The organism is Kitasatospora aureofaciens (genome assembly GCF_019192735.1).
In the GTDB taxonomy this organism is placed as follows: domain Bacteria; phylum Actinomycetota; class Actinomycetes; order Streptomycetales; family Streptomycetaceae; genus Kitasatospora; species Kitasatospora aureofaciens_A.
In genome coordinates, this window is record NZ_JAHTKP010000036.1 from 1 (window position 1) to 56,406 (window position 56,406).

Sequence of the window (56,406 nt, forward strand, 5' to 3'; positions counted from 1 at the left end):
CCGCGCCCGCCGACCGGGTCGCCGAGCGGCTGCGCCGGGCCCGGCCCGCGCTCCAGGCCCGGCTGACCGGGCGGCGCACCCTGCGGGTCGGGGTCGGCCCGGCCGCTCCGCCCTCCCCCGCCGCGCTGCGGGCGGCGCTGGTGCAGGCCCGCTACGTCCTGGAGGGCTCGGCCGGGCCGGTCGGCAGCGCCGTCGAACTCGACTCGCTGGCCGGGCTGTTGCGCGGGATCCCGCCGGAGGTGACGGCCGCGTTCCACGCCCGGCTGCTGGCCCCGCTCGCCGCGCACGACCGGGAGAACAGCGTCTCGCTGCTGGGCACCCTGGCGGTCTTCCTGGACCACGACGGCTCCTGGGCGCGGACGGCGGAGTCACTTCATATACATGTCAATACTGTGCACTACCGGATCCGCCGGATCGAGGAGCTGACCGGACGCAACCTGGCCCGCCTCCAGGATCGGCTCGACCTACGGGCGGCGCTGCTGTGCGCGCCGGAGCCGGCCCCGGCGCGGTAGGGGCTGCACAGCGCCACGGGGAAACGGGCGGCCACGGCTACGGAACGTCGTCCGGGCGCAGCCGGGCGCTGACCTCACCCAACCCCTCGGCCAGGGCGGCGAGTTGCTCGCGGGTGAGCACGTCGATCAGCAGCTCGCGGACCAGGGCGACGTGGCCGGGCGCGGCCTGCCGGACCGCCTCGCGGCCCTGGTCGGTGAGTTCGGCCATCACGCCGCGCACGTCGCTGGGGCAGGAACGGCGGCCGACCAGGCCCATCCGCTCCAACTGGGTGACCTGGTAGGTGAGGCCGCTCTTGGAGGTGACCAGCTTCTCGGCCAGTTCGGTCATCCGCAGCGAGCCGGCCGGGGCGGCGGAGAGGTGCACCAGGATCTCGTACTGGGTGTGCGAGAGGCCGGAGTCCTCCTTGAGCTGGCGCTCCAGCCGGCGGTTGAGCAGGTTGCTCGCGACGACGAAGCCCCGCCAGGCGGCCATCTCGTCCTGGTCGAGCCAGCGGGGTTCGTTCGGTGAGGACATGGTGGCAGCCTACTCCTGTTGTTCAAATTCGAACCAAGGTGTACCGTCGAGCCAAGAGGTTCAAAGTTGAACTACCTTGAACGACCTTGAACTGCCTCCGCCGTCCGCCCCCTTCCGAGGAAGTCGCCATGAGCACCGCGGCCCCCGAGCGCATGCCCGCCCTCTATCTCTCCCACGGCGCGCCGCCGCTCGCCGACGACCCGGTCTGGCCCGGCCAGCTCGCCGCCTGGTCCGCCGGCCTGCCCCGGCCCAAGGCGATCCTGATGGTCTCCGCCCACTGGGAGGAGGCCCCGCTCGCGCTCGGCGCCGTCACCACCGTGCCGCTGGTCTACGACTTCTGGGGCTTCCCCGAGCACTACTACCGGGTGCAGTACGCCGCCCCCGGCGCACCGGAGCTCGCCGAACGCGTGCGCAAGCTGCTGCGCGCCCCCGGCACGCCCGTCCAGGACATCCCCGACCGCGGGCTCGACCACGGCGCGTACGTCCCGCTGGTGGAGATGTTCCCCGAGGCGGACGTCCCCGTCCTCCAGGTCTCCCTGCCCACGCTCGACCCGCAGCGGCTGATGGAGATCGGCCGCCGGCTCGCCCCGCTGCGCGACGAGGGCGTGCTGATCGTCGGCAGCGGCTTCTTCACCCACAACCTGCGGGCGCTCAGCAGCGACGGCCGGGTCAGCTCGGTGATGGCCGAGTTCGACGACTGGGGCCGGCGCGCGCTGGCGGCGCACGACCTGGACGCGCTGCTGGACTTCGAGCGGAAGGCCCCGGCCGGGCGGTTGGCCCACCCGCGCACCGAGCACTTCGCGCCGCTGTTCGTCACCCTCGGCGCCGGCGAGGCCGACCTCGACAGCCAGCGCAGCGTGATCGACGGGTTCTGGATGGGGCTCGCCAAGCGGTCGATCCAGCTGGGCTGACGGTCGTACGAAGGCCCGATCGCACGAAGGCCTCAGAGCGCGCAGCAGGAAAGCTCAGAGCGCGCAGCAGGTGAAGCGCTCGCCGATGTGCTCGGGCTGCTCGATCTCGTCCACCAGGGCGACCGCGTAGTCCGGCACCGAGATCCAGCTCCGGCCGGCCGCGCTGGTGAGCAACTGCTCCAGGCCCGTCCGGTAGAGGCCGGTCCGCTCCCCCGGCTCGATCTCGGCGGCCGGGCTGAGCACTGTCCAGCGGACGTCGGAGACCGTCCGGTAGTAGTCCAGCGCCGCGCCGTGCGCGTGCATGATCTGCAGGATCGGCTGCGGCAGCCCCGGGGTGTCCCAGAGCCGCAGGCCCGGCGCGGTCTCCAGGCTGCCCGCCCCGCCGATCGCGATCAGCCGGGGCGCGTCGCCGCCGAGCGCGCGCAGGCCCTCGACCAGCGACCGGGCGGCCGGCTCGATCAGCGCGAGGTGGCCCGGGCCGTCGCCACCGCCGACGGCGCTCACCAGGACGTCGCAGCCGGCCGCGAGCCGGGCCACGTCCGCCGGGTCCAGAACGTCGCCACGTTCGACGGCCGCGGCGCCGCCGTGATACCGGTCCGGGTCGCGGACGACGGCCACGACCTCGTGCCCGCGCGCCACCGCCTCCGTGACGACGGCGCTGCCGATGGTGCCGTTGGCGCCGATAACGGCGATTCTGGCCATGAGGTACCTGCCTGTCCGTTCGGTGGTGGTGTGAGGGGTCCTGACCTTGCGTCAGGCATAGGCGATTATCGGACAACCAGGTGGCTCATCACCGTTGCGACAGTCCGGGCAGCGGCCGGAATTCCGCCCCGACGGCGCCTGCGCGGGGCAGCGGGGTTGGCCGAGGGTGGTTTCGCGCCGTGCGCACGACGCGAAACCACCCTCGCGGCACTGAACGGCCGCCCGCGCAGGACCTCGTGGTCCTGGCGGGCGGCCATGGGTGAGTGGTAGGGCCCGATCGTCAGGCGTCGCCGGTCGCGGCCCGCTCGGCCTGGCTGCGCTCCACGCAGAACTCGTTGCCCTCCGGGTCGGCCAGGGTGACCCAGCCGCGGCCGTCCGGGGTGCGACGGTCCGCCAGCATGGTGGCGCCCAGGGCCAGCAGCCGGTCGACCTCCTCCTCGCGGGGGCCCTGCGGCTGGAGGTCCAGGTGGACGCGGTTCTTCACCGACTTGCCGTCGGGCACCCGGATGAACAGCAGCGCCGCCCCCGCGGACTCCACCAACGCCTCCTCGTCACCCGGGTTGTCGTCCTCGCCCAGGGTGCCGTCCAGCGCCTGCGCCCAGAAGCTCGCGAGAGCGTGCGGGTCCGCGCAATCGATCGTCACATGCCGTACCAGAGAAGCCATGCGCCCTACTCTGACCGGCTCCGTTCGGATCCGTCCAGCCGATTCCGGGAGTGGCGATCCCGGGAGTGGCGGTGGCCGTCGAGCGGGAACTCCGGCGGGAGGGCGGTCAGCACCTCCTGGAACGCGTACCCGCTCTTCTCCGCCACCCGGCAGGAGGCGACGTTGTCGACCTGGTGCAGCAGGTCGATCCGGGCCAGGCCCTCGTCGGCGAACGCGGCGAACGCCCAGGCCGTCAGCGCCTCCACGGCGCGCGGGGCCACGCCCCGGCCGCGGGCCGTGGCGGCCGTCCAGTACCCGACCTCGGCGGCCTCGCCGCCCGGGGTGCCACGCTTGAGCGCGACGTTGGCGACCAGCTCCCCCGCGTCCAGGACGGCGAAGCTGTAGCGGGAGCCCTTCGACCAGCCGCGGTACTGCAGGTCCAGCCAGCGCGCGGCCTCGTCGGCGTCGTCCACCGGAATGCGGGTGAAGCGGCGCAGCGTCTCGTCCCGGTAGATCTCGATCAGCGCGGGCGCGTCCGCGTCCGTGAACGGGCGCAGCAGCAGACCGTCGGCTATCGGGTGGGCGGTGGTGGAGAGGGTCACTGGAGGCCGTCCCAGCCCCAGCGGGGCGTCGGGCCCGGGTCGCCGAGGTCGGTGCCGGCCGGCGAGGCCGAGACGTCCTCGGCGATCTTCGTGCCCCAGTCGAAGTACTCCAGTACCTGCCGGCGCAGCAACTCGTCGTCGGGCAGCTCCTTCTGCACGGCGGCGGTCATCAGCTCCATCCAGCGCAGGCGCTGCTCCTCGGTGATGGCCAGGCCGAGGTGCGAGCGGAGCAGCGACTGGTGTCCGCCGAGGTCGGAGGTGAAGCGGGCCGGGCCGCCGAAGATCTCGGCCAGCCAGACGGCGACGTGCTCGATGTGGGTGGTGGTGAAGTTCGCGAAGACGGGCTCGAGGAGGGGGTCGGCGAGGACGCCCTCGTAGAAGGTGTTGCTGAGCCGGCGCAGCGCGTCGATACCGCCGACGGCTTCGTAGAGACTCTCGGGCCGTTGGTCGCTCACTGGTTCTCCCCGTGGGTGCGGCGGCCCGGGGGTGTCCGGGCCGTACGACGTTCCTGCCGTACGACGTTCCTGCCGTACAACGTTCCTGCCGTCGGCATTCTGCCAATGCTCCGGCCGCGGCGCTTGACCTTGACGCAGGCGGCAGGGTTGGAGGCTGACGGCATGAACACTGTGGAGACAGCGGAGCAGCGGGTCGTCGTCGTCACCGGGGCCGGGACGGGGATCGGGCGGGAGACGGCGCGGGCGTTCGCCGCGCTGGGGGCGCGGGTGGTGGCGGTCGGGCGGCGGCCGGAGCCGCTGGCGGATACGGCTGCCGTCCACCCCGGGCTGATCGAGCCGCTGGTCGCCGACCTCACCGGGGCGGACGCGCCGGAGGCGATCGTCGGGGAGACCCTGGAGCGGTACGGGCGGCTGGACGTGCTGGTCAACAACGCCGGGATCGTCCGCAGCGGGCAGGGCCTCGGCAGCTACGACCGGGAGGGCGTGGAGTCGCTACTGGCGACCAACCTGGTCGCGCCGGTCCTGCTCGGGCAGGCCGCGCTGCCGGCGCTCGCGGCGAGCCGGGGTGTGGTGGTCAACGTCAGCACCGCCGTCGGGCAGCGCGGCTGGCCGTCCAACTCGGTGTACGCGGCGAGCAAGGCCGCGCTGGAGACGGTGACCCGCAGCTGGGCGGTGGAGCTGGCGCCGCGCGGCATCCGGGTGGTGGCGGTGGCGCCCGGGGCGATCGACACCCCGATCGCCGACCACGCCGGGTTCAGCCCCGAGCAGCGGGCGGCCACCCGGAAGTGGCAGATCGAGCACACCCCGCTGGGCCGGATCGGCCGGCCGGAGGAGGTGGCCTGGGCGATCGTGCAACTGGCCGCGCCGCAGGCCTCGTTCGTCACCGGCGTAGTGTTGTCGGTGGACGGGGGTGCGCTCGTTTCGTGAGGCGCCGGGCGGGCGCGGGCGGCGGGGACGGGTGCCGGGCGACGGGGGCGGGTGCCGGGTGAGGGAGCGGGTGGCGGTACGGGTGCGGATCGGTGAGCTGGCGGCACTGACGGGTACGACGGCCCGCGCGCTGCGGCACTACGAGCAGGCCGGGCTGATCACCTCGGACCGAGCGGCCAACGGCTACCGCGAGTACGGCGAGGCAGCGGTCGTGCGGGTGCGCAACATCCGCGCGCTGGTGGCCGCCGGGTTCACCCTGGAGGACGTCCGGCCGCTGCTGGGCTGCTTGGACGGGGACGTCCTGGCCGGACCGCCGTCCCCGCAGGCGCTGCGGATCGCCCGGGAGCGGCTGGCCGTGCTGGAGCACCGGATCGCCGCCCAGACGGAGGCCCGGGACCGGCTGGTCGCGGCCCTCGCGGCGGCGGACACGCAGGAGGACGTGCAGGCGGACGTGTAAGCGGACGTGCAGGCGGGCGGGGTCCGCGCGGACGGGGTCTGCACTGACGGGGTCCGCACTGACGGGGTCCGCACTGACGGGTGACACCCCCGATCGGGGGTGTGCACGGCCCGGCCGGGAGAGGACAGTGGGCGCATGCAGATTCCACTCTCCGTGATGGACTTCCTCGACCGGGCCGAGCTGGTCTACGGCGACCGGGTCGGCATCGTCGACGAGCCGGTGCAGCCGGCCGAATCCTGGGGCGAGCTGAGCTACCGTCGGGTCGCCGAGCTGGCCCGGGCCCAGGCGGCCGGGCTGGACCGGCTCGGCGTCGGGCCGGGCGAGCGGGTCGCGGTCGTGTCGCACAACTCGGCCCGGCTGATGACCTCCCTCTTCGGCGTCAGCGGGTACGGGCGGGTGCTCGTGCCGGTGAACTTCCGGCTGAAGGCGGAGGAGGTCTCGTACATCGTCGAGCAGAGCGGCGCGTCCGTCCTGCTGGTCGACCCCGAACTCGCCGACGCGCTGGGCGGGGTGGTGGCGAAGCACAAGTTCGTGATCGGTGCGGACAGCGACGCCCTGCTGTACGACTTCGACAACTCCCCCCGCCGGTACGCGATCTCCGAGAACGACACCGCCACGATCAACTACACCAGCGGAACCACCGCCCGCCCCAAGGGCGTTCAGCTCACCCACCGCAACATCTGGCTGAACGCGATGACCATGGGCCTGCACTACGGGGCTTGCGACCGGGACGTCTACCTGCACACCTTGCCGATGTTCCACGCCAACGGCTGGGGCCTGCCGTTCACGCTCACCGGCCTGGGCGCCCGGCACATCGTGCTGCGCAAGGTGGACGGCGCGGAGATCCTGCGCCGGATCGAGCGACACGGGGTGACCTTCCTGTGCGGCGCGCCCGCGGTCGTCCAGATGGTGCTGGACGCGGCGGCCGACTGGGACGGCCTGGTGCCCGGACGCGACCGGGTGCGGATGATCGTCGCGGGCGCCCCGCCGCCGACCTCCGTGGTCGAGCGCGTCGAGGCCGAACTGGGCTGGGAGTTCATGCAGCTCTACGGCCTGACGGAGACCTCCCCGGTGGTCACCGTCAACCGCTCGCGCGCCGAGTGGGACGTGCTGCCCGCCACCGAACGGGCCGAGAAGCTGGTGCAGGCCGGCGCCCCGTCGCTCGGCACCCAACTGCGGGTCGACGGGCAGGGCGAGGTGGTGGTGCGCTCCAACACCGTCCTGGACGGCTACTGGCAGCAGCCCGAGGCCACCGCCGAGGCGATCCGGGACGGCTGGTTCCACACCGGGGACGGCGGCACCCTCACCGACGGCTACCTGACCATCTCGGACCGGAAGAAGGACGTCATCATCAGCGGCGGGGAGAACGTCTCCTCGATCGAGGTGGAGGACTGCCTGTACGACCACCCGGCGGTGGCCGAGGCCGCGGTGATCGGCGTGCCGGACGGGAAGTGGGGCGAGACCGTCAAGGCGCTGGTCGTGCTCCGGGAGGGGCGCGGCAACGTCACCGAGGCCGAGCTGATCGCGCACTGCAAGCAGCGGCTGGCCGGCTACAAGTCGCCCACGTCGGTGGAGTTCCGGGAGAGCCTGCCGCGCACCGCCACCGGCAAGCTGCAGAAGTTCCGGCTGCGCGAGCCGTATTGGAGCGGGCGGGACCGGCAGGTTAACTGACCAGGCCCGACTCCCGTGCGGCCAGAGCGAGTTCGGTCCGGTTGCGGACGCCCAGCTTGTGCATGGCGGCCTTCAGGTAGCCCGTCACGGTGTTGCAGGTGAGGCCGAGCCGGGCGGCGATCTCCGGGTTGGTCCGGCCGGTCGCCGCCCAGCGCAGCACCTCGTGCTCGCGCGGGGTCAACGGCGTTGCGGGAACGGCCTTTCGGGGCGGCGGGGGTGGCAGGGGTGGCAGGGGCGTCGCGGTCGGCGGCGACTGGGTTGCCGAGCTGCTCCAGGCCGCCGCGCCGGCGAGCGCCCGGGTGGCCGCCGCGGCGAGCTTGCCGACCGCCGCGATCCGGACGTCCCCGAACGGCACGACGGCGCGCAGCGAGGCGTACACCACGCCGTGCACGGTGCCGCCGTGCAGCAGCGGCACGGTGAGCATCGCGTACAGGTCCTCGGCGGTGACGGCCGCGTCGTAGTGGTGCGAAATGGTCGTCGCCGCACGGTAGTCGGGCACCCAGGTGGGCGCGCGTTCGGCGAGCGCCCGACCGCCGAGGCCGAGGCCGGCCGGGACGGGGAGGTCGTGCAGCAGGTCCGCGCGGGTGCCGGCCCAGTGGCGCAGCACCATGCCCTCGGCGCGCTTGCGGCCCCCGGACCCGGGCAGTTCCTCCGGCACGCCGACCAGGCCGACGTCGGCGCCACAGTCGGCCACCACCCGGCGGGCGAGGTCGCCGAGCACGGCGTCCCGGACCAGCTCGGCGGCGCGCACGGCGACGTTGGGATCGTCCGGGACGTCGGGGTGCGCAGGGGGAACGGGGTCCGCGGCCCTTGTCATCGCGCGATTGTCACATGCGGTGCGGCCGGTGGCGAGAGTCCTGACGTGCGTGTTTCGTGGAACCGCGGGCGCGGCGGCCGGGCGCGGCATAGGGTGCGGCCCGGGATTACCGGCGGGTAACAGGTCCGGTTCGAGACCAATCGAGACCAATCGAGACCGTTCGAAACCGACCAGATCGTTCGAAACCGACGAGACCGTTCGAGACAAGGGGAAGCGATGCCGACGAACCCGAACGCCCCGGAGGACGTCCTGCGCGGCCTGCTGGCCGACCTGCGGGCGGAGAGCGCCGTCCTGGACGCCCTGGTGGCCGAGTTGCCCGCGGCGGAGTGGGCCCGCCCGACGCCCGCCGAGGGCTGGACGATCGCGCACCAGATCGCCCACCTGGCCTGGACCGACGACTGGACCAACTGCTCCGCCCGGGACGGGGATGCCTTCACCGCGGCCATCGGCAGCCACTTCGGCTCCCTCCTCGCGGCCGGCCGGGACCCGGTCGAGGAGGGGGCGGCGGAGGGCTCGACCGAAGAGCCCCACGCCCTCCTCGCCCGCTGGCGAGCCGGCCGGGAAGACGTCCAGGCCGCGCTGGCCGCCGCCCCGGCCGACGTCCGACTGCCGTGGTTCGGCCCGCCGATGAAGCCCACCTCGATGGTCACCGCCCGGCTGATGGAGACCTGGGCGCACGGCCAGGACGTCGCCGACGCGCTCGGGGTGACCCGGGAGCCGTCCGCCCGGCTGCGGCACATCGCCCACCTGGGGCTGCGCACCCTCGGCTTCGCCTTCACCCTGCACGGACGCCCCGCCCCGCAGGACCCCATCCGCCTCGAACTCACCGCCCCCGACGGTACCTTGTGGGCTCTCGGACCGGCCGGGGCGGCCGACCTGGTGAGCGGCCCGGCGCTGGACTTCTGCCTGCTGGTCACCCAGCGCCGCCACCCGGACGACCTCGCCCTCACCGCCACCGGCCCCACCGCGACCGCGTGGCTGCCCATCGCCCAGGTCTTCGCAGGCGCACCCGGCAAGGGGCGGCAGGCGGGCTCCGGTTCGTGAGCCCGCTAGCTAGCGGGCTCAGCGGGCGGGGGCCTCAGTGGGCGGGGCCTCAGCGGGCGGGGGCCTCAGCGGGCGGGGGCCTCAGCGGGCGGGGCCTCAGCGGGCGGGGGCCTTCGTCCAGGCGCTGATGCCGAGCTTGCCGGTGGTGCCGAGGTCGAGGTCGGCGGGGACGGTGACGGTGGGGCGGCCGGGCTGGGGGGCGATGTCGAGGTAGCGGCCGTCGGCTTTCTCGCCCGCCGTCACGGTGTTGCGCCACAGCAGCTTGAACTCGGCGGCCTCCTGCGGCTGGAGCGTCATCGGCGCGGGCGCGGCGTCGAAGCCCTCGACGGTCGCGATGCCCGCCGAGCCGTGCCGGACGCCGATGTCGAGCGGGGCGCGTTCGGCGCTGAGGACTCGCACGCCCGGGTGGCCGTTCAGGGTGTACGGACGGGTGCCGCAGTTGGTGAGTCGGACGGTCATCGCCCGCAGGCCCATCGCGGCGTCCGCCTCCCCGGCGGCCAGCGAGACGCCGCCCGCGGAACAGCCGGGCGTGGGGGTGGGCGTGGCAGTGGGGGTCGGCGCGCCGGGCTGCGGCGAGGCGGTGGGCGCCGGGCCGCCGCCCGCGGCCGTCACGTGCGTGCTGCCGCAGCCGGTCAGGAGCACGGCCGCCGCCAGCGGGACCAGCAGCGGAACCACCTGGCGGAGCGCGCGTATCCGGCGGGTTCCGTGCGGCGGCGGCGTTGCGTTCATGGGGTTGATCATTACACGAACTCTCGGCCCCGTCAGAGCCCGATCCGGAGCGGGGTCAGCCGGGTGGCGATCAGATTGGTGGCGCCGCGGTCGCGTTCGATGTGGCCGTGGACGAGCAGGCCGGCCCGGTCGAGGGCGGTGCGGCGCTGGGACTCCCAGACCGGCCGGTTGCAGATCACGTTGATCAGGCCGGTCTCGTCCTCCAGGCTGAGGAACAGCACCCCGCCGGCCGTCGGCGGCCGCTGCCGGTGGGTGACCAGGCCGCCGACCACCACCGCCGTTCCCGGTGGGACGTCCGGGAGTTGGGCGGCGGAGAACGCGCCGCCGCGTTCCAGGTGGGCGCGCAGGTGCTGGAGCGGGTGGCTGGTGGCGGAGGTGCCGGTGGCCCACAGGTCGGCGATGGTCTCCTCGACCGGGCTCATGCCGGGCAGTGGCGGCGCCTCGGTGCCGGGCGTGGTGCCCGGGATCAGATCCGCCGAGATCCCAGCGAACGCTCCCGCTGACCACAGAGCTTGACGTCTCGTCAGACCGAAGCAGTCGAACGCTCCGGCCGTCGCCAATGCCTCCAACACGGGCGCGGGCAGGCCGGTCCGGCGGGCGAAGTCCTCCAGGTCGGCGTACGGCTGCCCGGCCGCGATCGCCTCGGCCTGCGGGGTGCCGATGCCACGGACGGCCTCCAGCCCGAGCCGGATCGCCGGCTGCGGGCGGCCCGCGGTGAGCGGCGGGGTCGGCGTCGGCCCCCGGTACGGCTCCAGAGTGGGCCGCGCCGCACTGGCGTTGACGTCCACCCCGCGCACCCGGACGCCGTGCCGCCGGGCGTCCGAGACCAGGCTGAGCGGCGAGTAGAAGCCCATCGGCTGGTTGGCCAGCAGGGCACAGGTGAAGGCCGCCGGGAAGTGGTACTTGAGCCAGGCGCTCGCGTACACGAGGTAGGCGAAGCTGATCGCGTGGCTCTCCGGGAAGCCGTAGTTGGAGAACGCCTCGATCTTGCCGTAGACGTCCTCGGCGACCTCCTCGGGGATGCCGCGCTCGGCCATCCCGCTCAGCAGCCGCTCGCGCAGCCGGGCGACCCGCTCGTGGGAGCGCTTGGCGCCCATCGCCTGCCGCAGCCGGTCCGACTCGGCGGGCGTGAACCCGGCGCAGTCGATGGCCAGTTGCATCATCTGCTCCTGGAACAGCGGCACCCCGAGGGTCTTGCCGAGCGCCTTCTCCATCAACGGGTGCGGGCAGCCGGCCGGTTCGACACCAGCCCGGCGGCGCAGGTACGGGTGGACGGAGCCGCCCTGGATCGGGCCGGGCCGGATCAGCGCGACCTCGACCACCAGGTCGTAGAAGTGGTCCGGCTTGAGCCGGGGCAGCGTCGCCATCTGCGCCCGCGACTCGACCTGGAACACGCCGACGGTGTCGGCCCGCCGCAGCATCGCGTAGACGCCCGCGTCGTCGTCCGGGATGGTCGCCAAGTCGTAGCGCAGACCGTGGTGTTCGTTGATCAGGTCGCAGGTGTCGTGCAGCGCGGCGAGCATGCCGAGGCCGAGCAGGTCGATCTTCACCAGCCCGGCGCCGGCCGTGGACTCCTTGTCCCACTGCAGGACGGAACGCCCCGGCATCCGGGCCCACTCGGTCGGGCAGATCTCGCCGATCGGCTCCCTGGTGAGCACCATGCCGCCCGAGTGGATGCCCAAGTGGCGTGGCAGGCCGTGCAGTTGGGTGGCAAGCGAGAGCACGTCGGCGGGGATGACGGCATCCGCGCCGGGCGCCGAGCGGAAGTCGGTCTGCCGGCTGAACGCGTCCACCTGCCCCTGCGGGTAGCCGAGCACCCGGGCGGCGTCACGGATCGCCAGCCGGGGCCGGTAGGTGATCACGTTGGCCACCTGGGCGGCGTGCTCACGGCCGTAGCGGCGGTAGACGTACTGGATGACCTCCTCGCGGCGGCGGTTCTCGATGTCCAGGTCGATGTCGGGCGGCCCGTCCCGGGCGGTGGAGAGGAAGCGCTCGAAGAGCAGCTTGTAGTGGATCGGGTCGACCGCGGTGATCCCGAGGGCGAAGCAGACCGCCGAGTTGGCGGCCGAACCGCGGCCCTGGCACCAGATGTCCTCGCGCCGGCAGAAGTCGACGATGTCGTGCACGATCAGGAAGTAGCCGGCCAGGTCGAGGTCCTCGATGACGTCCAGCTCCCGGGCCAGTTGGCGCCGGGCGGCCGCGTTGCCGGGCCCGAACCGGGCCGGGCCGCCGGCCGCGACCAGGGCGCGCAGGTGGCTGATCTCGGTCTCGCCCTCCGGGACAGGGAAGCCGGGCAGCTCCGGATCCAGCTTGGCGAAGTCGAAGGCGCAGGCCCGGCCGAGCTCGGCGGTGGCCCGCTGCACGCCCGGGAAGCGGGCCAGCCGGCCGGCCATCTCGCGGCCCGAGCGCAGGTGCGCGGTGCCGGCCGCCTGCGTCCAGCCGGCCGCGTCCTGGAGGGTGCGGCGCTCGTGCAGCGCGGCGAGGCTCTGCGCGAGGCGGCCCTGGGCCGGGCCGGCGTGGTGGGCGTTGGTGGAGGCGACGACGGGCAGGCGCAGGCGGGCGGCGAGCGCCGCGAGGGCGTCGTTGCGCCGGTCGTCGCCGGGGAGCCACTGGTCGATCAGCTCGACGTGGACGTTCTCGCGGCCGAACAGCTCGGCGAGGGTGCGGAGTTGGTGCTCGGGGTTGTTGATGGTGTTTGGGGCTGTGGGGGCGCGGCGGTTCGGGGCGGCGGGGACGTGGCGGTTGAGGGCAGCGGGGGTGCGGCTGTTCGGGGCGGCGGGGGTACGGCCGTTGAGGACAGCGGGGACGTGGCTGTTCAGGGCGGCGGGGACGCGGCCGAGGCGGCAGCCGGTGAGCACCGCCCAGTGGCCGCCGTGCGCCGCGGCCAGCGCCTCGACGTCGTACGCCGGGCGGCCCTTCGCGCCACCGGCCAGCTGGGCGGCGGCGATTGCGGCGGAGAGACGGCGGTAGCCGGCGGGGTCGCGGGCGAGGATCAGCAAGTGTTCGACGTTGCCGCTGTCCGGCGAGTGACGGATCGTCAGTTCGGCGCCGAACGCGGTGTCGACGCCCGTCCCCCGGGCCGCCTCGGCGAGCCGGACCGCGCCGTAGAGGCCGTCGTGGTCGGTGATCGCCAGCGTCTCCACGCCCAGCCGGGCCGCCTCGGCGACCAGGTCCTCCGGGTCGCTGGCGCCGTCCAGGAAGCTGAACGCGGAGTGGACGTGCAACTCGGCCCAGGGTTCGCTGCCTTTCTCGGGGGTGGCGGGGCGCGGGGCGTCCTTGTCCCGGGCGGGGCGTGGGGCGTTCCCGTCCCGGGCGGGGCGGTGGAGCGGTACGACGGCGCCCGGGGCGGCGCCGGTCAGACGGCGGTGCAGCTCGCTCCAGGGGAGGGTGGGGTGGCTGGTGAAGCCCATCGGGGGTTGCCTTCGTTCTCGTGCTCTTGCTGCTCCCCCCTGGGTGGCCCCGGGCTTGGGCCCCGGTCCTGAGCCTGGCCGTCAGTCGTAGCCGGCCTCCAGGTACCACGCACCCCCCTCCACCGTGAGCAGCAGCGCCCGGCCGCCGCCCACCGCCACCTGGAACCGCGCCCGGCGGCGGGCGAGCGACTGGTCCCACCAGTACTCGACCGCCGGCCAGGGCCCGGTCCAGCCCTCCACCCGCTCCTCCCGCCCCCGCACCACGACCAGCGCCGGCCGGGCCGACACCCCCGCCCGGCCGTCCACCGTCACCGGCCGCCCGGCCTCGTCCAGCACCCGGACCGGCGCCGGATCCCGCAGCACCACGGTCGGCCACACGTCCCGCAACCGCCCCGGCCAGGGCGCGTCGGCCGGCGCCGCCGCCTCGTACGGCTCGCCCCACGGCACCCTGACCGCCTGCTCGGCCGGGCCACGCCCGCCGGCCGGCTCGATCCGGCGCAGCCCGGCATGCCCGAGCACCGCCTGCACCCGGGCCACCGCGCGCTCCACCCGGTCGTCCGCGACCGCCTGTCCCCACAGCGCCAACTGCCGCCCCTCGTCCGGGGACAGGCCGTCGGGGGCCAGGCGGAGCAGGGTGAAGCCGGTGTCGGGGGTGTCCTGGGTGTCTTGGCCGTCCTGGGCGACCGTGAACGTGCCCGCGCTCTGCCAGGCCTGCAGCTGCCAGCGGACCCGCTCGGCCAGCGCCGTCGCCGACAGCCGGCCCTCGTGCCGCCACAGCCGCGACGCCGTCCGCCCGTCCGCGCACGCCACCTCGACCGCCACCCGCTGGCAGGTCAGCCCTGCCCCGGCCAGCCGCTGATGCAGCCGCTCGGCCAGCGTGCGGGCCACGAACACCAGCGGCTCGGCCAGCGGCTCCGGCGGGTCGAAGCACTGCTCGACGGCGAGGTCCGGCCCCTCCGCACGCGGCACCAGCGGACGCGGCTGCAACCCGCGGGCCAGCCGGTGCGCGACCGTCCCGGCAGGGCCGAACCGGTCCGCGACCGCCGCCGGCGGCAACGCGGCGAACGCCCCGACGGTCGGCAGCCCGAGCCGCCCCAGCAACTCCGCCAACGCCTCGTCCCCCAGCGCGCTCACCGGGTACGGCGCCAGGAACTCCGCCGTCCGCCCGGCGGGCACCAACACCCCGGCCCGCGCAGCCAGCACGGCGGCGAACAGGCCATCGGCCACGCCGACCTGGGCGTGGGGGGTGGTGGGGGTGGTGGGGGTGGTGGGGGTAGTGGGGGTAGTGGGGGTAGTGGGCAGGGCGGCTTCGCCGGGCACGGCTGCGGGCACGGCAGCAGCGGGCACCGCGTCCCCGTCCCGGACGGCGTCCGGGATCGGCTCCTGGGCCAGTGCCGTCGCCACTGCCATCCAAACCTTCGACGCCAGTGCCTCCTCGCCGCCGAAGTAGCGGCCCGGGCCCTTCACCGGGATGGCGCACAGCCCCGGGCGGATCACCTCCACCCTGGGCGTGAACGCCGCCACCGCCGCGACCACCGGTTCGAACCGGCGCGTCTCCGCCTCCGGGTTCCGGTCGCGCAGCTCCAGCGCCGGGCAGAGCCGCTGGGCCAGCTTGAGCCGCTGCCCCTGCCGCACCCCGGCCGCACGGGCACCCGCCGAGCAGGCGAGGATTCGCCCACCCTCGGTCACTGCCACCGGGTCGTCGCCCGTGACCGCCACGACCGGCCAGTCCGGGCACCAGACCACCAGCACACGTGGCGTACCGCCGTCCGCCATGTCACACCACCGCCACCCGCTCGGCGGCCTCGACCGCCTCCCGCACCGGGCGACCGGCCCGCTGCGTGCGTTCGGACGCACCCGCTTCCCCGGCCGACTCCCCGACCGGGCGCGCCACGCCGCTCTCGTCCGGGAGCCAGAGCCGGGCCGTCCGGCCGAGGGCCGCCGAGCCTCGGCCCTCGGCCACCACCTCCACCTGCCGTCCGGTGAGCTGCCCGTACCCGTCGCCCAGCCCGAACCAGCGCCCGGACCGCACGCCCAGCCGCAGCACCGCCCCCGGCCACGGGCCGGCCACCAGCAGCACGCAGCCGCTGCGCCGCAGGACCGCCGCCAGTCGGGCGGCCAGCTTCGGCGGGACCGGCCCGTCCGGGCGCAGCATGATCAGTTCGACGGCCCCGGCCAGCACCGACACCACCTCGGCCCAGTGCGGCCCCGGGTCGTCCGCGACCAGCAGTCGCCGCAGGTCCAGCCCGTATCCCTCGGCCGCGGCCAGCCCCAGGTCCGGCAGTCCGACGGCCGCCGCCCAGCCGCCCTCGGTGTCCTTCACCCCGGCGGCGAGCGCCAGCAGCAGCCCGGTGTCCCCGCCCGCCACCGACACCGCGGTGCCCCGCCGCAGCCCGCCCTCCGGCAGCACCTCCCGCAGTGCGGGCACCACCGGCAGCAGTCCCCGTCCGGCCGCCGGCACCGTCTCGGGCGCAGCGGTCGTCGCCACCGGTCGGAGCGGCGGACGCTCGACGGCGGATTCGAAAAAAGGTTCGAAAACAGGCACAGTCCCAGGATCGAACATTCGTTCGCAAAGATTCAAGTCCGAACCATCCACCCCACCCGTCACGCTCCGTGCTGGTGAAGTCGGCCCGGGGCGCGGTTCCGGTCTTTCGACCGGCCCGTTTCCCCGGAGCCGCTTCCCGGGCCGACTTCACCACGTGCACAAGGCCGGTCGGGCTCGGTAGCCGGCCGGAGCGCCGGTGCCGGGGTCCCGCCGGTGGCGGCGACGGGGCAGACTGCGCGCTTGCTCAGGTCAGGGGTGGTGAAGAGGCCGTCGGAGTAGCCGAGGCTGTGCCCGACGACAGAGTCGGCCGAGTGGCTGCGCGGCGGCGGGCGCGTCCGGGGGCGCCACTGAAGGGCTTGCGACCGTCCGTGACGATCCCTCAGGGAATGGGCCGGTCATCGGGTTCGCCAGACGAAGGCCTCCGTGCTCGGCTGGCGTGCGGAGAAGCGGCCGGACGGGGAGGAGTGCTCCAGCAGGCGGCGCAGGTCGGCCTCGAAGGCGTCGCGGTCGGGGCCGAACAGGTGAGGGGCCGAGAAGGACATCGAGAACACCTCGGCCACCGCGTCGTCGGCCGTGCGGTCCAGCGGCTGCCCGCCGGGGACGACGAGGCGTTCCGGGCCGGTGAAGCCCGCCCGGGTGAGGACGGCGGCCTCGTCGCCGGGGGTGCCGCCCGCCAGGACGCCCCGGCCGGCCCGCCGGACCGGGCCCAGGTAGTGCCGGACCAGTTCGCCGATGGCGGCGTGCGGCACGGCCGGGTGCGGGAGCCCTTCGGTGGAGCGGGACTCGGTCTTCAGGTCCGAGATGTGCACCAGTGCGCCGCCGGGGCGCAGCATGTCCCGGACGGTCGTCGCCACCAGGTCGCGGTCCATCCAGTGGAAGGACTGGCCGAACGTCGCCACGGTGAACGTGCCGAGCCCGGCGGGCAGTTGCTCCGCCCGGGCCTGCACCCACGCGGTCTTCCCGGCCACCCCGGCCGCGGCCGCCGCCCGGCGGGCCGCGGCGATCATGCCGCCGTCCGGGTCCACCCCGACGACCTCGTCGAACAGGTGCACCAACCCCAACGCCAACGTCCCCGGCCCGCAGCCCACATCGAGCAGGCGGCCACGGCCGTCCAGCCACAGCGCCCCGGCCAGCACCGCCGCCAGCCCGGGCGCGTACGGCAGCCTGCCGCGCCCGTAGTAGGCCGCGGTGCCGGCGAACAATGTGTCGTCCCACGTCCAGCCGTCCGTCATGGCCGTTGCGCCGCCCTCCTTGAGAACCCTCAACTGCTGTGATCCTGCCAGGCCTTCAAGGCCAAAAGCGGTGGACAGGCTTCGTACGATCACCAGACTGGGCCCATGACCGCCACCGACCCCAAGGCCGACCTCCGGATCTACCTCCAGGACGCCCGCGACGCCCTGCTCTGGAAGCTCGACGGCCTCTCCGAGTACGACCTCCGCCGCCCCCTCACCGCCACCGGCACCAACCTGCTGGGCCTGGTCAAGCACGTCACCGGCGCCGAAGCCCTCTACTTCGGCGACACCTTCGGACGGCCTTTCGGCGAACCCACCCCGCTCTGGATCACCGGTGACGCCGAGCCGAACGCCGACCTCTGGGCCCGCGCCGACGAGACCACGGCGGACATCGTCGGACGGTACCGCCGGGTCTGGGCCCACGCCGACGCGACGATCGAGGCGCTGCCGCTCGACGCGATCGGGGAGATGCCGTTCGGGCAGCGCTCGAAGCAGACCCTCCACCGGGTCCTGGTCCACATGATCGCCGAAACCCACCGCCACGTCGGCCACGCCGACCTCGTCCGCGAACTCGTCGACGGCACCACCGGCCAACGCCCCGACGGCACCAACACCGCCCCCGGCGACGCCACGTGGTGGGCGGCCCACCGCGCCCGCGTCGAACAGGCTGCCCGGGAGGCCGCCCGAGGTTAGGTGACCTCGGGTCAAGTGAGCTCAGGTCAGGTGAGCTCGGGTCAGGTGACCTCGGCGTCGGGTGCCAGCCGGAGGCCGGCGGTGGCGAGGAAGTCGGCGAGTCCGATGGAGCCGCCGCCGGTGCCGTCGTCCCATTCCACCCAGAGTTCGCGGCCTTCGCCGTCCCAGGTGTGTTGACGTAACCGGTGAGCGGAACCTCCGGCGGGTCGTCGGTGACGGTGACGTGGCCGAACTCCACCATCGAGTAGGGCCGGTGGGGCTCGTCGAGCCTGGGACGGCGAGTTCCTTGTCGTCGGTGTCGTAGGTGTCGACGGTGTCCGGCCCGGCATCCTCATGACGTCGCATCCCCCCACCCTGATCGGGCCCGGGCACCCCCGCAACGGGATTGGACGGGCGGCGCTGCGGCGGCGGCCCGAAGCCTAGACGTGCCGGCGGGCGGTCTCGACGAAGGTGTCGATCGCCTCCCGGCTGGCGTCCCGGCGGGCGACGACGTCCGGTCGGTCGGCCGCGCGGTCGATGGTGCCGATCTTCGTGAAGACGTCGGCCGCGACGGCCAGCAGTTCCCGGTCGTCGGTGATCAGCTGGAGTCGGAACAGGGCGTGCTGGGCGTTGGAGCGGGTCTCGAACGACAGCCTGCGCAGGGCGACTTCGTCGTCGGCGTCGCGGTCCTCGTGCTCGCAGAACCAGTGGTGCAGCATGGCCTGGCGGAATTCGACGAGCAGTCCGGCGTAGGTGCCGTAGACGTCCAGCCGTTCCTGGCGCAGCCGCTCCAGGCGGGTGTTGTGCTCCGTGCGCCGTGCGGAGCGCTGCTGGAAGACGTGTGTCACCGTCGAGCCCAGCAGTGTGCCGAGGACCGCGATGATGCTCGTGACTATGGCGTCCATGGGGGACCATGCAACCAGACGTCCTAGGCTCCCGGGCATGACGACGCAGGGCGTGGAGCTGGCCGTCCGGTGTGACGAGTGCGGGGGGACGGCTGCGCGGTGGGTCGGGCAGTTCGTCCAGGGGCGGGAGTTGTGGTGGGACTCCGAGCTGTCGTGCCCGCACTGCGGGGCGGGCCGGTGTGAGCATGCGGGCCCGGGGCCGGCGCCGGAGGCGGTCCGGGAGGCGCTGCTGACGACGCACGGACCGGCCCGGTTGCGCCCGGCCGCGGGGGCGGTCGGCGCGGTGGCCGCACTGCGGGCGTTCCGCGAGGATCCGGGCGTCTCGCTCGGCCGGGCGCGCGAAGTGCTCAGCGAGTTCCGGGAGTTCGGCCTGACTGGGACGGCCGTCGAGATGGCGCTCCTGCAGCTGCGGTTGCGTGATCACGGCGTCCCGGCGGACATGGCGCCCGGCCCGGGCCGGGCGTACCGGTACGTGGGGCCGCCCGAGTTGTGGCGCCGCGGCGGCGGTCCGGGCGGCCAACTGCTCCGGACGTCGGCCGAGTTCGCCGCCTGGATGGGCGCGCGGACGGCGGCAGAGCTCGCGGAGCCGTTCACCTTCACCGTCGGCCTCGCCGGCTTCCTGCGGCTCGCCCCGCGCCGAAGCGAGCATGTTGACTGCGCGGGCGGCGCGTTGGTGCTGAGTGCCGGGGAGGTCGGGTTCCGCCGGGAGGGCGGCGGCTGGGCGGTGGAGGAGGTCAGCAACCAGTCCACCGGCTACTGCCCGGACGTCGCGTCCTGGCCCGCCGTCGCCGCCGCGCTGGACCGGATCGGGGTGCACCGCCCGGGCGGGTTCACGCATGAGGTGGTGTTCCGCCGCTGTCCGGGGTGCGGACGGAACAACATCGTCCGCGAAGGGCACTTCGTCTGTGTCTTCTGCGACGACGACCTGCCCGCGTACTGGAACGTCGATGGCGGAGTGTCCTAGCGGCCTTCTGCAGACGGGCCCCAGGGGCCGGTACGGGTGTGTCAGCGGTGGCCGCTAGGGTCGGGGGAGGTCAGGGGTCGTTCGGCGAGGGGTGTGGTCGCGTGGGGTACGGGCGGGTGGCGGCCGGGGAGCTGCCGGCAGAGGTGCTGCACGCGGGCAGCCGGGAGTTCCTGGTGCGGGAGGGGCTGCCTGCGGCGGGGGCGTTCCTGGACTTCGGGCGGCTGGGTGCCGGGCCGTTGGAGCCGCTGGACCGGCTGGATCCGCTGCACGGCATACCGGAGGCCGGGCGGCTGTTCGTGCTGGGCGAGACGGAGTACTGCGCGCATTTCGCGAGCTCCGGCAATCCGGTACTGCTGGACGGCGTGACCGGCGAGGTATTCCTGGCCAAGGTGGTCGGCGGCCGGCTGGAGCGGGACGTACTGGCCTCGGACCTGCCCGCGCTGGCCGCGCTGGTGCGGGAGGTCGAGCGGGTGGCCGAGGACGCCCGGCGGCTGGACGCGCGGGACGGGCGGCGCGGGCCGGCCGTCATGGCCGAGGTGATGCTGACGGCCGACCGGCGGTTGCGGGAGCTGGATCCGGGACTGTTCGGCCGGCCGGACGTGCCGCCCGCGCACTGGGGCACGGCGCTGCTGGTGCGGGCGCTGGGCTGGGGTGCGCTGCCGGGCGGTCCGGACGGGCCCGCGTACGAGATCGGCGCGGAGCTGGTGGCGGAGATCGCGACGCTGTCGGACGAGGGCCTGGTGCGCCGCTACCGGCCGGAGGAACTGCCGCCGGGGCTGCGGCACGAGCCGACGCGGCGGCTGCTGACGGAGATCGGCCTGCCGCTGGGCGGGGCGATGTTCGGGGTGTCCGAGGAGCCACTGGTGACCATGGCGGAGGCGTATCCCGAGTACTTCGACGGTGAGGAGGAGCGCCCGTACCAGCGGGACTTCCTGGCGCTCGGGCACTGGCCGACGGACCTGACGATCGCCCTGGACGGGGTGACCGGCCGCCTGGAGCTGCCGGACTGGTACGACGACGGCCACCCGGAGGCCTACCTCAACCGCGACCTGTCGGCCCTGCTCTACGCGCTGTGGACGTACGAACGGCTGCGCGCCGAGTGGGAGCGGTGGGACTACGGGCTGGGCCGCGACACCTGGGCGGTGTTCGACCCGCAGTCGCTGCTGAGCACCGCGGTGGACGGCGTCGTGGAGGCCGTCGACCCGGAGGCGTTCGCCACGCCGGGGCGCTCGTGGCGGCTGCTCGCCGAGGACGGGCACATGGGCGGTCTGCTGGGCTGAGCCGGGGCGCTGCGGAAGGGCTCGGGGGCTGCTTCGGAAAGGCTCGGGGCGGTACGGGCACAAGGCTCGGGGCGGTACGGGCACAAGGCTCGGGGCGGTACGGGCACAAGGCTCGGGGCGGTGCGGACACGAAGGGCGGGCGCCTCGCCGTGCCTTCGACGCGCCCTCGTTGTGCCCTCGTCGGCACGGGCGGAGCCGGGCCGTTCCGGCCTGCCGGCGGCCGGTACGCTGCCCCGGTGACGAACATCCGTACGGCGGCCGCGCGAAGACGGGCGGTCCTGCTCGGGAGCGGCGCCGCGCTCTCGCTCGCGGGCGCGGGCGTGGTGTACGGGGTGCTGTACGTACGGTCGCTGGACTTCGACGAGCGCTGCGAGCGGGGTCTGGTGTCCGGCGGCGGGCAGCTGCTGGAGACGGGCGCCTCGTGGCTGCCGCCGGACGCGTGGTGCCGGTTCGAGGACGGGAGCGTGTCCACCACCCCGTTCTGGGCGCTGCTGCTGTTCTACGCCCTGCTGACCGCCGCCCTCTGGGCGCTGACGGCGCTGGCGCGGGCCCGGAACCCGCAGCCGCGGCCCGGGCTGGACTGGCAGCCGGGGCGGCGCGGGCCGGGCTGGTAGCCGGGGGCGGGGGCGGGGGCGGACTGGTAGCCGGTGCCCGGGACGGCCTGGTAGACGCTGGTAGCCGCCTACTGCTTTGCCGAGGTGACGGGTTCCGCGGCGGACGACGTGAACACCGGGGCGGCCTCGACCTCCGGAAGCCGTCGGCGGCTGCGGATCGGGGACAGGAAGACCGGCAGGAACGCCACCGCGAGGACGCCCCCGCCCAGCCACAACGTGGGCCGCAGGCCGAGGAGTTCGCCGAACAGTCCGGAGAGCGCCGAGCCGATCGCGAGCGCCCCGGTGAGCAGGAAACGGAAGGTGGCGTTCATCCGGCCGAGCAGCGGGTCCGGGGTCATCCGCTGGCGCAGACTGACGCCGAGGACGTTGTCCACGCCGGTCTTGAACGAGACCAGCAGCCAGCCGGCCCCGGCCACGAACAGCCAGGGACCGCCGCCGATCAGCGGCACCAGCAGCCCGGCGGGCGCGATGCACAGGCCCGCCAGCCCGAGCGTGCGGCCGTAGCCGACCCGCACGGCGACCGGGCGGGCGAAGCGCGAGCCGAGTAGGGTGCCGACCCCGCCGGCCGCCCAGAACAGGCCCAACACCCCCTCGGGAAGGTGCAGTTCCCGCACGAACAGCAGCGGGAGCAGGGTGTTGACGAGCTGGAAGCCGAGGTTGTTGAGCGCGGCGGTGACGGCGAGCGCGCGCAGCTCGCGGTTGCCGAGCACGTGCCGCAGCCCTTCGGCTATCTGCGCGCCGAGACCGCTGCCGGGGCCGTCGGCGGCCGGTTCGGGGGCGGGGGTGCGGCGCAGCCCGATCAGGCGCAGCGCCGAACCGAGGTGGCTCAGCGCGGTCACGACGATCGCGAACGGCGCGGTGAGCAGCTGCACCAGCCCGCCGCCCGCGCCGCGTCCGGCAATGTTGCCGACGGCCATCAGGCTCACCACGACGGAGTTCGCCTGCACCAAGTGCTCGCGGCCGACCAGCCTGGGCAGCACGCTCTGCGAGCCGACGTCGAAGAACACCGTCGCGCAGCCGGTAAGCAGCGCGACCGCGTACAGCTGCCAGAGCGTGAGTCCGCCGAGCCACCAGGCGAGCGGGACGGACGCGTACAGCGCGGCCTTGACCAGGTCGGCAACGATCAGCACGCGGCGGTGGCGCATCCGGTCCACCCAGGCGCCGGCGGGCAGGCCGATGACCAGGAAGGCGAGCGTGCTGAGGGTGCCGAGCACGCCGATCTGTCCCGGGCCCGCGTCGAGCGCGGTGACGGCGATGAGCGGGACGGCGACGTAGCCGACGTTGGTGCCGAGTTGGGCGAGGGCGGTGGCGGTGAAGAGGGTGCGGAAGTCGGCCGCTCGCCAGAGGGAGTCGGGGCGCATGGTCCGTTCAGTCGCGTGGGGCCGTGGGGGTGGTGGGGGCCGTGGGGGTGGTGGGAGCTGTGGGGGCTATGGGGACCGGCCGGTCCACCGGGGAGCGGGACGGCTGGCGGTGATGCTTCGTCAGGGAAACGCCGGCGAGCACGACGATCATTCCGGCGATCGCGCGGAACGTCAGCTCCTCGCCGAGGACGAGGGCGCCGAGCGCGGTGGAGACGACGGGCAGCAGGTAGCCGACGGTGGCGGCGCCGGTGGGGCCCTCGGTGGCGATGAGACGGTAGTTGAGGTGGAACGTGAGCCCGGTGCTGGCGATGCCGAGGACGGCGACGGCGGCGAGTCCGAGCGGGTCGGCGCTCGTGAACGAGCCCGTGGCGCCGCCGGCCGGGAGCGCGAGCGTGCTCAGTCCGGCCGCGGCGGTGAGCTGGGCGGCGGAGAGGGCGAGCGGGGCGGTGCCCGTCGCGGTGAGCGCACGGGCCATGTAGGCGTAGGCGATCGCGTAACTGACCGCCGCCCCGAGCAGGGCGAGCGCCCCCGGGCCGGACAGCCCGCCGCCCTCCCGCCACGGGGAGAAGATCAGCAGCACGCCCGCGAAGCCGAGGAGCAGCCCGCCGAAGCGCAGCGGGTCGCGGGCGCGTTCGGTCCCGAGGGCGAGGCCGATCAGCAGCGACCAGAGCGGGGTGGTCGCGTGCAGCACCCCGGCCAGGCCGGAGCCGACGCTGCGCTCGCCGTAGGCGGTGAGGAAGAACGGGAGCGCGTTGCAGAAGAACGCCGCCACCGCGAGCCGCCGCCAGACGCCGCCGCCGCGCGGGAGGCGCTGGCGGGCGGAGCGGGCGAGGAGCAGCAGGACGGCGGCGCCGAGGGCGGCGCGCAGCACGGTGATCTGGACGGGGGTGAGGCCGTGCTGGAGCGCGAGCCTGATCCAGAGGAAGCCCGAGCCCCAGAGCAGGGCGAGGACGGCCATCCGTGGCACGAGCAGGGCTCCTTTCGGCGTATCGGGGTTGCTGGGACATGGTCGCGCGGCGGGATCCGGTAGGACAAGTGAAAAGTTCTCTGCAGCCTTTAAGCTGGACTGCATGATGGAGACGCTCGGCTCAGCCCGCCTCGACGTCCGACGGATGCAGGTCCTGCGCGCGGTGGTGGACCACGGCTCGGTGAGCGCGGCGGCCACCGCCCTCGGCTACACCCCGTCCGCGGTGAGCCAGCAGGTGGCGGCGCTGGAGCGGGAGACCGGGACGGCGCTGCTGGAGCGCGTCGGCCGGGGGGTGCGACCGACCGCCGCCGGGCTGCTGCTCGCCGGGCACGCCGCGGTGATCGACCGGCAGGTGGCGGAGGCGGGCGCCGCACTGGCCGACCTGCGGGCGGGGTGCAGCGGCAGCCTGACCGTCCGCTACTTCGCCACGGCCGGCGCCTCGCTGGTCGCCCCGGCGGTGGCCGCGTTCCGCCGGGAGCACCCGGGTGTGCGGCTCGACCTGGGCATGACCGACCCCGAGGACCCACTCACCGAGGTGCTGGACGGCCGGGCCGATCTCGCGGTCGTGGTCCGGCCGCGGGACGCCCCGCACCCGGGCCTCCGGCTGGTCCACCTGCGCGACGACCCGTACCGCGCCGTGCTGCCGGCGGGGCACCGGCTCGCCGCGAAGCGCGTCCTGGACCTCGCCGATCTCGCGGACGAGCCATGGGTGGGCGCCGAACCGGAAGGGCCCTGCCGGGCAGCCGTCCTGGGGGCGTGCGACGCGGCCGGGTTCCGTCCGTCGGTCGCGGTGGACACCGAGGACTACGCGACCGCGCAGGGCTTCGTCGCGGCGGGCCTGGGCGTCGCGCTGGTCCCGGTCCTCGGCCTGGCGCATCGTCATCCGGGGGTCACCGTGCGGCGGGTCCGCAGCCCGGAGCCGGTGCGCGCCCTGCACGCAGCCGTACGGGAAGGCGCCTGGGGGCAGCCGGTGCTCGCCGCCCTGGTGGCCGCATTGCGGGCGGCGGCACGGCAGTAGGTCCCCGCGCACCGGCGAGGAGGCCGGACACTAGGGTGCCCCTCGTGCATGAATTGCTGCGTGTATTGCTGGTCGAAGACGATGAGTCGGTCGTGGAGTCGCTGCGGCGCGGGCTGGTTCGGTACGGGTTCACGGTCGAGTGGGTGACCACCGGGACGGCGGCGCCGGCGGTATGGGTACGGATCTTGGACTTCACCGGGGACCTCATCGGGCCTCCTACTGCGGAGAGTTACGGTCGATTCCGGTGAACTCACTCTCGCTGGGGGCGGGTTAGCACCTGCATAGCGGATGGCAAACGCGCAGACAACGATGCGTCAAATTCCTTTGGGGGAAAGGAAATGCGGAACATGCACAGCAATTCAGGGGACAGCCGCGCGGGGAACGGCGACGCCGGGAACGGCAGCGTGGGGAACGGCAGCGTGGGGAACGGCGCTACGGCCGACCTCTACCGGAGGTTCGCGGAGCGGGAGGCCCGCGGCCACTCGGCGAGCTACCGGGAGCTGGCCGAAGGCGTCGCCGGGGACGGGGAGTTGCGCGTGCTGGTGGCGGGGCTGCCGGCCGCCAAGCAGCAGCCGAACCTGCTGTTCGGCGCGGTCCGCTACCTCGGCGGGCCGGTCACGGAGGGCTACCCCGCCTTCCGGGAGTGGGCGTCGGCGCACTGGGCCGAGGTCTCGGCCACCATGCTGGCGCGGCGGACGCAGACCAACGAGGCCGGGCGGTGCGCCACCCTGCTGCCGCTGCTGGCGGCGCTGCCGGGGCCGCTCGCGCTGATCGAGGTGGGGGCCTCGGCAGGGCTCTGCCTGTACCCGGACCGGTATCGGTACCGGTATCTGGACGCGGCTGCCGGTGAGGCGGGCGCCGTGACTGCCGGGCCGGCGGGCGGCGTGGTGGGCGGCGTGGTGGCCGAGTTCGGCGCCGGGGCGAGCCCGGTGACGCTGGACTGCGCGGTGAGCGGGCCGGTACCGCTTCCTGCGGCGCTGCGGGAGCGGCTGCCCGAGGTGGTGTGGCGGGCCGGGATCGACCTCAACCCGCTGGACGTCCGCGCCGAGGACGACATGCGCTGGCTGGAGGCGCTGGTCTGGCCCGAGCAGACCCACCGGCTGGACCGGCTGCGCGGCGCCGTCCGGATCGCCCGGGCCGAACCGCCGGAGCTGGTGCGCGGCGATCTCAACGCGGCGGTACGGAAGTTGGTGGCACTCGTGCCAGCCGGGGCGACGCCGGTGGTGTTCCACAGCGCGGTGCTCGCCTACCTGTCGCCGGAGGCGCGGGAGGAGTTCGCGGTGACCATGCGCGGCCTGCCCGGGCACTGGATCTCCAACGAGGCGGTCGCCGTGCTGCCCGCCGTCGAACGGCGGCTCCCCCGGCCCGCGCCCGCCGGGACCGGGCTGTTCGCGCTCGCCCTGGACGAGCGGCCGGTGGCGTTCACCGGACCGCACGGGCAGTCGCTGGACTGGTTCGGCGAGCCGGGCGCGTAGGACGCGACGACGGGCTCTCACGGCCGGCTTCCGCGGCCCCGGGGGTACGGTCGGATTTCGGGCTTGAAGCTGCCGCAACGGCAGCTTCTACCGTCGTGACCAGGGCCGGAGAAACCGGCCCGGTGACAGCGAACGTGAGCGAGGGAGGCGGCCATGGCCTGGCCGATCGCGGAGGTCGCCCGGATGTCGGGCGTGACCGCCCGGACCCTGCGGCACTACGACGAGATCGGGCTGCTGCCCCCGGCGTGGATCGGCTCCAACGGCCACCGCTACTACGAGGAACGACAGTTGCTGCACCTGCAGCAGATCCTCGTGCTGCGGGCGCTGGGCGTGGGACTGACCGAGATTGCCGGGATCCTCGGCGATCAGGTGGACGAGCTGGAGGCCCTGCGGGGCCACCGCGACCGCCTGCTCGCCGAGCGCGACCGGCTGGACACCCTGGCCGCCACCGTCTCCCGCACGATCGCCGAACTGGAACAGTCCAGGAAGGACGGCACGCCCATGACCAGCATCAACCGCCCGGAGAACCTCTTCGAGGGCATCCAGCCCGCCGACGTCGAGGCGAGCCTGCGCGACTTCCCCGAGCACGCCGAGGCCGCCCTGCGGGCGACCGCCGGAATGAGCCAGGCCGAGATCGAGGCCGGCCAGCGCGAGCGGACCGCGCAGATGATCCGGCTGGCCGAACTGACGGCAGCCGGGCACCCGGCGGACGCCGAGCCGGTGCAGAGCAAGATCGACACCGAGTACCGGGCCCTGACCGCCCTCCGCCCGGTCTCCGTCGAGGAGTACCGCGCGATCGCGCGGTCCTGCGTGGAGAACGAGCAGTGGAACGCCGCGTACGAGGCCATCGCCCCGGGCCTGGCCGCCTACCAGCGGGCCGCCATGGAGGCGTACGCGGCGGCGCGGCTGTCCTGAGCCACGGCCGGCCTGAGCTCCGGTCGGCCCGGAAGCTGGGCTGCCCGCGCGGCCGGTCGGGGGACGGCCGCCCGGAGCGGCTTCCCCCGGACGGCCCGGGGCGGCAGGTCGTCCGGACAGCCTGCCGGGGGCCGGGCCGCTTCCGTGGGGGGACGGGCCCCGCGGAAGCGGCCCTCACGCCGCGTTCCCCGACGTCACTCCGTGCGCAGCGCCGTGACCGTCCGGGTGCGGGCCGCCCAGGTGGCGGGCAGGAGGGCGCCGAGCAGCGCCAGCACCAGCCCGCCGAGTATCAGCGGGCCCACCACCGACGGGTCGAACACGGTGAGGTCCGCCTCGGGCACCCCAACCCCGGCGGCGTGTGCCATCGCCGGCATCACCTGGTGGTGCACCAGGATCCCGATCGGGACCCCGATCAGCCCGGCCACCAGCCCGCTCCCGCAGACCGAGGTGAGCACCATCCCGACCGTCTGCCGGGGCGACATCCCGAGCGCCTTGAGCACGCCGAGGTCGTGCACCCGCTCCCGGGTGTCCAGCAGCACCGTGTTGAGGACGCCGAGGCCGGCGACGGTGGCCAGCAGCAGGGTGAGCGTGCCGGCCAGGGTGTTCATCGCCAGCACGACGATGTTGATCGGCGGCCCGCTCTGCTCGGCGCTCAGGCCCAGCGGCCGGACGGCCTCGTCGAGCGCGTCGGCGTACGCCTTCGCGTCGGTGCCCGGGGTGAGGTCGATGTGGAACCCGACTGCCTCGGCGTGGATCGGCGAGCCGATCGGGGCCAGCGCGGCCCGGTCGACGAACACCACGTCCTCGGTGGACAGCACCTCGCCGCTGATCCGCACCGGCGTGGAACGGCCGTGGTCGGTAAGGGTGATGGTGTCTCCGACCTTCACCCGGTTGGCGCGGAGGAAGGTGGAGGCGACCACCGCCTCGCCGGGGCCCTGGAACCAGCGGCCCGAGATCATCTGGTAGCCGCTCCAGGAGGCATCGCCGGAGAAGGCCGTCACCTCGGAGCGCCCGGTGTTCCCGGCCACGGCGACCGGCGTCGGGACGCTGCTGTACCAGGCCCGGGTGCCGGGGCGGGCGTTGATCGCCTTGGCCACGGCCGCCTCGTCCACCTGGTCGGTGGGCTTCACGGAGCCGTCGATCGGGATCTGCACCGCGACGCCGCCCGAGCGCCCGGCTGTCAGACCGTCCTGGAAGGCGCTGAGCGAGAGCGTAAGACCGACGCAGAGGGTGACCCCGGCGGTGCCGAGCAGCACCGCGGCGGCCGTGGTCGCCGAGCGGCCCGGGCGGTTGAACGGGCTCGCCAGCCCGAGGCTCAGGGAGCGCGGCACCGGCAGCCGACCGATCAGGCGCTGGGCCCGGGCCACTGGCCCCGAGGCCCCTGCCGGGGCCGCGCCGCCGGCCACGTTGCCGCCGGCCGCCTTTCCGCGCGCGGAGGCACCCTTGGCGCCCGGCCCCGTCCGGCCGACCGCGAGCGCCTCCACCGTGCGCAGCCGCCCGGCCCGCAGCGCGGGCACCAGCGCGGTGGCCACCACGGCGGCCAGGGCGACGGCCGGAACCGCGAAGTCCACCCAGAGCGGGATGCCGAGCAGGCCGCCGCGCAGCGCCTTGTGGGCGATCCCGAGGACGGGCACGGACAGCAGGTTGCCGCCGAGCACGCCGAGCGCCGTGCCGATCCCGGCAGGGATCAGCGCCTGGCCGACGTAGGCGCGTGCCACCTGCTCCGGGGTGAAGCCGAGCGACTTGAGGATGCCGATCCGCCGGGTGGCGGCGCTGACGGCACCGCTGACCACGACGCCGATGATCAGCACCGACATCGCCAGCCCGAGCACCCCGAAGGCCGTCACGAACGGGACGAAGGTCGAGGCCGTCCGATTGGCCTCCGCCTGTGCGGGCCGGTACGAGGTGGACTTGGTGAGCGCGCCGGCCGGTACCGCAGCGACGAGCGCGGCATGGTCGGCGTCCACCTCGGCGTCGGTGCCGGCGTGGGCGAAGCGGTAGAGGTACTGGAGGGCGGGCGCCGCACCGGGTGCGGTGAGGCCGGCGACCTGCTCGGGGGCGATCCAGCCGTCCGCACTCCAGGAGACCGAGGCGACGAGGCCGACGAGCTTGAGGGTCGGGTGACCGGGCAAGTCCGGGAACTGCATGCTGTCGCCGATGGCCAGCGGGGAGTGGCCGTCCAGGAACACCACCTCGCCGGGGCCGGCGAGCCAGCGACCCTGGGTGATGCGCAGGCCGTCCATCGGGCCGTCCTGCGCTCGGCCGACCAGCGTCAGCGGCGGCAGGAGGCTGCCGGCCGGCGGGATCTGGGATCCCTGGCCGGCCCGCGCCTGGACGGTGAGCGCCGGGTACGGGCCGGCCGACGCCGTTACGCCGGGGGCGTGGGCCGTCGCGGCGAGCTGGGCCGGGCTCGCCTTGGCCGGGTCGTACAGCACGTTGAGATGTGCGCCGTGCTGGTCGGTGAAGGACCGCTGGTAGGGCCCCTGGGAGGCGACCAACAGCCCCGTCGCGAGGATGCACGCCGTCACGGACATCATCGTGGTGAGCACCATGACCAGGGTCTGCACCCGCTTGCGTCCGACCCCGGCCCGGACCACTTTGCTCAGAGCACTCATGCGCCCACCTCGCTTCGCTCGGCAGGGGCATTCGCCCACACGCACCTCCTGATGATTCGCTCGCTCATCGAACGCTCCCTGCGGCGGAGGCCGTTGCGGTGTCCCGGACCAGCCGGCCGTCGAGCAGCTCGATCGTCCGGCTCGCGCAGGCCTCGGCGAGCGCGGTGTCGTGGGTGACCAGCAGGATCGTCTGGCCCTCCGCATTGAGGCCGGTGAGCAGGTCCCGGACGTCGGCGGCCGAGACCGTGTCCAGCGCGCCGGTCGGCTCGTCGGCCAGCAGCAGCGGCGGACGGTTCATCAACGCCCGTGCCACCGCCACCCGTTGGCGCTCGCCGCCGGACAGCCTGCCGGGGAAGGCCGCGGCGTGCCGGGCCACCCCGAGCCGCTTCAGCAGCTCGGCAGCCCGAGCGCGGGCCTTCTCCCGCCGCATCCCGGCCAGTTGGGCGGGGAGCAGCACGTTGTCCTCGACGTTCAGATCGTCCAGCAGGTTGAAGAACTGGAAGACCATGCCGATCCGGGTCCGTCGGTACTCGGCCAGCGCGGCCTCGCCCAACTCGTGGACGGCGACCCCGTCCACCAGCACGCCGCCCTCGCTGGGGCGGTCGAGCCCGGCGATCAGGTTGAGCAGCGTCGACTTGCCGCTGCCGGACCGGCCGAGCACGGCCAGCGCCTCACCGGCCCGCACTTCCAGGTCGAGCCCGGCCAGCGCCGGGGCGGCCTCGGATCGGTCGTACGTCTTGGTGACGCCGCGAATCTGGATGATCGGCGTGCTCACGGGCCCTCCATGGTTCGGGATCCGGCCCCGGAACGCCCGGGCCGGCTGACGGAACATGACGCTACGAACTGGCGGCCGGGGACGGACAGCTGTCTAGGCGGCATCTGTGAGGTGTATCCAGATACACCTCGGATTCGGGGGCCACACCTAGAGCGCCGCAGGTCGACGCCCATGCAGACTGACTGCCGACTGATCGACCCGGGGCCTGTGGGGGCACCGACCGGAGAGGAGGCGCGGAATGAGCACGAATGTGGTGACCAGGGCTGCCGCGCGGGTGGGGAGCACCGTCGTGGCCGGCGTGCGCGCGCTCTATGTGGTCACGCTGGCCGTGACCGGGCTGGTCGCACTGTTGGCCGGGCCGATCCTGCTGGCTGCGGCCCTGTTCGGCCCCGACGAGGCCGAGCCGTTCGGGCAGCGCTGGCCGGGCGGGCCGCTGATCCTTCTGGTGCCGCTGGGGACGGTCGCCCTCTGGGCGCTCTGCTGGGCCACCGGGGGCGGCGGCCGGGCGGTGGGGGCCGCCCTGTTCGCACCGGGCGCCCTCGCCGTGATGGCCGCTCATCTCTACGACGGCGCCGCGCCCGGCGGCCGGTCCGGCTCGCTCTGGCTGGCGCCCGCGATGGTGGTGTTCGGGTTGCTCGGCGCGCGCTGGATCGCCGCGGAGAGCCGACGGATCGTCGGGCAATGGAGCGGCCGGCCGATCCCGGTGCCGTACCGCCGCGCCGGCGCCGCCGGGCCGTGGCAGCGGCTGCGGTCCGGCGGCTGGCTGACCGACCCGGCGACCTGGCGGGATGTGGCGTGGACGGCGCTCACCGGCTGCGCGGTCCTGCTCACCGCCGCGGTCGTCGTGCTGACTCCGATCGCCCTCCAGGTGCTCGGCCGGAACGGGCGGTTCCTCTCGCTGGGGGTCATCTACATGATGGGGCTCTGGATGGCCCCGGCGGCCGCTCTCTGGGCCGCCCCGCCCGTCCTGCGGCTGCACGACCGGGCCGCCCGCACCCTGCTCGGGCCCTCCCGGCGGACCGAGCTGGCCCGCCAGGTCAGCCACCTGGCCCGGACCAGGGCGGACACCATCGACGCCGGGGCCGCCGAACTGCGCCGGATCGAGCGGGACCTGCACGACGGGGCCCAGGCCCGGCTGGTGGCCCTCGGCATGCTGCTGACCGTCGCCGACCAGGTGGTGGAGGACCCGGTGGCCCTGCGCCCCCTGCTGGCCGAGGCCCGGGCCTCCTCGGCCAAGGCGCTCGGCGAGCTGCGCGACCTGGTCCGCGGCATCCACCCCCCAGTGCTCGCCGACCGCGGCCTGGCCGCAGCCGTCCAGGCCACGGCGCTGGACCTGCCGCTGCCGGTCACCTTCGCCGGCGAACTGCCCGGCCGCGCTCCGGCCCCGGTCGAGTCCGCCGCCTACTTCGCGGTCAGCGAGCTGCTGGCCAATGTGGTGAAACACGCGGGCGCCTCGCACGTATGGATCGAGATAGGGCACAGTGACGAGCTGCTGCGGATATCGGTGACCGACGACGGGCGCGGCGGCGCCGACCCGTCCCGGGGCACCGGCCTCAGCGGAACCGAACGCCGACTGGCCGGGTTCGACGGGGTGCTCGCGGTCAGCAGCCCGTCCGGCGGTCCGACCATCGTGAACCTGGAGATCCCGTGCGCGTTGTCATCGCCGAAGACCTCTTCCTCCTCAGGGACGGCCTGACCCGGCTGCTGGAGGCCAACGGCATGAAGGTCACCGCGGCCGTCGAGACCGGCGAGGAACTGCTCGCCGCGGTGGCCGCCGACCGGCCGGACATCGCCGTGGTCGACGTCCGGCTCCCGCCCGGGTTCACCGACGAGGGCCTGCGCGCCGCGCTGGCGGCCCGTCAGGCCCACCCCGGCCTGCCCGTGCTGGTGCTCTCGCAGTTCGTCGAGCAGCTGTACGCCCGGGAGCTGCTGGCCGGCAGCACCGGCGGCATCGGCTACCTGCTCAAGGACCGGGTGATGGACGGCACCCAGTTCATCGACGCGGTACGCCGGGTCGCCCAGGGCGGCACCGCGATGGACCCGGAGGTGATCACCCGGCTGCTCACCCACAACTCCTCGGCCGGCCCGGTCGCCACCCTCAGCCCGCGCGAGCGTCAGGTGCTCGGGTTGATGGCCGAGGGCCGCTCCAACGCGGCGATCGCCCAGCAGCTGGTGATCACCGAACGGGCCGTCGCCAAGCACACCGCGTCGATCTTCGTCCGGCTCGACCTCCAGCCCTCCGACGACGACAACCGCCGGGTGCTGGCCGTCCTCGCCTACCTCAACAACGGAGGGAACGACTGAAACGGGGGAGACAGAAGCAGGGGAACAACTGATTGACGTGGCAGGAACAAGTGGGGACGGGCCCTCCGCCGCAGGGGGCTCGCTCCGCACGGAACGGGTCATTTAGGCTGGGTGACGTGCTCATCCTTGTTCGTCGTCGCCACGTGGACCTGCTCCGCGTGACGAGCATGTCCTGTCGACGCTCCGGCTGAACCTCGCGCCACCCACCCTCAGGGCAGCCCCCACCCGGCTGCCATCGCCTCCCGGCTTCCGGACCACCCGCCGCACCAGGCAGTGGCTCCGGCCTCCCCCGGTCGACCACCGGGACCGGCCGGGACGAGACCCAGCGGATGTCACAAATGACGCAGCAGCACACCCAGCCCTTCACGCAGTCGCTCCCGGTGATCGACCTCTCACTCGCCGACGGCGGCCCGGACGACCGCCGCCGCCTGCACGACGAACTGCGCGCCGCCGCCACCGGCGTCGGCTTCTTCCAGCTCGTCGGCCACGGCATAACCCCGGCCGAGACGGCCGCCCTCACCGACGCGATGCGCGCTTTCTTCGCCCTCCCCGAGGCCGACCGGCTCGCCGTGAGCAACCTCAACTCCCCCCACTACCGCGGCTACACCCGCACCGGCGACGAGCGCACCGGCGGCAGCCAGGACTGGCGCGACCAGCTGGACATCGGCGCCGAGCTGGCCCCGCACGTCCCCGGCCGCGGCGAGCCGCCGTACTGGTGGCTGGAGGGCCCCAACCAGTGGCCCGAGGCGCTCCCCGAACTGCGCACCGCCACCCTCGGCTGGATCGACCACCTCGGCGAGGTCGCCCGCCGCCTGCTGCACGAGCTCCTCGCCGCGATCGGCGCCCGTCCCGACTTCTACGACGACGCCTTCGCCGGCCACCCCCACCTGCGGCTGAAGCTGGTCCGCTACCCCGGCACCGCCCCGAACGGCGCAGGCCAGGGCGTCGGCGCGCACAAGGACTACGGCTTCATCACCCTGCTGCTCCAGGACACCGTCGGCGGCCTCCAGGTCGAGCGCCCGGACGGCACCTTCCTCGACGTCCCCCCGCTGGAGGGCGCCTTCGTCGTCAACCTCGGCGAACTGCTGGAGGTCGCCACCGACGGTTACCTCAAGGCCACCAGCCACCGCGTGGTCAGCCCGCCCGGCGCCCGCGAGCGCTACTCGGTGCCCTTCTTCTACAACCCCCGCCTCGACGCCCACATCGAACCGCTCGACTTCCCGCTCGCCCACCACGCGCCCGGGGCCACCGAGGACCCGGACAACCCGCTGTTCGCGGAATTCGGACAGAACGAGTGGAAGGGGTACACGAGGGCCCACCCCGAGGTCACCCGCCGCCACCACCCCGACCTGACCGAGGCCGCCACCCGCTGACCCCGGCCGCCGACGCCCCTGCCGCCCGCTGCCGGACCTGGCACAATGGCTCGATTCGACTCCGATCTCGGGCCGTCCAGATCCTGACCCCGATCTCGGGCCCGATCCCGGCGAAAGGCAGGGGCGTTGACGACCCGACCCGCAGCGGCACCGCGCATCCACCCGGCAGTCGCGCCCGACCGCACCCGCTGGTCGACGGTCACGCCGGAACGCCGGGTCCTCGGGGTGGTCCACAACATCACCTCGGCGACCCGGCTGCTCGACCTGCTCGCAGTCTTCGGCCCCGACCACCGGGTGGAAGTCGTGTTCAGCTGCACCGGCTCCTCGGCCCTGGATGCGGGCACCTCGGAATTCCTGCGCGCGCACGGAATGACGGAAATGCCCTGGGACGACGCGAAGGAATTCCCGTTCGATCTCGCGATCGCGACGAATCGCGGCGGCGATCTGCAGAATCTCCGCGCACCCCTGATCGGGGCCCCGCACGGCGCCGGATACAATAAAATACTGCGCCGGGAGCCGGGAGCCGGGAGCCGGGAGCCGGGAGCCGGGAGCCGGGAGCCGGGAGCCGGGAGCCGGGAGCCGGGAGCCGGGAGCCGGGAGCCGGGAGCCTTCGGCCTGACGGCCGAGTGGCTGATGCACGACGGGGCCGTCATACCCGCCGCCGTCCTGCTGTCCCATCAGGAACAGGCCGAACGACTGCGAACCGGCTGCCCGGAGGCGTTGCCCGTCAGCGCGCTGGTGGGTGATCCCTGCATCGACCAGCTCCGCGCGAGCGCCCCGCTCCGGGCCGCCTACCGGAAGGCCTTCGGCGTCCGGCCGGACCAGAAACTGGTGGTGGCGTCCTCCACCTGGGGCCCACAGTCCCTGCTCGGACATTCCGGCGCCGATTCCCTGCGCCGCATTCTGGCCGAATTGCCGGCCGATGAATACCGGGTCGCCGCCGCCGTCCATCCGAATGCCTGGTACGCCCACGGGGCGTGGCAGATGCACCGCTGGCTCGCCGATCTCCTCGATTCCGGCCTGATTCTCCCGGCACCGGAAACGGAGGCCTGGAAGGCCGCCCTGGTAGCCGCCGACCACCTCGTCGGCGACCACGGCTCGGTCACGCTCTACGGCGTCGCGCTCGGGATTCCGGCCGTGCTCGGATCGTTCGCCGACGACACCGTCGCCCCCGGCTCCCCCATGGAACAGCTGGGGAAGCTGATCCCGCGGCTCTCCGCGTGGGACGCCGTCGGCCCGCAGCTGGAGCGGGCGGCCGAGGCACAGCGCACCGACCCGGCGCTCGCGGAGCTGGGCGCACAGGTCACGTCCGTCCCCGGCGAGTCGGCCGCCCGGCTGCGCGCGCTGTTCTACCGCCACCTCGGGCTGACCGAGCCGGACCACCCCGCCGCGACCAGCGTCGTCCCGGTCCCGGATCTGCCCGAGGTCCGGCCCACGCTGGTGCCGGCGATGCTGGTCGCCACCGAGGACGGCCCGAGCGTCCGGGTCCGCCGCTACCCGGCCCGGCTGCAGCGCTCTCAGCGCAAGCACCTCGGCCCGGACACCCACCTGGCCGCCGACCACGCCGAGCCGGACAACGGCTTCCGGCGGTCGGCGGACGTCCTGCTGGTGCCCGCCGACCGGCTCGACCCGTCGGCCGAGCCTCGGTGGGAGCAGTGGGGCCGGGGCGTGCCCGGCTGCGCACTGATCGCCGTCGAGCAGCCGGACGACGGCTGCCTCGCTCTGCTCCCGGACGGACGGCGGTTCGCGGCTGTCTGGCAACAGCGCCCCGCCTGGGCGGAGTTCGGCCTCGCGGCCGCCGTCGTGCACCAGCAGCTCCGCGACACCGCGCCGTCGGCCGCCCACACGGTGACGGTGGCCGCCGGCTCCGGACAGCCGACCGGCCTCCTCACCGTCCGCCCCTACTCGCCGTCCGCCGACGAGCCGTTCACCAACGAGCCGTCCGACCCCGCCGACAGCCGGGCCTCGACCTCGGCGGCCAGCGGGCTGCCGGTCTCGTCGTAGAGTGCGAGAGCCGCCGTCCAGTCGGCGACCGCCGACGCCCGCTCCCCCAAGTCCCGCGAGAGGTCGCCGCGTTGGCGCAGGATTCCGGCACGCTGGTAGGACCTGCCCTCCGCCGGCATCGCGTCCAGGGCCTCGGTGAACAACGTCAGGGCGTCCGCCGGCAGCGACGCGGCGACACGGTCCTCGGCCAGCCTGGTCAGGCTGCGGGCCACGTTGTACTGGTCACCGAACCCGGCGAACCGGGCACCGGCCTCCCGGAGTTCGCGTTCGGCGTCCTCGTGCCGGCCGAGCGCGGTCAGCACGCGCCCGCGGTGGTAGCCGAGGAGGGCCCGGCCACGCCGGTGGTCGATTCCGTCGAGCGCGGTGAGCGCCCGGTCCAGGAGGTCCAGGGCGTCCCCGGCCGCGCCCTCGCGGAGGCTGAGCAACCCGAGCGCTTCGAGCGCCGAGGACACGGTCCGCCGATGCCCCTCGGTTTCCTCTCCCCGCGCGATGATCAGCGCCGCATCGAGGTGCTCACGCGCCTGACGCGGGTCGTCCTCGTCGGTGTCGTAGCGGTCGAGGAGGGCGAAACCGAACTCGTAGTGCATCCGGGCCAGCGCGAGCGGATCGGTGACCTCCGCCGCGGAGGCGACCCCGAAGGTCAGCGCCTTGATCCAGTCGGCGTGGTGGCCGCCCTGCAGGCAGTGGGTCCACAGGCCCTGGCAGATCCGCCACGCCAGGTCGTGCCGCCCGGTTCGGCTCGCCGTCTCGACGGCGGCCACCAGGCTGTCGCGGTGCCGTTCCACGACGTCGGTGCCGGGCACCTCGGCCAGTCGCCGGTAGGCGCCGGCGGGGTCGTGGCGCCAGCGACCGGACCGCCGCGCCTCGCCGCTCTCCGCGATGGCGGTGTAGTGCGTCAGGATCCGGTCCAGCGCCGCTTCGCGCTCCTCGGTGTGCTCCGGCCGGGCGGCGATGCTCCAGGCGTGCTCGTGCACCACGCCGTTCATCAGATAGAAGCCCTGGGCGCGCCGGTCCAGCAGGTTCGCCATCAGGAGCGCGTTCACAGTGCGGCCGAGAGACCCAGCGGTGCCGACCGCTCCGGCGGTGCCGAGCAGCGCCCTGATGGCGTCCGCGTCCAGCAGGAGCGTCGGATGCAGGCCCAGCAGCCGGTAGGCGCGGGCGCCGTCGGCGTCCAGGCTGCGGTACATCGCGTCGAGCATCCGTGGGAGGGAGATGTCGTCCGGCACGTCCAGGGCCTCCAGCAGCGAGCCACGGTCCGAGAGTTGCGCGACGAGCTCGGTCAGGGCCTCCGCGCCGAGCGACACCAGCTGGGCGGCGATGATCCGCAGGGCCAGCGGGATGCCGGCGCAGGCGCGGACCAGCGGAAGCCGGGCAGCCCTGCTCTGCTCGCCCAGGCGGGCGACGCGGGCGAGCAGGTCGTCGCTGTCGGCCTCGTCCAGCGGGTCGAGGGCGAACTGGGCCACGTCGAGCGCGCCGACCAGCCCGCTCAGTCGCGCCCTGCTGGTGATCAGGACGACGCTGTCGGCCGAGCCCGGCAGCAGCGGCCTGACCTGGGCCTCCGTGGCCGCGCCGTCGATGAACACCAGCACCGGGAGGTTCGCGGTCCGGGCACGGAAGTACGCCGAGAGGGCCGCCGCCCCGGACGGCCGGTCGTCCTTCGGCGCCCTGAGCTGGTCGAGCCAGCGTTCCAGGATCGCCGTGACGTCCGTGAACCCCGAGCCGAGCGAGGCCCGCAGGTGCTTCTCCGGCAGCTCGTCCTTCCGCGTCACCACCCACTGGTCCGCAGCCGCCGTGGTCCCCAGGCCCGGGAGGCCGCACAGGAGCAGGCGGGTCGGCACGTGCTCGGCGCGGCACTGGGCGTGGACGGTGTCCATGGCCGCGAACAGCTTCGCGTTGTTGACGTAGTGCCGCGGCAGTTGCGCACCCATCGAGACGTCCGGCTCGTCGGCCTCGGCGGGCGGCGGGAAGTTCAGCGCCTGCCCCATGTACACGTTGCCGTGGATCACGCCGCCGCTGATCAGGTTCTGCACTGCCCCCGCCTCTCCTCACCCCGTCTGCCGCGACCATCCTGGCGGCAACGCGGGGTGGGCTCAAGCATGCGGTGGACCGGCGGGGCGGGCACTGTCACACTGCTGCTGTGACAGCGTGAGTGTGCCAGTGCGGGAGGCGGCGGATGGGGGAGCACGGGACTGTGGCGGACGATGTGCGGTCGAACGATGTGCGGTCGGACGATATCCCGCTGGCCGATATGCGGCTGGACGATCTTCGGCTGACGGTGGACGAGTTGGCGGCGCGCGCCGGGGTGACGGTGCGGACGGTGCGGTTCTACGGCACGAAGGGGCTGCTGCCACCGCCGGAGTTGGGGCCGCGGCGGGTGGGGCTGTACGGGGCGGCGCACCTGGACCGGCTGGGCCTGATCGAGGAGTTGCAGCGGCAGGGGCTGACGCTGGCGGCGATCGAGCGGTACCTGGCACGGCTGCCGGAGGACAGTACGCCGCTGGACCTGGCAATCCACCGCGCACTGGTGGCGTCGTGGACGCCGGAGGCGGTGGAGGAACTGGAGCGGGCGCAGCTGGAGCGGCGGGCCGGGCGGGGGCTGTCCGAGGAGCAGGTGGAGCGGCTGGCGGCGATGGGGGCGCTGGAGCGGACGGGGGACCCGGACGTGTTCCGGGTGGATCCGGGGCTGCTGCCGCTGGGGGTGCGGATCCTGGACGTGCCGATTCCGTTGGAGACGCTGCTGGCGGCCCGGGCGGTGGTGCTGGAGCACAGCCGGGCGACGGCGCAGGAGTTGCAGCGGCTGTTCCGGGAGACGGTGTGGAAGCCGTACCGGGAGAGTGCGCCGGCGCCGGAGGAGCTGGCGCGGATGAAGGCGTTGACGGACCACATCCAGCCGATGGCGGCGCAGGCGCTGGTGACGGCGTTCCAGCGGTCCCTGCGGGAGGAGTTGGGTGAGGCCGTACGCGATACGGCCCCACCCGAATGAGAACCCGCCGGCCGGTTTGAGGACCCGCCAAGCGGCCTGAGAACCCGTCAGTCGGTAAACGGACTCAGTCGGTGAAGGTCCGCCCCTCCGCCGCGACCCGCTCCAGCAGCGCGGGCGGCGCGAACCGCTCGCCGTACGCGGCGGCGAGTTCGCGGGCGCGGGCCGCGAAGCCGGCCGGGCCGCCCTCGTAACCGTTGATGTACTGGAACACGCCGCCGGTCCAGGCCGGGAAGCCGATGCCGAGGATCGAGCCCACGTTGGCGTCGGCGACGGAGGTCAGGACGCCCTCCTCCAGGCAGCGCACCGAGTCCAGGGCCTCGCTGAACAGCATGCGCTCCTTGAGGTCCTCGAAGGGCACGGTGACGTCCCCCCGCGTGAAGTGCTCGCGCAGCCCCGGCCAGAGCCGCCCGCGCTTGCCGTCCTCGCCGTACTCGTAGAAGCCGGCGCCGCCGTTGCGGCCGGGGCGGCCGAACTTGTCGACCATACGGTCGACCACCGCGTCGGCCGGGTGGGGCGTCCAGGTGCCGCCGGCCGCCTCGGCGGCGCGGCGGTACTCGTCGCGGATCTTGCGGGGCAGGGTGAGGGTCAGCTCGTCCATCAGCGACAGCACCTTGGCGGGGTAGCCGGCCTGGGCGGCGGCCTGCTCGATGCTGGCGGGGTCGATGCCCTCGCCGACCATGGCCACGCCTTCGTTGAGGAACTGGCCGATCACCCGGGAGGTGAAGAAGCCCCGCGAGTCGTTGACGACGATCGGCGTCCGGTCGATCTGGCGGACCAGGTCGAAGGCGCGGGCCAGGGCCTCGTCGCCGGTCTGCGGGCCGCGGATGATCTCCACCAGGCGCATCTTGTCCACCGGCGAGAAGAAGTGCAGGCCGATGAAGTCGCCCGTCCGCCGGACGCCTTCGGCGAGCAGGCCGATGGGCAGGGTGGAGGTGTTGGAGCAGAGCAGCGCGTCGGGGGCGACGACGCCCTCGATCTCCTGGAACACCTTGTGCTTGAGCTCGGTGTTCTCGAACACGGCCTCGATCACCGCGTCGCAGCCGGCCAGGTCGGCGGGGTCGGCGGTGGGAGTGATCCGGGCGAGCAGTTCGTCGCGCTGGGCCTCCGTGGAGCGGCCGCGGGCGACGGCCTTGTCCAGCAGCCCCGCGGAGTAGGCCTTGCCGCGCTCGGCGGCCTCGACGCTGACGTCCTTGAGCACAACCTCGATGCCGGCCTTGGCGCACGTGTAGGCGATGCCCGCGCCCATCATGCCGGCGCCGAGCACGGCGACCCTGCGGACCGTCCGCTTCTCGACGTCCTTCGGGCGGCCGGCACCGGAGTTGACGGCCTGCATGTCGAAGAACAGGGCCTGGATCATGTTCTTGCTGGTCTGCCCGCAGGCCAGCTCGGTGAAGTAGCGGGCCTCGATCACCATCGCCGTGTCGATGTCGACCTGGGCGCTCTCGACGGCCGCGGCGAGGATGTTGCGCGGGGCCGGGTAGGGCGCGCCGGCCAGCTGCTTGCGCAGGTTGGCCGGGAAGGCGGGCAGGTTGGCGGCGAACGCCGGGGTCGACGGCGTACCGCCCGGGATCTTGTACCCCTTGACGTCCCAGGGCTGGACGGCGGTCGGGTTGGCCTCGATCCAGGCCCGCGCCCTCGCCGTCAACTCCTCGGGCGCGCCCACGAGTTCGTGGACGATGCCGTGCTCCAGCGCCTGCGCCGGACGGTACTGGCGGCCCTGCAGCAGCAGCTTCAGCAGGGCGTCGGTGATGCCGAACAGTCGGACCGTACGGACCACCCCGCCGCCGCCCGGCAGCAGGCCGAGGGTGACCTCGGGCAGGCCGATCCGGCTGGCGGGCGTGTCCAGGGCGATCCGATGGTGGCAGGCGAGCGCGAGTTCCAGGCCGCCGCCGAGGGCGCTGCCGTTGACGGCCGCGACGACCGGCTTGCCGAGGGTCTCCAGCTTCCGCAGCGCGCGCTTGAGCCGCATCGACTTCTCGAAGACGGTGGCGGCGTCCTCGGGGCGGGCGGCGGAGAGCATCCGGAGGTCTCCCCCGGCGAAGAAGGTCTTCTTGCCGGAGGTGATGACCACCCCGCGCAGCTCGTCCGAGGCGGCGAGGCCGGCGAGCCGTTCGACGACGGCCTCGAAGTCGGCGGTGAAGGCCTCGTTCATGGTGTTGACGGACTGGGTGGGGTCGTCGAGGACGAGGGTGACCACGCCGTCCTGGTCCTGCTCCCAGCGGATGGTGGTGGTGTCGCTCATGAGGTCGGGTTCTCCAGGTCTGCCAGGTCTGCCAGGTCTACCAAGGGAGGTGCCGCGCGCAGCGCGTCCCAAGAAGGGTGGTGGCGGGCGACGGGTGGGCTCACTGCGCTCGGTCAGATGCGCTCGACGACGGTGGCGACGCCCATGCCGCCGCCCACGCACAGGGTGACGAGGCCGTAGCGCAGGTCGCGCCGCTCCAGCTCGTCGATCACGGTGCCGAGCAGCATCGCGCCGGTGGCGCCGAGCGGGTGGCCGAGCGCGATCGCGCCGCCGTTGACGTTCACCTGGTCGTGGCGGAAGCCGAGTTCGCGGATGAAGCGGAGCGCGACCGCCGCGAAGGCTTCGTTGATCTCGACCAGGTCGATGTCGGCGGCGGTGAGCCCGGCCTTGGCCAGGGCCTTGCGGGTGGCCGGCGCGGGGCCGGTGAGCATGATGGTCGGCTCGGAGCCGGAGACGGCGGCGGAGACGATCCGGGCGCGCGGGCGCAGCCCGTACCGCTCGCCGACCTCGCGGTTGCCGATGGCGACCAGCGCGGCGCCGTCCACGATGCCGGAGGAGTTGCCGGCGTGGTGAACGTGGTCGATGGCCTCCACCCAGTGGTACTTCTGCAGGGCGACGGCGTCGAAGCCGCCGGCCTCGCCGATGGCGGCGAAGGACGGCTTGAGACCGGCCAGGGTCTCGACCGTGGTGCCGGGGCGGATGAACTCGTCGCGGTCCAGCACCACGAGGCCGTTGCGGTCGCGGACCGGGACGACCGAGCGGTCGAACAGGCCGTCCGCCTGCGCCTTGGCCGCGCGGGCCTGGGACTCGGCGGCGAAGGCGTCCACGTCGGTGCGGGAGAGGCCCTCGATGGTGGCGATCAGGTCGGCGCCGATGCCCTGCGGGACGAAGTTGGTCTCGTACGAGGTCATCGGGTCCATGGCCCAGGCACCGCCGTCGGAGCCCATCTTGACCCGGGACATCGACTCGACGCCGCCGGCCAGGATCAGGTCCTCCCAGCCCGAACGGACCTTGGCGGCGGCCAGGTTGACGGCCTCCAGGCCGGAGGCGCAGAAGCGGTTCTCCTGCACGCCGGCGACGGTGTCGGGCAGGCCGGCCGCGATCGCGGCGATCCGGGCGATGTCGGAGCCCTGGTCGCCGATCGGGCTGACCACGCCGAGCACGATGTCGTCCACCGCGGCCGGGTCCAGGTCGGGGAGGCGGCGGCGCAGTTCGTGGATCAGACCGACGACCAGGTCGATCGGCTTGGTGCCGTGCAGCGAGCCGGTGGCCTTGCCCCGGCCGCGCGGGGTGCGGATCGCGTCGTAGACGTACGCTTCGGTGGTCACGGTGGAAACGCCTTTCAGGGCAAGGGGGTTCAACCTTCAGGGGCCCGGTTTCAGGAGCCGGGGTTCAGCCGAGGATGGAGCGGCCCACGATCTCCTTCATGATCTCGGTGGTGCCGCCGTAGATGGTCTGGATGCGCCCGTCGGTGAACGCCCGGGCGACCGGGAACTCGCTCATGTACCCGTACCCGCCGTGCAGTTGGAGGCAGCGGTCGGCGGTGCGCTTCTGCAGTTCGGTGGCCCACCACTTGGCCATCGAGGCGTCGGCCGGGGTGAGCGCGTAGCGGTTGTGCTCGGTGATGCAGCGGTCGACGAAGGCCCGGGTGACGGCGCACTCGGTGGCGAGTTCGGCGATCTCGAAGCGGACGTGCTGGAGCTTGGCCAGCGGACGGCCGAAGGCCTCGCGCCGCTTGACGTAGTCGGTGGTGATCTCGACCAGGTACTCGGCCCCGGCGATCGCGGCGACGGCGATCGCCAGCCGCTCCTGGGCGAGGTTCTGCATCAGGTGGACGAACCCGCCGTTGAGTTCGCCGAGCAGGTTCTCCTTCGGCACCCGGACGTCCTCGAAGAACAACTCGGCGGTGTCCTGAGACTTCTGGCCGATCTTGTCCAGGTTGCGGCCCCGCTCGAAGCCGGGCATGCCGCGCTCGACGACCAGCAGGCTCAGGCCGTGCGCGCCGCCCTCGGGGGTGGTGCGGGCGACGACGACGACCAGGTCGGCGAGGATGCCGTTGGAGATGAAGGTCTTGGCGCCGTTGAGCAGGTAGTGGTCGCCCTGGTCGACCGCCTGGGTGCGGATGCCCTGCAGGTCGGAGCCGGTGCCGGGCTCGGTCATCGCGATCGCGGTGATGATCTCGCCGCTGCAGAAGCCGGGCAGCCAGCGGCGCTTCTGCTCGTCGGTGGCGAGCGAGGTGAGGTAGGGGCCGATGATGTCGTTGTGCAGGCCGATCGCCAGCCCGGGTGCCCCGGCGCGGGCGAACTCCTCGGCCAGTACGGCCGCGTGGCGGAAGTCCGGGGCGCCGCCACCGCCGTACTCCTCGGGCACGGCCATGCCGAGCAGGCCCTGGCGGCCGGCCGCGAGCCAGGCGGAGCGGTCGACGATGCCCGCCTTCTCCCAGCGGTCGTAATGCGGCAGCACCTCCTTGGCGAGGAAGGCCCGCACGGTGTCCCGGAAGTCGTCGTGCTGCTCGGTGAAGATGTCGCGCTGCAACGCTACGCTCCTTGTTCTTCCTGGGAGTTCTGGGAGTTCTGGGAGTTCTGGGAGTTCTGGGAGGCTTGGGAGGCTTGGGAGGTATGGGAAGCCTGGGAGTCGAGGGACGGCACGGCCCAGTCCCGCGCCACCTCGGCGGTGTGCGCGCCAGGCCGGGCCGGCGGGCGGCGCAGCGAGCCGGGGGTGGTGGAGAACCGCGGGGCGGGCGCGGGCTGGGTGACACCGTCCGCCTCGACGTACGTGCCACGCGCCACCAGGTGTTCGTCCGCCGTTGATTGACGCATCGTCAACACAGGCTCCACGCAGGCGTCGGAGCCGGCGAAGACGGCCTCCCACTCGGCCCGGGTGCGGGTCGCGAAGCGGTCGGCGATCAGGGCGCGCAGTTCGGGCCAGCGGGCGAGGTCGTACTGGCCGGGCGCGTCCGGTCCGAGGCCGAGCAGGCGGGCGAACTCGGCGTAGAACTGCGGCTCCAGGGCGCCGACGGCGAGGTGCCCGCCGTCCGCCGTCCGGTAGATCGCGTAGAAGGGGGCGCCCCCGTCCAGCAGGTTCACGCCCCGGCGGTCCTGCCAGTGGCCGGCCGCGAGCAGCCCCCACAGCATGCTGCCCAGGTGCGCCGCGCCGTCCACGATCGCGGCGTCGACGACCTGCCCGGTGCCGGTGGCCCGAGCGTGGTGCAGCGCGGCGAGCAGCCCGACGACCAGGTAGAGCGAGCCGCCCGCGTAGTCGCCCAGCAGGTTGGCCGGGATCCCCGGCGCCTCCCCGGGCCCGCCGGGCGCCGCGACCAGCCCGAGTACACCGGCCACCGCCGCGTACCCGATGTCGTGCCCCGCCTGCGCGGAACGCGGCCCCTGCTGCCCCCACCCGGTCATCCGGCCGTACACCAGCGCCGGATTGCGCCCGAGGCACACGTCCGGCCCGACCCCGAGCCGCTCGGCAACACCGGGCCGGTACCCCTCGATCAGCAGATCGGCGCGCTCCACCAGATCGAGCACCCGTCCCGGCCCGTCCGGGGACTTGAGGTCGATCAGCACCGAGCGCTTGCTGCGATTGGTGACGTCGTACGCCGGGTCGATCCCGAGCGGCGACGGATCGGGCCGGTCCACCCGCACCACGTCCGCCCCGAGATCGGCGAGCAGCATCGCCGCGAACGGCCCGGGCCCGATCCCCGCGAGCTCGACCACCCGCACACCCGCCAACGGCCCGGGGCCCGGGGCCGGTGGACTGCTTGTGTCACGCACTGGCTGCAGAACCCTTCGGGGTTTGACAGTAAAGCTGTAACACTCGCGATGATAGAGAAGCGACCCGCCGGTAACAAGACCTCCGCCCCTCACCCCGCCCGACCCGATTCTGCAGGTGCCCCGGAAGGCGTAATGGCCTATTGTGCGATAGGCCTATTACGGACGACGCCGGGGGAACCGCCATGACCATCACCGACCGCACCGACCGCACCGACCGCACCGACCGCACCGACCGCACCGACCGCACCGACCGCACCGACCGCACCGACCGCACGATCGTCGCCGACCGCACCGACCGCACGATCGTCGCCGACCGCACGATCGTCGCCGAGACCGAGCGGCTGCTGCTCACCCGGCCTCAGGAGGACGACGTCGAGGCCGTGTTCGCCATCCACGGGGATCCGGAGACCAACCGGTACAACCCGTTCGGGCCGCACCGGGACCGGGCGCAGAGCCGGGGCATGCTGGACGGGTTCCTCGCGCGGTGGGCGGAGGACGGGGTCGGGTACTGCACGGTGGCGACGCGGGAGGAGCCGGGGGTGGTGATCGGGTTCGCGGGGGTGTGCCTCCACACGCTGGACGGCGGGCGGGTGTTCAACCTCTACTACCGGTTCCGGCCGTCCGCCTGGGGGCAGGGGTATGCCGCCGAGGCCGCCCGGGCGGCACTCGCGGAGGCGCTGCCCCGGTTCCCTGACGTGCCGGTGACCGCGCTGATCCGGGCCGACAACGTGCCCTCGCGGCGGCTGGCCGAGCGGCTCGGGCTGGTGCCGGACCCGGACGGCCGGGTCGATCACGAGGAGCGGCTGATCCACCGCATGGCCTAGACCGGAACATGGCCTGACCCGGAAACGCCGCGGATCCCCCTCCGGGGGGAGGGTGATCGTTTCCTGGGCCGACGTGCCGGCCCGGGGCGCGGCGGGACCGTAGGGGCATGAGACGCAAGGACGATGTGGTGCGGGGGGCGGCGGCCGGGGTCGCGATGGCGGCGACGGTGCCCTATCTGACGCTCAAGGTGCTGTGGCTGGCCGGGTGCGAGGTGGGAGTGCGCGACTCGGGGGCGATGGACAAGCTGTGGCTGCTCAACCTGCTCACCTTCGGGATGGACGCGATCGCCCTGGCGCTCGCCCTCGCCTTCGTCCGGCCGTGGGGGTGGCGGGCGCCGGCCGGGCTGGTGGCGTTCCCGATGTGGGTGGCGACCGGGCTGCTCGGGACGATCCTGGTGGCGCTGCCGGTGTCGATGGTGGCCGGGCTGGTGCTCGGGCCGGAGCACCGGACGCCTGAGCAGCCCGCCGACGAGGGCCTGGCTGGCTGGGTGTTCACGCTGGTGTACGGCGGCTTCTCGGTGCAGGGCGTCGCGCTGATCACCGCGTTCGTGCTCTACGCCCGACGGCGCTGGGCGGGCCTGCTGCGCGACCGGATCGGCGACCTGCCGGACTCCCCCACGCGGAACGTGCAGCGCGCGTTCGTCGGCGTTTCCGCGCTGGTCGCGCTGGGTGTCGCGGTGGCCCGGGTGTACTGGGCGGCGGGCGGGACGACCGGGTTGCCGCTGCGCTGGGTCGAGCAGCGCACCCGGGCGGTCGCGACGATGGACGCGGTGACCGCGGTGATGGCGGTGGCCGCGGCGGGGGCGCTGCTGGTGCTGGTGTTCCGGGTCGGGCCGGGGCGGCGGCTGCGGGTACCGCTCGTAGTGGCGTGGACCGCCGCCGGGTCGCTCTTCGCCTGGGGTGCCTGGCAGTTGGTGGCGTTCGGCAGCTCGACGACGGTGCCGGACCTGCCGAGCGCGGTGCCGGGGCTGATGGTCCTGGTGGAGGCCGGGCAGGTGGTGGCCGGGGTGCTGATCCTGGCCGTGGGCGCGATGGCGCTGACCGAACGGGCCGCGGCGGCCGCAGCGGCCGCGCAAGCACTGCCTGCCGTAGAGTCGCGCGGGTGAACACGGGGGCGGGCGGCCGGATGCGGCGTACGGCGGAGGCGCTGGTCGGGCGGCGGGCCCGGCTGCGCTGGGTGCATCTGGTGCTGGGCGGCGCCCTGTTGATGCCGTACTGGCTGCTCTCGCAGGTGATGCTCGGGGCGCTCAACAACAGCCAGAGCCACTCGCAGCAGCTGCTGCTCCAGCTCGCCTCGCTCGGCACCTCGCTGCCGATGGCCGCCGTCACCGCGCTGCTGCCTACCGTCCGGACGCTGGAGAGCGCAGCAGCGCGGGCGTTGTGCGCGCCGGACCGGCCGGACGAGCTGGCCACCGGGCCGGCCCGGTCGTGGGCGGCCAGGCGCCGCGCCGCCGCCTGGTACGTCCTGCACCTCTTCCTCGGCGGGGTGGTCGCCGGGATGACGCTGGCCGGGGCGCCGTTCTCGGTGACGCTGGTGTTCAACTTCGGCGCGGCCCGCGACCTCGCCCAGTACTGGGAAAACCGTTTCCCCGGCTGGATGCTCACCGGTCCCGCCCTCGGCCTTGCCGTCCTGGCCCTGATCGTCGGCACCAACGCCGTCTGCGGCGCCCTGCTCGCCCGCTGGGCGCCCGTCCTGCTCGGCCCCACCCCGGAGGAGCGGCTGGCCGCCGCCGAACGCCGGGCCGTCGTGCTCGCCCAGCGCAACCGGCTGGCCCGCGAACTGCACGACTCGGTCGGGCACGCGCTGAGCGCCGTCGGCATCCAGGCCTCGGCGGCGGCCCGGGTGCTGCGCAGCGACCCCGACTTCGCCGCCGAGGCACTCGCCGCGATCGAGGAGACCGCGCGGGCGGCCGTCGCCGAACTCGACTCCGTACTCGGACTGTTGCGCGAGGAAGACACCGGCGCCCACGGGCCGGCCGGTCCGACGCTCACCGGGCTGGACGACCTGCTGCGCCAGCTCGCCCACACCGGCGTCCGGGTGGAGGCCGACCTCGCCCCCGGCCTGGACCGGCTGCCCGCCGCCGTCTCCCGCGAGGCGTACCGGATCGTCCAGGAGGGCCTCACCAACGTGCTCAGGCACGCCGGGCCGGCGCCTGCCCGACTGCGGGTCGCCCTGGCGGACGGCCGGCTGGACATCGCCCTGACCAACCCACTGGGCCCGGCCCGCCCCAGCCGCCCCGGCGGCGGGCGCGGGCTGCGCGGGGTCGGGGAGCGGGCGGCGGCGCTGCACGGCGGCAGCGAGGCGGGGCCGGCCGAGGACGGGAAGACATGGCGGCTGGCCGTCTGGCTGCCGATCACTGGGGTTCGCACGGGAGGGACACGATGAGCGAGGGCACGAGCATCCGCGTGGTGATCGCGGACGACGAGCGGCTGGTCCGGATGGGCCTGCGGGTGGTGATCGACGCCGAGCCGGACCTCAGCGTGGTCGGCGAGGCGGCCGACGGCGCCGAGGTCGTGCCGCTGGTGCGCGAACTGCGGCCGGACGTGGTGCTCATGGACATCCGGATGCCCGGCATCGACGGCATCCGGGCCACCGAGCAGCTGGTCGGTGGGATGGCCGAGCCGCCGCGGATCCTGGTGGTCACCACCTTCGAGCACGACGACCACGTGTACGACGCGCTGCGGGCGGGCGCGGCCGGGTTCCTGCTGAAGCGGGCGCGGGCGGAGGAGATGGTCCAGGCGGTGCGGCTGGTCGCACGCGGGGACTCGCTGCTCTTCCCGGCCGCCGTCCGCGAGCTCGCGCTGCGGCACGCGCCGGAGAGCGCCGCCCGGGGCGCCGCACCGGACCGCGGGCCGATCGGGCGGCTGACCGAGCGGGAGGGTCAGGTGCTGCGGCTGATGGCCACCGGGCTGAACAACGGGGAGATCGCGCAGCACCTCGTCGTCAGCCAGGAGACGGTCAAGACGCACGTCGGCAGCGTGCTCGCCAAGCTCGGCGCCCGGGACCGCACCCAGGCGGTGATCGCCGCGTACGAGTCGGGGTTCGTGCTCCCGGGGTGAGCCGCAAGGGGCCGGGACGTTCGGGAGGCCTGGGACGCCCGCTGTGCCCGCTGTGCCCGCTGTGCAGGGACGTTTCTTCCGTCCGGCCGCTACCAGCGAGTAGAGTGCGGCATTCCCCTCGACCGTCCGATACCTCCCGTATCGCCTGAAGCGAACTGGTGACCACATGTCAGTCCGGACCCGTCCCGCGCTGTGGTGGCGCATGGGCATCGTGCTCTCGGCGTTCCTCGGGCTGACCCTCGGGACCGCGCCGCTGGTGTACTTCACCGTCCAGAGCAACGTCATCGTGCTCGGCTACTTCATCGGCGCGGTCTACTGGATGACCAAGCGCAGCACCGTGGACGCGCCCGCGCCCCGGCTGCGCGGCGCCGCCACGCTGTACATCATCATCACCGGACTGGTCTCGCACATTCTGCTCCAGCACGGCGCCAGCCCGCTGCCCGGACTGGTCGGCGGGCCGGACCGGCTGGCGCACTGGTCGTCGTTCTTCCTGCACTACGTGACGCCGGTGATGGTGATCATCGACTGGCTGGCGCTCAAGCCGCGCAACGTCTCCGCGTGGAAGGACATCCCGCTCTGGCTGGCCTTCCCGCTCGGGTACGCGGCGATTGTCCTCACCCGTAACGCGCTGTTCACCGACTACCCGACGCCGTACCCGTACTTCTTCTTCGACCCGACGACCAACGGCTACGGCTACGTGTGGGGCCAGATCGCCATGCTGACGGTCGAGTTCATCGTGCTCGCCACGGCCGTGGTCGGCCTGGACCGGCTGGGCACCCTGGTCGCCGGCAAGCTGCGGCCCGCACCCGCCGAGGCCTGACCCCGGCACCCCGCCGGACGGTGCTCGCCCGTTTTCCCGTGCCATCAAAAGGGTTTGCTGTCGATACGACCTCAGGGTGGTCCGACGGGGGCCGGGTGCCGGTGTTCACCGACGACGAGCGGACCGGGCTCAAGGACTCGGCCCTGAGCACGGCCCGCCGGATCCTCACCGAGGACGCGCAGTAGCGAACAAAGCGGTAGCGAACGCGCGGTAGCGGACAAGTGGCAGCGGCTACATCGGATCCACCGCCCGCAGTTCTCCGTCCAGCTCCAGCCACCGCGTCAGGCCCAGGCCGCGCAGGAACGGCAGGTCGTGGCTGCCCACGATCAGCGCGCCCTGGTAGGCGGCGAGCGCCTGGGTGAGCTGGCGGACGCTGGCGAGGTCCAGGTTGTTGGTCGGCTCGTCGAGCAGCAGCAGCTGCGGCGGCGGGTCGGCCAGCAGCAGGGCGGCCAGGGTGGCCCGGAACCGCTCGCCGCCGGAGAGGGTGGCGGCCTGCTGGTCGGCCCGTCCGCCGCGGAACAGGAAGCGGGCGAGCCGGGCGCGGATCGCGTTGTCCCCGGCGGCGGGGGCGAATTGCCTGACGTTCTCCGCGACGGTGAGCCCGTCCTCCAGCAGGTCGAGCCGCTGCGGCAGGTGGCGCAGCGGCACCGGGGTGGTGATCTCGCCCTCCAGCGGGGCGAGTTCTCCCGCGATGGTGCGCAGCAGGGTGGTCTTGCCGGCGCCGTTGCGCCCGACCAGCGCGATCCGCTCGGGGCCGCGCAGGTCGAGGTCGGCGGTGGTGCCGTAGGGCAGCCGGACCTTCTGCAGGGTGAGCACGGTGCGCCCGGCCGGGACGGCGGTGCGGGGGAGGTCGATCCGGATCTCGGCGTCGTCGCGGACCGCCTCCTCGGCGGCGGTGAGCCGCTGCTTGGCCTCCTCCAGCCGGTCGGTGTGCATGCCCTGGAGGCGGCCCGCTGTCTCCTGGCCCTGGCGTTTGAGCTTGCCGGCGACGATGTGCGGATCGTTGCGGGTGATCGAGCGCTTCTTTCCGTAGCTGGCGCTGCGTTCGAGCCGGGTGCGGGCCTCGATGAGGTCCCGTTTCTGGCGGTGGACGTCGGCCTCGGCGTTGCGCAGCAGCCGCTCGGCGGTCTCCTGCTGGGCGGCGATGGTGCGCTCGTACTCGGCGAAGTTGCCGCCGTGCCAGGTGACTTCTCCGTCCCGCAGGTCGGCGATCTGGTCGACGTGCTGGAGCAGTTCCCGGTCGTGGCTGACGATCAGCATGACGCCGTGCCAGCCGGCCACCGTCTCGTAGAGCCGCTCGCGGGCGGCCCGGTCGAGGTTGTTGGTGGGTTCGTCGAGCAGCAGCACGTCGGGGCGGCGCATGAGCAGGGCGGCCAGCCGGAGCAGTACGGCCTCGCCGCCGGAGAGTTCGCCGGTGGTGCGATCGAGGCCGAGGCGGTGCAGGCCGAGCCGGTCGAGGGTGGCGCGGGCGCGCTCCTCGACGTCCCAGTCGTCGCCGACGGCGTCGAAGTGGTGCTGGGCGGTGTCGCCGGACTCGATGGCGTGCAGGGCCTCGCGGGTGGCCCTGATACCGAGCGCCTCGTCCACCCGCAGGCCGGTGTCGAGCGTCAACCCCTGGGGCAGGTAGCCGAGTTCGCCGGCGACCCGGACGGTGCCGCCGGTGGGGGTGAGCTCGCCGGCGATCAGCCGCAGCAGGGTGGACTTACCGGCGCCGTTGAGCCCGATCAGGCCGGTGCGGCCTGGGCCGACGGCGAGGTGGAAACCGTCCAGGACGGGCTTGCCGTCCGGCCATTCGAAGCCGAGGTCGGTGCAGAGGACGGCGGTGGTGGGTTGTGCCATGAAGGGCCTCCCGGGTGGTTGCTGGTGAGAAAGGGGAGCAACACGGGGAGACACCGCGGGTGCGGATCGGCACGGCTGAAGGGGATGCCAAGAGGGCTCACCACGGGGGCCGTGACTGAGGTCGCACACTCGCACGCCGCACGGCGGTGGGCCTGCGCGGCGGGGCGGTGTCCCGGGACCTCAGTAGAGCAACGGCCTTCTCCTGTTCCGGTGGCTGGCCCGACCGACGCTACGGACCTCCCCGAACGTCCGCAACCGAATTTCCGCGCGCCCGAATCAACGTGCTGCCCCCGCCGTCCCCCGTGCGTCGGCGGAGGCAAGGTGCCGATCCGGTGCCGATCCGGTGACAGCCTCGTCCCAGTCGGGGGCGGAGGTAAGGACGCCTTTACCCGGTATGGCAGACTCCCTGCCTGCCATACCTGCGACCCTCCGGGGCCGTACCCGCGGATCGGGCCGTATGGCGCTCATTCACAGGGGGAATTGAACTTATGTCACCGATATCCCGGACGACCCGTGCCGCCCTGGGCGCCTCCGTCGTCGCGCTGACCATGACGCTCGCCACGGCGTGCGGCCCGGACAACAGCGACAGCGCGAACGGGGCGCAGACCGCGGCGCCCACCGCCGCGGCGAGCGACTCCGGCAAGCCGGGCGCCGCGCCGATCAAGCTTCCGACGATCGACGAGATCAAGACGTGGAAGCCCGAGGACTGGCAGAAGTGGGCCCAGGCCAACGTCATCACCCCGGCCGTCAAGGGCTACTGGGACCTGCAGAAGATCCTGAAGGCCAAGCCGGTCAAGCCGAGCCCGGGCAAGCCCACCGGCCAGCCGACCACGGCTCCGACCAGCGCCGCCCCGGCCCCGGCCCAGCCGACCTCCCAGGCCCCGGCCCCGGCCCAGCCGGGAGGCGGCGGGCAGGACGGCGCGGGCGACACCGACCCGAAGCCGACCCCGGTCCAGATGAAGCCGGTCCCGCACCCGTTCGCGAAGAACCTCAACGTCAATGGGAAGCTGTTCTTCTCGGACGAGAAGAACCAGGAGTACGTCTGCTCCGGCACCGTGATCTCCGACCCGGCCAACCCGGGCAAGAGCAACCTGGTGTGGACCGCGAGCCACTGCCTGCACGGCGGCAAGGGCGGCAAGTCGCACACCAACATCATGTTCGCTCCGGCCTTCAACAGCACCGGCGTGCTGAGCGGCGGCAAGCAGGCCACCCTGGCGCAAGCCGAGCCGTTCGGCGAGTGGGGCGCCACCGCCGGCATCGTGTCGCCGACCTGGGCCGGCGAGGCCGACCCGGAGTACGGCGGCTCGTGGAGCGCGTACGACTTCGGCATCATCCGGGTGGCGAACCCGGACGGCAGCGGCAAGTCGCTGGAGGAGACGGTCGGCGGCTCCGTGCCGGTCTGGTTCAACGCCCCGCGTGACCAGATCACCGCGGTCAGCAGCTACGGCTACCCGGCCGGCAAGCCGTTCGACGGCATGGAGCTGGATCACTGCGACGCCCAGAAGCCCGTCAAGTACACCATCGACCCGGCCCGCCCGCCGATGGTGACCACCGGCTGCAACGGCACCGGCGGCGACAGCGGCGGCGGCTGGTTCGCCATGAAGGACGGCAAGCAGATGCTGGTCTCGGACACCTCCATCGGCGGGAACGACAACACCTGGGAGGCCGGTCCCTACCTGGACGACGTGGCGGCCAAGGCGCTGGACTACATCTCCAAGAAGTCGAAGTGATCCTGGAAGACCAAGTGATCCAAGAGGACCAAGTGACACGCTGAGCGCGTGAGCACAAGGGGGCCGTGGCTGAGGAACCAGCCGCGGCCCCCGGCGCTTTTCCGCCGCCCGCCCCTTCCCTCCTACAATCGGGCTCATCATGAGCGCCACACTCGTAGTCAAGGACCTCAGCGCCGGCCACGGCGAACGCACCCTCTTCTCCGGCCTGGACCTGGTCGTCGCCCCCGGCGACGTGATCGGCCTGGTCGGTGTGAACGGCGCCGGCAAGTCGACCCTGCTGCGGCTGCTGGCCGGGCTGGACACCCCCGAGGCGGGCTCGCTGCGGCTCAGCCCGGCGAGCGCCAACGTCGGCCACCTGCCGCAGGAGCCGGAACGGCGCGAGGGCGAGTCGGTCCGCGCCTTCCTGGCCCGCCGGACGGGCGTCGCGGCGGCGCAGGCGGCACTGGACGAGGCCACCGAGGGCCTGGTCGAGGGCCGCCCGGGCGCCGACGACGCGTACGCCACGAGCCTGGACCGCTGGCTGGACCTCGGCGGCGCCGACCTGGAGGAGCGCGCCGAGGAGGTCGCCGACTCGCTCGGCCTGAAGGTCTCGCTCGACCTGCCGATGACGGCGCTGTCCGGCGGCCAGGCCGCCCGGGCCGGCCTCGCCTCGCTGCTGCTCTCCCGCTACGACGTCTTCCTGCTCGACGAGCCCACCAACGACCTCGACCTGGACGGCCTGGAGCGGCTGGAGGCCTTCGTCAAGGGCCTGCGCGCGGGCACCGTGCTGATCAGCCACGACCGCGAGTTCCTGGCCCGGACGGTCACCCGGGTGCTGGAGCTGGACCTGCACCAGCAGCAGGTCAACCTGTACGGCGGCGGCTACGAAGCGTACCTGGAGGAGCGGGCGGTGGCCCGCCGGCACGCCCGCGAGGAGTACGACGACTACGCCGACACCAAGGCCGGGCTGGAGGCCCGGGCCCGGATGCAGCGCGGCTGGATGGAGCACGGCGTGCGCAACGCCCGCCGCAAGTCCTCCGACAACGACAAGATCGGCCGCGCGATGCGCGCCGAGTCCACCGAGAAGCAGGCCTCGAAGGCCCGGCAGACCCAGCGGATGATCGAGCGGCTGGACGTGGTCGAGGAGCCCCGCAAGGAGTGGGAGCTCCGGATGGAGATCGCCACCGCGCCGCGCTCCGGCTCGGTGGTCGCCACCCTGCGCGGGGCCACCGCCCGCCGCGGCGACTTCGCGTTCGGCCCGGTGGACCTGCAGATCGACTGGGCCGACCGGGTCGCGATCACCGGCGCCAACGGCGCGGGCAAGTCCACGCTGCTGGCCGCACTCCTCGGCCGGCTCGAACTCGACGGCGGAGGCGCCACGTTGGGCTCCGGCGTGGTGGTCGGCGAGGTGGACCAGGCGCGCGGTTTGTTCCTGGGCGGGGAGCCGCTGTCGGACGCGTTCGCCGCCGCCGTCCCGGAGCTCACGCCGGAGGAGGTGCGCACCCTGCTGGCCAAGTTCGGCCTGAAGGCGGTGCACGTGATGCGCCCGGCCGCCACCCTCTCCCCCGGCGAGCGCACCCGCGCCGCGCTCGCGCTGCTCCAGGCGCGCGGGGTCAACCTGCTGGTGCTGGACGAGCCCACCAACCACCTGGACCTGCCCGCGATCGAGCAGCTGGAGTCCGCGCTCGCCTCGTACACCGGCACGCTGCTGCTGGTCACCCACGACCGGCGGATGCTGGACGCCGTCACGGTGAACCGGCGCCTGGACGTCCGGGACGGGCGCGTGCACGAGCGGTAGGCGCTGCGCGATTGGTCTCGACCTCTTCCGGTCGGAACCGTCATGTGCTGTGCTGTCGGCCATGGTTGACAGTGCAGTGGCAGGGACGCCCCACCCGACCGTCCCCCTCACCCCGATGACGGTGCCGGCCCACGAGGCCGAGGCCCGCAGCAGGTCCTTCCACGACGTGATGGCGCAGCGCCGGACCGTCCGCGACTACGCCACCCGCCCGATCCCGGACGGCGTGGTCGAGTGGGCGATCCGGACCGCCAACACCGCGCCCAGCGGCGCCCACGTGCAGCCGTGGCGGTTCGTGGTGATCACCGATCCCGAGCGAAAGCGGCGGTTGCGCGAGGCCGCCGAGGCGGAGGAGCGCGAGTTCTACGCGCACCGGGCGTCGGAGGAGTGGCTGGCCGCGCTGGCGCCGATCGGCACCGACTGGCACAAGCCGTTCCTGGAGGACGCGCCCGCGGTGATCGTCGTGTTCGAGGTGCACAAGGGGCCGCACTCGCCGCGCCCGTACTACACCAAGGAGTCGGTGGGGATCGCGGTCGGGCTGCTGCTGGCCTCGCTGCACCAGGCCGGGCTGGCCACGCTGACGCACACACCGAGCCCGATGAAGTTCCTCAACGAGGTGTGCGAGCGCCCGGCGGAGGAGCGCGCCGCGTACGTGATCCCGGTCGGCTACCCGGCCGAGGGGGCGCGCGTGCCGGATCTGCGGCGCAAGGAGCTCGACGAGGTGCTGGTGCGACTCTGAACCGCCCTGATCCGCCCTGATCCGCGCTGACCCGCGCTGATCTGCTCTGATCCGCCGGGAGTGCTCCGTTGGTGACGGGTCCGGGCCAAGGCGATAATCGCCGTCATGAGCCATGCCCAGCAACGGTCCTGTGAGCGCGCCGTGGCGGCACCGGACGAGGTGACCGCCGGCCGCCCGCCGGAGCTGCTGCGGCTGTCCGGCGGGGTCTC

49 protein-coding genes (1 of these 49 only partly in view) are annotated in these 56,406 nt (G+C 73.7%); 27 read left to right on the top strand and 22 right to left on the bottom strand.

Going from position 1 to position 56,406, the window contains the following annotated elements:
* Positions 1-512: PucR family transcriptional regulator (locus KV557_RS27735; protein WP_256178041.1), on the top strand; the 512-nt coding region annotated here is incomplete at its 5' end.
* Positions 513-549: 37 nt separating this feature from the next.
* Here KV557_RS27735 and KV557_RS27740 read toward each other — a convergent pair.
* Entirely contained in the window at positions 550-1,026 is a 477-nt protein-coding gene (locus tag KV557_RS27740; protein WP_218204246.1) for a MarR family winged helix-turn-helix transcriptional regulator, read from the bottom strand.
* Positions 1,027-1,154: 128 nt separating this feature from the next.
* On the opposite strand from KV557_RS27740, the gene KV557_RS27745 reads away from it, so the two are divergent.
* Positions 1,155-1,937: a dioxygenase family protein gene (locus KV557_RS27745; RefSeq protein WP_218204247.1), complete on the top strand. Its 783-nt coding sequence runs from the start codon at positions 1,155-1,157 to the stop codon at positions 1,935-1,937.
* Positions 1,938-1,991: 54 nt separating this feature from the next.
* Here KV557_RS27745 and KV557_RS27750 read toward each other — a convergent pair whose 3' ends face one another.
* The 4 genes from KV557_RS27750 to KV557_RS27765 all read right to left on the bottom strand — a co-directional run bounded on the left by KV557_RS27750 (position 1,992) and on the right by KV557_RS27765 (position 4,339).
* Positions 1,992-2,639, bottom strand: coding sequence for an NAD(P)-dependent oxidoreductase (locus tag KV557_RS27750; RefSeq protein WP_218204248.1), 648 nt, complete (start codon positions 2,637-2,639; stop codon positions 1,992-1,994).
* Between the two features lie 280 nt (positions 2,640-2,919).
* Positions 2,920-3,303, bottom strand: coding sequence for a VOC family protein (locus tag KV557_RS27755; protein WP_218204249.1), 384 nt, complete (start codon positions 3,301-3,303; stop codon positions 2,920-2,922).
* 5 nt (positions 3,304-3,308) lie between these two features.
* Positions 3,309-3,884 (bottom strand): GNAT family N-acetyltransferase, encoded by a 576-nt coding sequence (locus KV557_RS27760; RefSeq protein ID WP_308130103.1) that lies wholly within the window; start codon positions 3,882-3,884, stop codon positions 3,309-3,311.
* On the bottom strand, positions 3,881-4,339 hold the full coding sequence (locus KV557_RS27765; RefSeq protein ID WP_218204250.1) for a group II truncated hemoglobin: 459 nt from the start codon (positions 4,337-4,339) through the stop codon (positions 3,881-3,883). Before KV557_RS27765 ends, KV557_RS27760 begins: the two co-directional genes overlap by 4 nt.
* Positions 4,340-4,501: 162 nt before the next feature.
* Between KV557_RS27765 and KV557_RS27770 the strand changes: the two genes are divergently transcribed.
* From KV557_RS27770 to KV557_RS27780, 3 genes are all read left to right on the top strand, one after another.
* Positions 4,502-5,266 carry an SDR family NAD(P)-dependent oxidoreductase gene (locus KV557_RS27770; RefSeq protein ID WP_218204251.1) on the top strand — a complete coding sequence of 255 codons (765 nt, stop codon included), beginning with the start codon at positions 4,502-4,504 and terminating at the stop codon, positions 5,264-5,266.
* A gap of 82 nt (positions 5,267-5,348) precedes the next feature.
* Entirely contained in the window at positions 5,349-5,723 is a 375-nt protein-coding gene (locus KV557_RS27775) for a MerR family transcriptional regulator (RefSeq protein WP_218204308.1), read from the top strand.
* 135 nt (positions 5,724-5,858) lie between these two features.
* Positions 5,859-7,394, top strand: a complete 1,536-nt coding sequence (locus tag KV557_RS27780; protein WP_218204252.1) for an AMP-binding protein — start codon at positions 5,859-5,861, stop codon at positions 7,392-7,394.
* Here KV557_RS27780 and KV557_RS27785 read toward each other — a convergent pair.
* Complete coding sequence (locus KV557_RS27785) at positions 7,387-8,211, bottom strand: helix-turn-helix transcriptional regulator (protein ID WP_218204253.1); 825 nt, start codon at positions 8,209-8,211, stop codon at positions 7,387-7,389. The two genes, KV557_RS27780 and KV557_RS27785, sit on opposite strands and share 8 nt — an antisense overlap.
* Positions 8,212-8,427: 216 nt before the next feature.
* Here KV557_RS27785 and KV557_RS27790 point away from each other — a divergent pair, with 216 nt between their 5' ends.
* Entirely contained in the window at positions 8,428-9,255 is an 828-nt protein-coding gene (locus KV557_RS27790) for a TIGR03084 family metal-binding protein (RefSeq protein ID WP_218204254.1), read from the top strand.
* Positions 9,256-9,351: 96 nt separating this feature from the next.
* On the opposite strand, the gene KV557_RS27795 is transcribed toward KV557_RS27790, so the two are convergent.
* The 5 genes from KV557_RS27795 to KV557_RS27815 form a co-directional block, all read right to left on the bottom strand.
* The gene (locus KV557_RS27795) at positions 9,352-9,984 is read right to left on the bottom strand and encodes a DUF4232 domain-containing protein (protein WP_218204255.1); all 633 of its coding nucleotides are present in this window, start codon (positions 9,982-9,984) and stop codon (positions 9,352-9,354) included.
* A gap of 32 nt (positions 9,985-10,016) precedes the next feature.
* A complete protein-coding gene (locus tag KV557_RS27800) occupies positions 10,017-13,394 on the bottom strand; it encodes an error-prone DNA polymerase (RefSeq protein ID WP_218204256.1) in 3,378 nt (1,125 codons plus the stop codon).
* 81 nt (positions 13,395-13,475) lie between these two features.
* Complete coding sequence (locus tag KV557_RS27805; RefSeq protein ID WP_218204257.1) at positions 13,476-15,170, bottom strand: Y-family DNA polymerase; 1,695 nt, start codon at positions 15,168-15,170, stop codon at positions 13,476-13,478.
* A gap of 1 nt (position 15,171) precedes the next feature.
* Positions 15,172-15,882 (bottom strand): hypothetical protein, encoded by a 711-nt coding sequence (locus KV557_RS27810; RefSeq protein WP_256178042.1) that lies wholly within the window; start codon positions 15,880-15,882, stop codon positions 15,172-15,174.
* A 452-nt stretch (positions 15,883-16,334) separates the two neighbouring features.
* A complete protein-coding gene (locus KV557_RS27815; RefSeq protein WP_218204310.1) occupies positions 16,335-17,171 on the bottom strand; it encodes a class I SAM-dependent methyltransferase in 837 nt (278 codons plus the stop codon).
* 105 nt (positions 17,172-17,276) lie between these two features.
* Here KV557_RS27815 and KV557_RS27820 point away from each other — a divergent pair, with 105 nt between their 5' ends.
* Positions 17,277-17,864, top strand: a complete 588-nt coding sequence (locus KV557_RS27820; RefSeq protein ID WP_218204258.1) for a DinB family protein — start codon at positions 17,277-17,279, stop codon at positions 17,862-17,864.
* Between the two features lie 419 nt (positions 17,865-18,283).
* Here KV557_RS27820 and KV557_RS27825 read toward each other — a convergent pair whose 3' ends face one another.
* A complete protein-coding gene (locus KV557_RS27825; protein WP_218204259.1) occupies positions 18,284-18,748 on the bottom strand; it encodes a hypothetical protein in 465 nt (154 codons plus the stop codon).
* Positions 18,749-19,187: 439 nt separating this feature from the next.
* Here KV557_RS27825 and KV557_RS27830 point away from each other — a divergent pair, with 439 nt between their 5' ends.
* The 3 genes from KV557_RS27830 (at position 19,188) to KV557_RS27840 (ending at position 21,606) form a co-directional block, all read left to right on the top strand.
* Positions 19,188-19,712 carry a hypothetical protein gene (locus tag KV557_RS27830; RefSeq protein ID WP_218204311.1) on the top strand — a complete coding sequence of 175 codons (525 nt, stop codon included), beginning with the start codon at positions 19,188-19,190 and terminating at the stop codon, positions 19,710-19,712.
* A 101-nt stretch (positions 19,713-19,813) separates the two neighbouring features.
* Positions 19,814-20,992, top strand: coding sequence for an SUKH-4 family immunity protein (locus tag KV557_RS44180; protein WP_218204260.1), 1,179 nt, complete (start codon positions 19,814-19,816; stop codon positions 20,990-20,992).
* 236 nt (positions 20,993-21,228) lie between these two features.
* A complete protein-coding gene (locus KV557_RS27840) occupies positions 21,229-21,606 on the top strand; it encodes a hypothetical protein (RefSeq protein ID WP_218204261.1) in 378 nt (125 codons plus the stop codon).
* A 68-nt stretch (positions 21,607-21,674) separates the two neighbouring features.
* Here the strand turns inward: KV557_RS27840 and KV557_RS27845 are convergent, their stop codons facing one another.
* Both KV557_RS27845 and KV557_RS27850 read right to left on the bottom strand, forming a co-directional pair.
* The gene (locus tag KV557_RS27845) at positions 21,675-22,967 is read right to left on the bottom strand and encodes an MFS transporter (protein ID WP_218204262.1); all 1,293 of its coding nucleotides are present in this window, start codon (positions 22,965-22,967) and stop codon (positions 21,675-21,677) included.
* Between the two features lie 7 nt (positions 22,968-22,974).
* Positions 22,975-23,925, bottom strand: a complete 951-nt coding sequence (locus tag KV557_RS27850; RefSeq protein ID WP_218204312.1) for a DMT family transporter — start codon at positions 23,923-23,925, stop codon at positions 22,975-22,977.
* 154 nt (positions 23,926-24,079) lie between these two features.
* Between KV557_RS27850 and KV557_RS27855 the strand changes: the two genes are divergently transcribed.
* From KV557_RS27855 to KV557_RS27865, 3 genes are all read left to right on the top strand, one after another.
* On the top strand, positions 24,080-24,952 hold the full coding sequence (locus KV557_RS27855; protein ID WP_218204313.1) for a LysR family transcriptional regulator: 873 nt from the start codon (positions 24,080-24,082) through the stop codon (positions 24,950-24,952).
* Between the two features lie 347 nt (positions 24,953-25,299).
* Positions 25,300-26,427: a DUF2332 domain-containing protein gene (locus KV557_RS27860; protein WP_218204263.1), complete on the top strand. Its 1,128-nt coding sequence runs from the start codon at positions 25,300-25,302 to the stop codon at positions 26,425-26,427.
* A gap of 153 nt (positions 26,428-26,580) precedes the next feature.
* Entirely contained in the window at positions 26,581-27,342 is a 762-nt protein-coding gene (locus tag KV557_RS27865; RefSeq protein WP_218204264.1) for a MerR family transcriptional regulator, read from the top strand.
* A 194-nt stretch (positions 27,343-27,536) separates the two neighbouring features.
* Here the strand turns inward: KV557_RS27865 and KV557_RS27870 are convergent, their stop codons facing one another.
* Positions 27,537-29,957, bottom strand: a complete 2,421-nt coding sequence (locus tag KV557_RS27870; RefSeq protein WP_218204265.1) for an ABC transporter permease — start codon at positions 29,955-29,957, stop codon at positions 27,537-27,539.
* A 64-nt stretch (positions 29,958-30,021) separates the two neighbouring features.
* Positions 30,022-30,732 carry an ABC transporter ATP-binding protein gene (locus tag KV557_RS27875; RefSeq protein ID WP_308130105.1) on the bottom strand — a complete coding sequence of 237 codons (711 nt, stop codon included), beginning with the start codon at positions 30,730-30,732 and terminating at the stop codon, positions 30,022-30,024.
* Positions 30,733-30,970: 238 nt separating this feature from the next.
* Here KV557_RS27875 and KV557_RS27880 point away from each other — a divergent pair, with 238 nt between their 5' ends.
* From KV557_RS27880 to KV557_RS27895, 4 genes are all read left to right on the top strand, one after another.
* Positions 30,971-32,428 carry a sensor histidine kinase gene (locus tag KV557_RS27880; RefSeq protein WP_256178043.1) on the top strand — a complete coding sequence of 486 codons (1,458 nt, stop codon included), beginning with the start codon at positions 30,971-30,973 and terminating at the stop codon, positions 32,426-32,428.
* A complete protein-coding gene (locus tag KV557_RS27885; RefSeq protein WP_218204267.1) occupies positions 32,380-33,036 on the top strand; it encodes a response regulator transcription factor in 657 nt (218 codons plus the stop codon). The genes KV557_RS27880 and KV557_RS27885 overlap by 49 nt, the downstream gene beginning before the upstream one ends.
* A gap of 338 nt (positions 33,037-33,374) precedes the next feature.
* On the top strand, positions 33,375-34,409 hold the full coding sequence (locus KV557_RS27890; protein WP_218204268.1) for an isopenicillin N synthase family dioxygenase: 1,035 nt from the start codon (positions 33,375-33,377) through the stop codon (positions 34,407-34,409).
* 126 nt (positions 34,410-34,535) lie between these two features.
* Positions 34,536-36,413, top strand: a complete 1,878-nt coding sequence (locus KV557_RS27895) for a hypothetical protein (RefSeq protein WP_218204269.1) — start codon at positions 34,536-34,538, stop codon at positions 36,411-36,413.
* Here KV557_RS27895 and KV557_RS27900 read toward each other — a convergent pair.
* Positions 36,311-38,443, bottom strand: coding sequence for a hypothetical protein (locus KV557_RS27900; RefSeq protein ID WP_218204270.1), 2,133 nt, complete (start codon positions 38,441-38,443; stop codon positions 36,311-36,313). The genes KV557_RS27895 and KV557_RS27900 overlap by 103 nt on opposite strands.
* A gap of 218 nt (positions 38,444-38,661) precedes the next feature.
* Between KV557_RS27900 and KV557_RS27905 the strand changes: the two genes are divergently transcribed.
* On the top strand, positions 38,662-39,396 hold the full coding sequence (locus tag KV557_RS27905) for a MerR family transcriptional regulator (protein WP_218204315.1): 735 nt from the start codon (positions 38,662-38,664) through the stop codon (positions 39,394-39,396).
* Positions 39,397-39,460: 64 nt separating this feature from the next.
* Here KV557_RS27905 and KV557_RS27910 read toward each other — a convergent pair whose 3' ends face one another.
* The 4 genes from KV557_RS27910 to KV557_RS27925 all read right to left on the bottom strand — a co-directional run bounded on the left by KV557_RS27910 (position 39,461) and on the right by KV557_RS27925 (position 45,411).
* Positions 39,461-41,638 carry a 3-hydroxyacyl-CoA dehydrogenase NAD-binding domain-containing protein gene (locus KV557_RS27910; protein WP_218204271.1) on the bottom strand — a complete coding sequence of 726 codons (2,178 nt, stop codon included), beginning with the start codon at positions 41,636-41,638 and terminating at the stop codon, positions 39,461-39,463.
* A gap of 113 nt (positions 41,639-41,751) precedes the next feature.
* A complete protein-coding gene (locus KV557_RS27915; protein WP_218204272.1) occupies positions 41,752-42,966 on the bottom strand; it encodes an acetyl-CoA C-acetyltransferase in 1,215 nt (404 codons plus the stop codon).
* Between the two features lie 64 nt (positions 42,967-43,030).
* The gene (locus KV557_RS27920) at positions 43,031-44,173 is read right to left on the bottom strand and encodes an acyl-CoA dehydrogenase family protein (RefSeq protein ID WP_218204273.1); all 1,143 of its coding nucleotides are present in this window, start codon (positions 44,171-44,173) and stop codon (positions 43,031-43,033) included.
* Between the two features lie 2 nt (positions 44,174-44,175).
* Positions 44,176-45,411 carry a CaiB/BaiF CoA transferase family protein gene (locus tag KV557_RS27925; protein WP_218204274.1) on the bottom strand — a complete coding sequence of 412 codons (1,236 nt, stop codon included), beginning with the start codon at positions 45,409-45,411 and terminating at the stop codon, positions 44,176-44,178.
* 182 nt (positions 45,412-45,593) lie between these two features.
* Here KV557_RS27925 and KV557_RS27930 point away from each other — a divergent pair, with 182 nt between their 5' ends.
* The 5 genes from KV557_RS27930 (at position 45,594) to KV557_RS27950 (ending at position 50,115) form a co-directional block, all read left to right on the top strand.
* Positions 45,594-46,235 carry a GNAT family N-acetyltransferase gene (locus KV557_RS27930; protein WP_218204275.1) on the top strand — a complete coding sequence of 214 codons (642 nt, stop codon included), beginning with the start codon at positions 45,594-45,596 and terminating at the stop codon, positions 46,233-46,235.
* Positions 46,236-46,342: 107 nt separating this feature from the next.
* The gene (locus KV557_RS27935; protein ID WP_218204276.1) at positions 46,343-47,341 is read left to right on the top strand and encodes a hypothetical protein; all 999 of its coding nucleotides are present in this window, start codon (positions 46,343-46,345) and stop codon (positions 47,339-47,341) included.
* On the top strand, positions 47,338-48,621 hold the full coding sequence (locus KV557_RS27940; RefSeq protein WP_308130106.1) for a sensor histidine kinase: 1,284 nt from the start codon (positions 47,338-47,340) through the stop codon (positions 48,619-48,621). Before KV557_RS27935 ends, KV557_RS27940 begins: the two co-directional genes overlap by 4 nt.
* The gene (locus KV557_RS27945) at positions 48,618-49,295 is read left to right on the top strand and encodes a response regulator (protein ID WP_256178044.1); all 678 of its coding nucleotides are present in this window, start codon (positions 48,618-48,620) and stop codon (positions 49,293-49,295) included. The genes KV557_RS27940 and KV557_RS27945 overlap by 4 nt, the downstream gene beginning before the upstream one ends.
* A 166-nt stretch (positions 49,296-49,461) precedes the next feature.
* On the top strand, positions 49,462-50,115 hold the full coding sequence (locus tag KV557_RS27950; RefSeq protein ID WP_218204278.1) for a Pr6Pr family membrane protein: 654 nt from the start codon (positions 49,462-49,464) through the stop codon (positions 50,113-50,115).
* 231 nt (positions 50,116-50,346) lie between these two features.
* On the opposite strand, the gene KV557_RS27955 is transcribed toward KV557_RS27950, so the two are convergent.
* Positions 50,347-51,954: an ABC-F family ATP-binding cassette domain-containing protein gene (locus KV557_RS27955; protein WP_218204279.1), complete on the bottom strand. Its 1,608-nt coding sequence runs from the start codon at positions 51,952-51,954 to the stop codon at positions 50,347-50,349.
* A 488-nt stretch (positions 51,955-52,442) separates the two neighbouring features.
* On the opposite strand from KV557_RS27955, the gene KV557_RS27960 reads away from it, so the two are divergent.
* From KV557_RS27960 to KV557_RS27975, 4 genes are all read left to right on the top strand, one after another.
* On the top strand, positions 52,443-53,684 hold the full coding sequence (locus KV557_RS27960; protein WP_218204280.1) for a trypsin-like serine peptidase: 1,242 nt from the start codon (positions 52,443-52,445) through the stop codon (positions 53,682-53,684).
* A 139-nt stretch (positions 53,685-53,823) separates the two neighbouring features.
* Complete coding sequence (locus KV557_RS27965) at positions 53,824-55,461, top strand: ABC-F family ATP-binding cassette domain-containing protein (protein ID WP_218204281.1); 1,638 nt, start codon at positions 53,824-53,826, stop codon at positions 55,459-55,461.
* A 61-nt stretch (positions 55,462-55,522) separates the two neighbouring features.
* Positions 55,523-56,197 (top strand): nitroreductase family protein, encoded by a 675-nt coding sequence (locus tag KV557_RS27970; protein ID WP_218204282.1) that lies wholly within the window; start codon positions 55,523-55,525, stop codon positions 56,195-56,197.
* A 105-nt stretch (positions 56,198-56,302) separates the two neighbouring features.
* Positions 56,303-56,406 carry the beginning of a GNAT family N-acetyltransferase gene (locus tag KV557_RS27975; RefSeq protein ID WP_218204283.1) on the top strand. 607 nt of this gene lie beyond the right edge of the window, so the window shows 104 of its 711 coding nt (coding positions 1-104); it begins with the start codon at positions 56,303-56,305; its stop codon lies beyond the right edge, outside the window.

Bases quoted from the DNA above. Each gene is read 5' to 3' on its own strand.
- KV557_RS27740 (WP_218204246.1), bottom strand. From the start codon at position 1,026: ATGTCCTCACCGAACGAACCCCGCTGGCTCGACCAGGACGAGATGGCC.
- KV557_RS27745 (WP_218204247.1), top strand. From the start codon at position 1,155: ATGAGCACCGCGGCCCCCGAGCGCATGCCCGCCCTCTATCTCTCCCAC.
- KV557_RS27750 (WP_218204248.1), bottom strand. From the start codon at position 2,639: ATGGCCAGAATCGCCGTTATCGGCGCCAACGGCACCATCGGCAGCGCC.
- KV557_RS27755 (WP_218204249.1), bottom strand. From the start codon at position 3,303: ATGGCTTCTCTGGTACGGCATGTGACGATCGATTGCGCGGACCCGCAC.
- KV557_RS27770 (WP_218204251.1), top strand. From the start codon at position 4,502: ATGAACACTGTGGAGACAGCGGAGCAGCGGGTCGTCGTCGTCACCGGG.
- KV557_RS27780 (WP_218204252.1), top strand. From the start codon at position 5,859: ATGCAGATTCCACTCTCCGTGATGGACTTCCTCGACCGGGCCGAGCTG.
- KV557_RS27785 (WP_218204253.1), bottom strand. From the start codon at position 8,211: ATGACAAGGGCCGCGGACCCCGTTCCCCCTGCGCACCCCGACGTCCCG.
- KV557_RS27790 (WP_218204254.1), top strand. From the start codon at position 8,428: ATGCCGACGAACCCGAACGCCCCGGAGGACGTCCTGCGCGGCCTGCTG.
- KV557_RS27795 (WP_218204255.1), bottom strand. From the start codon at position 9,984: ATGAACGCAACGCCGCCGCCGCACGGAACCCGCCGGATACGCGCGCTC.
- KV557_RS27800 (WP_218204256.1), bottom strand. From the start codon at position 13,394: ATGGGCTTCACCAGCCACCCCACCCTCCCCTGGAGCGAGCTGCACCGC.
- KV557_RS27805 (WP_218204257.1), bottom strand. From the start codon at position 15,170: ATGGCGGACGGCGGTACGCCACGTGTGCTGGTGGTCTGGTGCCCGGAC.
- KV557_RS27815 (WP_218204310.1), bottom strand. From the start codon at position 17,171: ATGACGGACGGCTGGACGTGGGACGACACATTGTTCGCCGGCACCGCG.
- KV557_RS27820 (WP_218204258.1), top strand. From the start codon at position 17,277: ATGACCGCCACCGACCCCAAGGCCGACCTCCGGATCTACCTCCAGGAC.
- KV557_RS27825 (WP_218204259.1), bottom strand. From the start codon at position 18,748: ATGGACGCCATAGTCACGAGCATCATCGCGGTCCTCGGCACACTGCTG.
- KV557_RS27830 (WP_218204311.1), top strand. From the start codon at position 19,188: ATGGCGCCCGGCCCGGGCCGGGCGTACCGGTACGTGGGGCCGCCCGAG.
- KV557_RS27845 (WP_218204262.1), bottom strand. From the start codon at position 22,967: ATGCGCCCCGACTCCCTCTGGCGAGCGGCCGACTTCCGCACCCTCTTC.
- KV557_RS27850 (WP_218204312.1), bottom strand. From the start codon at position 23,925: ATGGCCGTCCTCGCCCTGCTCTGGGGCTCGGGCTTCCTCTGGATCAGG.
- KV557_RS27855 (WP_218204313.1), top strand. From the start codon at position 24,080: ATGCAGGTCCTGCGCGCGGTGGTGGACCACGGCTCGGTGAGCGCGGCG.
- KV557_RS27860 (WP_218204263.1), top strand. From the start codon at position 25,300: ATGCACAGCAATTCAGGGGACAGCCGCGCGGGGAACGGCGACGCCGGG.
- KV557_RS27865 (WP_218204264.1), top strand. From the start codon at position 26,581: ATGGCCTGGCCGATCGCGGAGGTCGCCCGGATGTCGGGCGTGACCGCC.
- KV557_RS27870 (WP_218204265.1), bottom strand. From the start codon at position 29,957: ATGAGTGCTCTGAGCAAAGTGGTCCGGGCCGGGGTCGGACGCAAGCGG.
- KV557_RS27880 (WP_256178043.1), top strand. From the start codon at position 30,971: ATGAGCACGAATGTGGTGACCAGGGCTGCCGCGCGGGTGGGGAGCACC.
- KV557_RS27890 (WP_218204268.1), top strand. From the start codon at position 33,375: ATGACGCAGCAGCACACCCAGCCCTTCACGCAGTCGCTCCCGGTGATC.
- KV557_RS27905 (WP_218204315.1), top strand. From the start codon at position 38,662: ATGCGGCTGGACGATCTTCGGCTGACGGTGGACGAGTTGGCGGCGCGC.
- KV557_RS27910 (WP_218204271.1), bottom strand. From the start codon at position 41,638: ATGAGCGACACCACCACCATCCGCTGGGAGCAGGACCAGGACGGCGTG.
- KV557_RS27930 (WP_218204275.1), top strand. From the start codon at position 45,594: ATGACCATCACCGACCGCACCGACCGCACCGACCGCACCGACCGCACC.
- KV557_RS27935 (WP_218204276.1), top strand. From the start codon at position 46,343: ATGAGACGCAAGGACGATGTGGTGCGGGGGGCGGCGGCCGGGGTCGCG.
- KV557_RS27945 (WP_256178044.1), top strand. From the start codon at position 48,618: ATGAGCGAGGGCACGAGCATCCGCGTGGTGATCGCGGACGACGAGCGG.
- KV557_RS27950 (WP_218204278.1), top strand. From the start codon at position 49,462: ATGTCAGTCCGGACCCGTCCCGCGCTGTGGTGGCGCATGGGCATCGTG.
- KV557_RS27955 (WP_218204279.1), bottom strand. From the start codon at position 51,954: ATGGCACAACCCACCACCGCCGTCCTCTGCACCGACCTCGGCTTCGAA.
- KV557_RS27960 (WP_218204280.1), top strand. From the start codon at position 52,443: ATGTCACCGATATCCCGGACGACCCGTGCCGCCCTGGGCGCCTCCGTC.
- KV557_RS27965 (WP_218204281.1), top strand. From the start codon at position 53,824: ATGAGCGCCACACTCGTAGTCAAGGACCTCAGCGCCGGCCACGGCGAA.
- KV557_RS27970 (WP_218204282.1), top strand. From the start codon at position 55,523: ATGGTTGACAGTGCAGTGGCAGGGACGCCCCACCCGACCGTCCCCCTC.